We start from the raw sequence: 55,203 nt of genomic DNA on the forward strand, positions 1-55,203 counted from the left end.
ACGACGCTCCCGCGCCGGACGACGCTCCCGCGCCGGACGACGCTCCCGCGCCGGAGGTCGCAGTGAGCGAAGAACCAGACCAGCCCGAGCAGGAGGTACCAGTGGCAGGCGAGCCGGAACCCACCGTCGTCACGCCGGATTCCGTCCCGGCCGCCGATCCGCCCGCGCCGGACGTCCCTGCGGAGGCGCCCGCAGAGGAACCCGTGCCGGCCGTGGACGTCGAAGACCCGCCCACGCCCCGGGCCTTCACCGAGACGTTCCCGCTCCCCGCCGACGCCCGCTACCGGCTCCGGCTGACCACGGTGGAGGGCGAGGGACCCCGCGAGGGTGAGCTGCTGTACGGCGAGGCCACCGTCGCCGCTGTGCGCCTGTCCGCCTCCGGCCGCTGGCTGGCCCGGCTGGCAGTCGACGGCATGCCCGCCGACGTCACCGAACTCAACGGCTCACCCATGGATGCCGCACGTCAGGGCGCCGTGATGTTCTCGGTGGTCACCGGGGAGCCCTACGGAGAGCCGCCGGTCGCCGTCAACGTCCGCGGGACGCAGTCCCGGGCGGACCGGCTGCGCTTCGAGCTGCGAACCGCAGCCGAGCAGCAACTGCGCACCATCACCCTGGCGGCCGCACGGGCGAACCCGAACTACCCGCAGAATCCGCAGTTCCAGACGCTCAGCACCCATCTCAGGCGCCTCGGCGCGGCCGACGTGGAAGACCACGGCTCGCGGCAGATGGCTGCGAACCTCGCCGCGGTCCAGGAGGCGGTCAACGCCTGGGGGGCCGCGCTGCCGGCGGACCCCGCCCTCGATGAGCGTCAGTTCCTCGCCTTCCCGCTCATGAACCTGCTGCACGAGACCACACGCATGCAGGGGCGCCTCCAGGCCACCCTGGACGCGATGATGGCCGACCGAGCCGCCGCCCGGGAGCAGGAAGCCGCGGCCGACGCAGCAGCCGCGCAGGCCGAACCCGCCCGCGACGACACCCCGCAGCAGACGGCCCCGGAACCGGCACCGGAGCCCGCTCCGGACCCGGCGGCCGCCGAGGTGACGCAGCCGACCGAGCCCGCCGGTACGCCCGGCCCGGAGCCGGTCCCCGATGCGGCCGACCAGCCTGCCCCGCTCCCCGACGCCCCGGAGGACACCGAGATGGCCACGCCCGCCCGCCCCGCCACCCCCGAGAACCCGGCGCCCCCCGGCCCGGACGGCGCCGCAGATCCGGGCGAGGACCGGGCACCGGCGGACACCACGCAGCACGAGAGCAGCATCGAAGGCGCCGGGCCCGCTGAGCCCGCACCGCCCGCCGCTGCGGAGCCGGGCGACCTGCCGCTGTGGGCGGGGCCGACGGAGGCCTCCGTCCCGGAGCAGGACCGCCCGCTCGACGTCGTCGCCGACTTCGCGGCCGTCCAAGAGGCGTGGGACGAACACGTGCCCGCCGACAAGGGCACGGGTGCGGACCTGTTCGCCTCCGTGGAGGACGAACTCCAGCGGCTGGAAGCCCTGTTCGCCGAGGCCGTGGCCAAGCTGAACCAGCCTGCCGAGCAGCAGCCCGCCCCCGTACCGACCCCGCCGCCGGCCACCGAGGCGCAGCAGTCTGCCCCCGGCACCGCGACCGCTGCCGAGCCAGAGCAGGCGCCGGACCGCGACCCGCAGCAGTCGGCGGACGCGGTCAACGTGGCGCTGCGGGAGGCTGACGCCCACGGGCCTGCGCTCCAGGACCTGCCGGAGTGGCAGCGCATCCAGAGCGTGCGGGGGGCCTTCGGCCACCTGATGCACGTCATGAAGGAAAAGGCGGGTGAGCACTTCGGCAAGCTCATGGCCGACGGGCGCGTCGCCGACTTCGTGCGCCGGGCCTCGATCGCCGTGTGCGAGAAGGTCGCCGGGCTGGCGCAGGCCGCCGCCGACAAGCTGCGTCGCCCCGAGGACCGCGGCACGGACCGGCGCGAGGAACTGCCGAGCGCGGAGGCGCTGCTGCGACTGGGAGACGCGGCCCTCGAGTATCGGGGACCGCGTCGTGCGGGCGGCGGCGGTACCCCGCCGTCGGCGAAGGGCGCCGACCCGGTGGACATCCCGGCCATGCGCCGGATGGGGGAGGCGCTGAACCGGCCGATGCCCGGGGCCAAACGTGTGTCCGCAGCCGCCGCGCGGGGCCGGTCGACCACCACCGCGAAGCGAGCGAAGAAGCCCGCATCCGGCGGCGGCGCCGAGCAGGCCGGGCACCTCCGCCGCGGCGGCGCCGAGCAGCCACAGGCGCGCAAGCCCACCCAGCGGTAGGCGCTCGGACCGCCGGAAGGCCTTCCCCACGCAACTCCCCTCTTAAGAGGTGAGTTGCGCGGGGGAGTGGACTGAGGGTGACAGGACGAAGGCCCCGGACTTGTCCGGGGCCTTCCTTGTTCGGTGTGGTTCAGGCCGCCAGGACCTCGCGCAGGTCGCGCACAGCGGCCTCCTCGTGGTGCTGAGCCGGGATCGACTGGTAGAGGTCGAGCGCGCGACGGCGCACGAGCCCGGTGCGGTAGGCGTCCGGAAGGCCGGACAGGACCGCGACGGTGCGCTCGCATGCCTGCCCGGTGTCGCCGTCGTGATGGATGCAGGCGGCTGCGTCGATGGTCAGCAGGGCGCGGGTCATGGTGCTGGTCGGCGCGGAGAGCTGAAGCGCCCGCTGCTGGCTCTCGCGGGCCCGCCGGGTGTCGCCAAGCGCAGTGAGCGCATGGGACAGATGGACGTGGTGCTTCTGCTCGCCGTGGGTGAGCCAGGTGTCGGCCCGCGCGCCGGCGTCGAGCCGCTCCATGAACGTGTCGGCGGCCGCGAGTGCGCGGCGGGCCTGCTCGGGCCGGTGGGACAGGGCGTAGGCCCGGGAGGCGACGGCCGCGGCCAACGTGGCGGCGGCGGTCGGCCGACCCCCGGCGACCTGCCGGGCCTCCTCGGCGATGGCGGCCGCCGTCTTCGGGGCGCCGTAGTTGAGCGGCACCATCGCCTCCCGGGCCAGCACCCACGCGTGCAACTGCCGGTCGCCGGACTCCCTCGCGGCGGCGGCCGCGGTGGCGAACCAGCCGCGAGCCTCCTTCCGCACCCCGAGGTCGTGCAGCACGACGGCCACCATGCCGGCCATCTGCCCAGCGGTACGGCACACCCGCATCCGCGTGGCGACCGGCTGCGGGCTGGCCAGATAGGGCTGGAGGTCGGCGAAGTCGCCGACCAGATCCTGAAGGAACCGGGTCGGCGGCTGGCCGTGGTAGCCGTAGCCGTACGTCTCGGCGGCCGCTTCCAGGTCGGACAGATCGGCAGGGGCGCTGTCCGCGACGAGCGCCATGTCCACCGAACGGCGGGTGTCGGTCAGGGCGGCGAGCGCCGTTCCGGTGAGACCGGCGGCGAGCCCGCCGCGCAGCAATTGGCGGCGGTTCATGGGGTCGTCTCCATCGTCGGACTCCGGGAGGGACGTCGGGGAGCTGTACTCCCAGGGTCGCGCAGCAAGGCCGAGAAGGGCACCGGGAACCCGAAGTGCGTCCGCAACGCGCTCGATCGTGTCAAGGGCGGTCACCGACGCCTCGCCCCTCGCAACCTTGGAGACCCGCTCGGGCCTCATGCCGCACGCCTCACCGATCCGGTAATAGCTCACCCCTGCCCGGTGAGCCATGGCGAACACGGCCGCGAAATCACGGTCACGGAGGGCCCGAGCGAACACCGGATCGCGCAACAGACGGTCCGGAACCTGGGCTGGCGACGGCGCTAAGTCGTCCACAAGTCCCCCTCAGCTCGCACAGCGTGACGGAGCGTCGGCGCAGACGATACCCCCATGGTGGGGGCCCCATGGTGCGGGTTACCGGCCGCGTCTGCGACGAGTTCACTGGCGGAGCCCTGGCCGAGCCGACAGGCTCCGGCCGCCCATCGAAGTGGAGGAGGACTCTCCATGCCGGTTCCCATCCCGCCCCCGTCCGCGCCGGCCCCGTCGCCCGGCGGCCTGGTGCGCTCCCGGACGCTGATCACCGCCGCCCGGGCCCGGACCGCTTCCGCCGAGTCGGACGGCGGCGGCACCGGCCGCAGCGACGGCAACGACTGACGGAACGGACCCTCAACGCGATGACGACGACGTCGATCGCGGCGTGCCTGGGCGAGGACTTCCTCGCCCAGGCACTGCACCGCGACTACCGCCACTTCCCCGCCGCCGTGGACGTTGCCGGGCTGATGACCTGGGACGACCTCAACAAGCTGATGGCCACGCAGCGGCTGGAACCGCCCCGGATGCGGCTGCACCAGGGCGGCCCGTCCCTGCACGTCGGCGACTACACCGAGCCGGTCACCACCCGCCGGCACACGGTCTGGCGTCGACTCCGCCCCGCCGACCTGCACGCCCGCCTCGCCGACGGCGCCTCCCTCGTCCTGGACTCCGTGGACGAGATGCACCGCCCGCTCGCCCGCCTCGCCGAGGACATCGAACGCGTCCTCCGCACCCGCATCCAGGCCAACCTCTACGCCTCCTGGACGGGCACCGAAGGCTTCGGCGTCCACTGGGACGACCACGACACCGTCGTCGTCCAGCTCGACGGCAGCAAGCACTGGCGCCTGTACGGCACCACCCGCCCGCACCCCCTCTACCGCGACACCACCCAGCCCGCCGAGCCGCCCGAGGAGCCGGTCGCCGACCTGGTCCTGCACGCGGGCGACGTGCTCTACGTGCCGCGCGGCATCTGGCACGCGGTCGCCGCGGACCAGGGCGCCCGCTCCCTGCACGTCACCTGCGGACTCCAGACCCACACGGCCACCGACCTGGTCGCGTGGGCGTGCGAGCAGCTCCTCGACCACGAGGAATGGCGCCGCGACCTGCCCCGCCTCGCCGCCCCCGCCGAACAGGCCGAAGTCCTGCACGGCCTGCGCAAGCTGCTGGCCGATCAGCTCGCCGACCCGCACCTGATCAGCCGCTACACCAAGGCCATGGACGGCCGGGCCCCCGGCCGGATGGTGCCGAGCCTGCCGTACGTCGGCCCCGTCCCCGCCGACGGCGACCTGCGGGTGCGGCTGACCACGGCCCGCGCGGTGCTGGAGGTCAGCGACGACGCGGTGACGCTGGCGGCCGCCGACAACGCGTACGAGTTCGCCCCGGCCGCCGAGCAGGTGCTGCGGCCGCTGGTCGACGGCCAGACCGTCGCCCTGGCCACCCTGGCGGCCGCCGCCGACCTGGACGTGACGGCCGTCGCCGGGCTCGTCCAGGAACTCGTCACCGGCCAGGCCGCCGTCGTGGGGAACATGCCGTGACGGAACAGCTCGCCCTCGGGACCTACCGGTGCCGGGACATCGCGGAGGCGGCCGCGCACGCGGCTGCCTCCGGTGCCCAGTGGATCGACACCGCCCCCAACTACGGCGCCGGACGCGCACAGTCCCTGCTGGCCGGTGCGCTGGCGGCTCACCCGCAGGTCCGGGTGTCCACCAAGGTCGGCTACTTCACCGCGGCGACCGGCGGCGCCGCCACCGTCGCCGGAGTGCTGACCTCCGACCAAGCCGTGTCCGGCCACAGCCTCGCACCCGACTACGTGCGCTGGCAGGTCGCACGCAACCGGCTCGAACTGCGCCGCCCCCGCCTCGACCTCGTCCTGCTGCACAACCCCGAGCGCGCCTCCCGGGGCGACCGCGCCGCGCTGTACCGCACGCTGCGGGAGGCCTTCGCCGCGCTGGAGGAGGAGGCGGCGGCCGGACGCATCGGCGGATACGGGGTGGCCACCTGGCACGGCTTCGCGGACGGGGCGTTCTCCGTCCCTCTGCTGGCGGCCCTGGCCACCGAGGCGGCCGGCGGCGCCCGCCACCACCTGGCGGCCGTGCAACTGCCGGTGAGCCTGGTCAGCATGGCGCCCATCGAGCAGGTGCTGGACGGGCGCGGCCCGCTGCGGGACGCAGCCAGCAGCGGGCTGCGGGTGATGGCCTCCGCGCCGCTGCACGGCGGGGAACTGGTGGAGATGGTCGGCAGCGAGCTGGCCGACCTCATCCGCCCGGGCCTGACACCCGCTCAGGCCTGCCTGCTGGCCGTGGCGTCATGCCCAGGGGTGACGAACGTCCTCGTGTCCGCCTCCAGTGCGTCACACTGGCAGCAGGCGGCCGACGCGCTCGCCGAACCCCCCTTGGACATCGCCCGACTACGGGAGATCACTGGTGTACTCGCCTCCGCCTGACCCGGCCGTAGAGCAGCGCATGCGCGCCCACCACCGCCGCGCGGCCAAGGCCCTGACCGCGACGGTCGAAGAGGGCGGCGAGTTCTGGGGATGGGCCGGGCGCACCCTGGGTGCCCCGGCCCGCACCGCCGCCGGCGTACCCGCGTGGCTGCGCCTGGTGGCCGCGCCCGAAGACAAGGCCTCCGGGAAGCTGTGGGAAGGCGCCTGGGCTGCACAGCACACGCTGGGCGGCCTCGATGGACGCCGCCCCGCGCTGATCGGCCTGCACGACGTGACCGAGGACGGCATCGCCTACCGGGCGGAACTGTCCATCCGCGTCGGCGAACCGGTCCTCTCCAGTGACCCGATCCTCCACGAGGACCTCGACCTGCCCGGCCAGTGGTGGACGGACCTCGCGGAGACGCTCCAGAAGCTCGCGGCGGCCGCCACCGACCGCACCGCCGTCCGCACGCAGTACATGCAGCGGGCCATCCCCCAGTTCGTGGGCATCCCGGCCCCGGAGGCGCCCTGCTGGAGCACCGCCCACGCAGACCTGCACTGGGCCAACCTCACCAACCCGCTGCGCATCCTCGACTGGGAAGGCTGGGGCGCGGCGCCGGTCGGCTTCGACGCCGCGATGCTCTACGCCTACTCCCTTGGCTGCCCCGCCACCGCCGCCCGGGTCCGGGAGACCTTCCCCGCCCTCGGCGGCCCGGACGCCCTCGCCGCCGAAGCGACCGTGTGCGCCATGCTGCTCCAGACCGTCGACCGCGGCGACAACCTGGTCCTGAGCGACCCGTTGCAGCAGTGGGCGCGGGAGATCCGAGACCGCTGCCCATAGCGGACCACCGGGTGCAGGCTCCGCCCGAGCGCCCCGAGGGTGGTCTATCTGGCCAGATAACCCGCGGGCCTCGGCGGTCCCCAAAGGCCCTCGTGGCGGGCCTCGTCAGCCGGGTGCCGAACGTCGTGGGGCCCGGCATCAGCAGCATGAAGAACCTGCTGATGCCGGGCCCCTATCCCGTGTTCAGGCGCCTCGCAGCACTCTGGGGTGCTGCACCGGCGTTCCGGTGATGGCGGGTACGGCCTTGGGGTCGCCGGTGAGGGCGGGCCCCTGCGGCAGGGTCGTGCTGGCCTGCCAGTGCGAGACCCAACCCCCCGCCGTGCGGGCCGGGTACACGTACCGCGGACTATCCGCCGGCGCCTTGGCGGCGCCCATCGCGTCCAGCAGCGTCCCGGCGACCACTTCGCCGCGCTCCTGCGCGCACACGGCGGCCTCCTGCCACGCGCCCTTGCCGCTGTCCTCCTCGGCGGGCAGCGTCGTGCACACCAGAAGCCGCTGGCTGGCCACCTCACCCCACCGGCCGCCGAGCGCGTTTCCGGGGCCCGGCTCCAGCCGGACGCCGACGATGCGGTCGGCCCGCACCCACTGATCGCCTACCCGGACCCAGGTCGCGGCGAGCTGCTGTGACACGTCGATCCTCCTCGTGCGTGAACGGCATCGGGCGGGCCCTTGGCGGACCCGCCCGGCAGCGGTGTGATCTGGAAGCGAGCGGAGGGGAACGTCAGCCGACGTACCAGGAGTGCTTCGCGCCGCACTTCGTCGGCTTCGCGCTGCCCTTCTGCACGCAGGCCCGGATCTTGTGCGTGCCCTCGAACAGGGTCGGCTTCTTCGAGGAGCACGAGCCGTTGTTGTAGGTGTCGGTGACGGTGACGAGCAGACGGTCGTCCCTGGAGAAGACCTGGGTGACCGCCTTGTACCCGTCGCTCTTGATGTCGCAGGCGTAGACCCGCTCAGAGCCGTAGTAGTACCAGCCCTCGGCGCCCTTGCCGCTGGAGTACACGTGACCGGAGCTGGCCGCGGAGGCGGGCGAGGCGGCGAGGCCTCCGGCGAGGGCGATGGTCGCGGCCGTCACGACCGCGCCGGCGCGGGCGCGGGCGCGCGGGAGCTTGAACAACTGGGGCATTGCTGTGTCCTCGGGGTGCAGGTGCGTACGTGGTTCGGGGTGGGGGTCCGTGCGGCCCGCCGCTGGGTCAGGACCAGATCGGCCAGTAGATGAGGTCGTCACGCACCCAGCCGCGCAGGCCTGCGTGGGCGCCGGAGTTGACCTTGATGTAGAGCCAGGGCTGCTTGGTGATGTCCGGCTGGCGGACGCAGTCGACGTACACCCGGGCGCCCTTGGTGAGCTGGCCGTAGGACCCGTAGGAGGTGCCCGGCCCCTTGCGGAGGTTGACGTTGGTGACGTCGACCTTGCCGTTCATGTTGGCGTCGCTGGTGCACTTCGAGTGCCCGCCGACGGCGTTCGCCGCCGGGGCCAGGGCGAGGGCCCCGCCCAGGAAGATGCTGGCGGTCAGGCCCGCTGCCGCTGCGCGGGTACGGATACTCAAGAGATTTCCCCCGTCGTCGTGAATTCCTTGAAAGGGAAGTCAATGCGCGCCTTATTCGCCCTGTCAAATCTTTTCGCGTCGCGCAATATCCGTCATCTCTTAGGCTTTTCGTACCGCGCAATAATCCTGGATATCGGCTGCCCCGAGGTTGCCCTTTCCGTGTGGCGCAGCGGCCTCATTTCGCGTCGCGCAATCTCCGGCGAATGTGTCCGGAATGAGGTGATGTAAAACCATGAGGCCGTTCCGCGCAGCGGATGTAGGGTTGCGATCACTGGTTCGATTCGTGACCGACGGGGGTGACGAGGATCTAGAGGGGTCGGGGGCCGCGTTCGACCGGCAACACCGCGCGGACAGCAGGCCTATGGGGACGACCGCCCACCGCCGGACCGCCGGGGGAAGGGCGGCATGCGCGACAAGGGACAGCATGCTCAGCCGCACCACACCGAAGGAAATTCAGACTGCCCAAACTCCGCCGGACAACGAACCCGCCGCTCGCACGGGCGGAACAGTGCACGCGCACCGGGTCATGCTCGTCGTCCAGGCATTCACCGCGTTGCCGGGCACCGACCACGGCCCCAGCGAACTCGCTGCCGCCACGGGCCTGAACATCGCCGTCGTCTACCGGATTCTCCAATCCGGGATCGCCACCTCGATCTTCCTGCGGGTGCCGCCCGGCCGCTACCGACTGGGGCCCGGCGCCGCCCGGATCGGCATGCAGGCCATGGCCACCACCCCCGACATGCGGGACGCCCGGCCCGCCCTGGAGCGCCTGAGCCGCGCCGTGGACGGCTTCGCCCTGCTGTGGGTGCTCTCGCCATACGGCGGCCCGCGCAAGGCGTACGCCGCCAGTGCGCCGGGCCGCTACGACTTCGAGTCGCTCGGGCTCGGCGTCGCCGACCTGGTGGAGGTCGGCCAGTCCCTGCGCGTCGGCGCCTCGGGCCGCGTGATCGCCGCCCATCTCTCCCCGTCCATGGTCTCCGCCGTCCTGAAGCAGCCGGTCCCCGCCGGCGCCGGGCCCGGCGCAGTACGCGATGCTGCGGCGTACGCCGCGTCCCTGGCAGAGGTCCGCGAGGCGGGCTACGCCGTCTCCCGCGAGGAGGTCACCGGCTGGAGCGCGGTCGCCGCCCCGGTGATGTGGGGTGACGCCGTCTACGGTGCGGTCTGCGTCCTCAAGCCGTCCTCGCTGATGCCCGAGGACCTGGCGCTGCCCGTCGCGGCGACCACCGCAGCCGCCGAACGGCTCACGCTGCTCACCACGGCGGGCAGCGACCCGTACCCGTTAGCCGGATAGCCTTCGGCGCCGGTCACGACGCAGGGCCGCCCCCGCACCCGGGAACGGGTTGCGGGGGCGGCCCTCTGTCGTGTCAGGGTGCGGCGCCACGGGGGGAGCGCCGCACCCTGCGGCCAGGGTAGCCGCGCCCGTACCGGTGCGCCCGCGGTTTCCCCACGCCTCAACTCCCCTCTTAAGAGGTGACTTCCTCCTCCTGGTCCGCGGCCGCCGCCGCTTCCGCCGTGAGCTGGCGCACCGTGCGGGACTCCTTCGTCGGGCGCAGCGGCGCTCCGTCGGGACCGCGCACGTGCTCGATCACGGTGATCTCCTCGTGGTGGTGGCGCTCCCGATCGGGGTCGTCCCGGTGCAGGCGCGGGTTCATGCAGTGCGAGCGGTCGTACTCCGCGATCACCTGCCGGTAGTCCAGCCTCCGCCCGCTCGCCGCGGGCGCGGCCGACGCCGACTCGACGGGGCGGGGACGGCGTCCCCGGAGCGTGACCAGGTGGACAGCGGAGTCGTCCACCACGCCCTTGCGCCGGTCGCGCCGCAGGTCGGTGGGCTTGCGCGGCTGGACGCGCTGCTGGGTGATCGGCCGCTTGGTGACCTGCTCCTGGGTGATGAAGTCCCAGCACGCGAAGACGACGTGGCTGATCTCGTCGGTGGTGCCGAGCTGCATCGGGCCCGGCGTCTCGGTGGCGCCGATCGTGGTCTCGTTGTCGGCCATCAGCGGCGGCGCCCCGGGCACGGCGTGGGTGGGCCGGGTCCAGAACGTCAGCCACCACGTCGGATGCTCCCGGCCGTCGAAGGCCTCGATGTGCCGCACGCCATTGACCCCGAACCAGCGCCAGAACGGCTGACGCGGCCCCGCGACCGGGGTGGGGCGCAGGTGGCCGGGCGCGTGCGCGAAGTCGGCGGCCCACGGCCCCCAGGACACCGCGACCACGTCCGCCGGCCGTTCCTCGCCGTCGGGGACGGTCCGCACGAGCGGCTTGCCGAAGGCGATGAACCCGCGGCGGGCAGGCACCCGGTGCGGGGCGAGCGGCCCCTTGCGGCCGCGCTCCGCCTTGCGGATGGCGGCCTCGGTCATCTCCTCGTCCACGTGGTACAGCTTCGCCTTGGCGAGTCGGTCGTTCTCCTGCGCGAGCAGCACCCGGGCGGCGTCGTCGGCGGAGTTCAGGTACGGCACGAGGGTGCCGGTGTTCTCGAACAGCGCGATGGCGAGCCGGTTGACGGCGGGCTTGCCCTGCTGCGCGCTGACCAGCCGGGCGCGCAGGTCGGGCAGGCGCCGGGGGTCGATCGGCTCGGTGACGGGCGTGGCGGGGAAGCGGCGCGGGCCCGCTTCGAGTAGCGCGTGCACCCCGGCGCTGATGGCGAGCAGCTTCTGCGCGTCCTCGATGGAGGCGGCGCACGCCCGCCGTGCCCGGTCGTGGAGCTGGGCGTCGGCGTCGCCGTCGACCGCGGCTTGGAGCAGGCTGGAGAGGGACGGGGCCACCGACGGCATGTGCCGCGCGACGCTGAAGTGCCCGTAGCCGCCCGCCTGCCAGCGTTCCGCCGCCGCCCGGCACATGCTCAGCACCGCCCCCACGACGGGGCCCTGACGGTCCAGCAGGGCGATGTGCGCGGTGTGGGCGCGGAGCTGGTCGGCCAACTGCGCCGTCGGCCCGGACAGGGCCTCTCCGGCAAGGGCGACGAGACGCTCGGCGAGTGCGGTGTCCTGCGCGGTCGGCGCGGAACCTGGACGGTCGGTGATGCCGGACATGCCCGCCAGTATTCGGGGGTTGAGGAACATCGGAACGAAAACCGGCGCTAAGCCCTTCGCGTGCCTGCGAGTGCTTTGACCTGGACTTCTGCGGGGGCGGAACCTTCGACAGTCGTGTTGATCATTGGCTGTGTGGAGGTCCGGGGTGCCGGTCGAGTTTCTGACGGATGCGCAAGCCGCCGCGTACGCGGCGTACGACGGGGCGCCGTCGCGTACGGAGTTGGAGCGGTTCTTCTTCCTGGACGATGCGGACCGGGAGCTGATCGAGTCGAAGCGGCGTGCTCACAACCGGCTGGGCTTCGCCGCGCAGCTGACGACCGTGCGCTATCTCGGGGTGTTCCTGGACGACCCGACTGGCATCCCGGCGGAGGTCGCCGACTACCTCGCCGAGCAGCTCGACGTCGAGGACGCCTCGGTGCTGAAGGCGTACGGCGAGCGGGAGAACACCCGGCTGGATCACGTGCGTGAGCTGCGGCGGGTGCTGGAGTACACGGAGTTCGCCGCTGTGGAGGCCGAGTTGCGGACGTGGGTGGATGCGCGGGCCTGGACGACCGGGGAGGGGCCGAAGGCACTGTTCGACGCATCGGTGGGGTGGCTGCGTGAGCGGCGGGTGCTGCTGCCCGGGGTGACGACGCTGGCGCGGCTGGTCGCCTCGGTGCGGGAGGCGGCGAACCAGCGGCTGTGGGACACCCTGTACGGGCTGCTGAGCACTGGTCAGCGGGCGGTGCTCGACTCGCTACTGACGGTTGCGCCGGGGGCGCGGGTGTCGGAGCTGGACCGGCTGCGGCGGGGACCAGTGCGGATCTCCGGCCCGCAGATGAAGTGGGCGCTGGAGCGGGCGGAGGAGATCGCCTCGTTCGGGATGGGTGAGCTGGACGTGTCGGGGATACCGCCGCGGCGGCTGGCGGAGCTGTCGCGGTACGGGGTGGACGGAAAGGCGTCCCTGCTGCGCCGCCACGGCGACTCCCGCAGGCTGGCGACGCTGCTGGCCACGGCGGTCTACCTGACGAGCAGGGCGGTCGATGACGCGCTGGACCTGCTGGAGGTGCTGATCGCGACGAAGCTGCTCGCCCGGGCGGAGCGGGAGACGGCGAAGCAGAAGCTGAAGACGCTGCCGCGCATGGAGCGGGCCGGGATGAGGCTGGCGACCGCGTTCCGCGTCGTGTTCGACACCACCTCCGAGCAGGTCGACACCGACACCGGCGAGATCAGCCCGCCCGAGGTGGCGACCTTTACGGCGATGTGGGAGCGGGTCGAGGAGGTGGTGCCGCGCGAGGAGCTGGCCGCCGCGATCGCCGCGCTGTTCGAGCTGGCGCCGCCGCTGGACTCCGACGCGGACGAGGCGTGGCGGTCGATGCTGGTCACCCGGTTCCCCACCGTGCGCCCGTTCCTGGCGCTCCTGGTCCAAGTCGTCGACTTCGGGGCCACCCCCGAGGGGCTGCCGGTGCTGAAGGCGCTGAAGTCGCTGCCCGGCCTGATGGGGCGCAAGAAGGTGGGGCCCGAGGAGATCGACACGTCGCTGCTGACGGGCTCGTGGCGGCGCCTCGTCCTGAGCGCGCCGCACCTGGAGCCGGGCATGGTGGCCTGGAAGGCGTACGTGTTCTGCGTGCTGGAGACCTTCCACCGGATGCTGCGCCGGCGGGAGGTGTTCGCGAAGAACTCCTCGAAATGGGGCGACCCGCGGGCGAAACTGCTGGACGGCGAGGCGTGGGAGCAGGTCCGCCCGGCCGTGCTGGCCTCCCTGAACCTGCCGGGTGATCCGGGCGAGCATCTGGCGGCGCGGGCCGCGCTGCTGCACGGCACCTATCGGGAGGTCGCCGCACGGGTGCCGGCGAACTCCCAGATCATCTTCGACGACGGACGCCTGCACTTCGCCGCTCTCCAGCCGGAGCCCGAACCCGCCTCCCTCCTCGACCTACGGAAGGCGGTGGAGGCGATGCCTGTTGGCAATCGCACCCACGTCGCACCCCAGGGCCGAGGCGGCCTCGGCGGCCGTGCGCGTCGATTCCTCCAGCTCGCGTACCTGACCCGCGACGCCGGCCGCAGCGAGGGCGCGGGCCACCTGCATGCTGCGAACGGGCAGGGACGCGTTTTCCTGAGGCCTCATGGGACTCCTTCATACGAGGTCGCATCATCACGTGTTCCATATACAGAACGTTCCGCATGTGGAACGATAGTTCTCGGGCGGCATCGGATCAACTGGCCTCGACAACAAGGAGGGGCTCACCATGGACCTGGCTACCCGCGTCGGATTGCGCCTGCGGGAATTGCGCGAAGCGCAGGGGATGTCACTGTCCGAGCTGGCCCGCAGGTCCAAGGTCGGCAAAGGGACGCTCTCGGAGTTGGAGAGTGGCCGGCGCAATCCCACTCTGGAGACGCTCTACGCTCTGACGACGGCCCTCAAAGTGCCGCTCAGCACAGCTCTGCACAACCTCGCGTTTCCCACCAAGGTCTCCGGTCATGCCGTGGACGCCGTCCTCACCGAGCGATTTGAGACTGCTGCGGCGGTCACGGAAACCTACCGAGTGCGCATTCGCGCCGGAACGACGCAGGAGTCCGCCGCCCACGTCCCCGGCACAACAGAGCACATCATCGTCCTCGCCGGCACCGCGCGCGTCGGCACGATCTCTGCTCCTGCCCTGATCGGCCCCGGCATGCATGGCAGTTGGGCCGCCGACGTTCCGCACTTGTATCAAGCACCGTCCGGAGACGTCGAGGCTCTGCTGATCGTGCGCTATCCCCAGTGAAACCTCATCCAGCCCCACACCGGGCCAACAGCGGTCAGCGCCTACTGTCGCCGGGCGCGAGAAGACTGGTGACTTCGGCAATCGCGTCCGCAGAGGGATGGAAGTAACGCCGTACGTTCTCGGGCTTCTTGTGCCGGGACTTTGCCATGAGCATCAGCAGGCTCGCCCCGGCCTCGCCGAGGTGAGTGAGTCCGGAGTGCCTCCACTCGTGCAGGTCCCAGCCCGTGCCGCTCACGCCGCCGATAGCAGTGTGCTCGTCCAGCAGCATGCGGGCCTGCCCGTACGACAGCCGGGCCAGCCCGGTGTCCGGGCACACGTCGCGTGGCGCGAGGACCTTGCCGGGGCCGGGCTTTCGGTGGGTGACGAACACCGGGCCGCGGGTGCGGCCCTTGAGCAGGCGGGGCAGGAGACGGGCGGTGCCGGCGTCCCAGTACACGGTCTCCAGCACGTAGTCCTCCCGCACCGCGCCGCGGCGGCGGGTACGCGGCCGGGCGCCCTTGGCCTTCACCGGGGCGCGGCGCCCGGCAAGATCCAGTTCCTCGATGTTGACGCCGAGGATCTCCTCCGACCGTGCGACGGTCTCATACAGCATCCGCCAGAGCGTCTTCTCCCGGAGATGGACATCGCGGCGGGCGATCAGCCGGTCGATGGCCATCTTCGAGCGGGCCGGGGTCTCGGAGTCCGGCGGGGTCAGCCGCTTCGCCCACGTCGGCACCTTCGGGCCGTCATACCCGTGCTCGCCGCACCAGCTCAGCCACGAGAGCACTGCCGCCCGGCGGGCGTTCCAGGTGTTGACCGCCGACTCGCCCCACAGCTGTTCGAGGGCGCCGCCGATCTCGTCGTCCGCGACCGTGGCGAGCGGGCGGTCCTCGCCAAGCCGTTCGGCGGTCTTGCCGACTCCGATCCCGTAGTTGCGGACCGTGTTTGTGTTGCCGAGCGAGTCGAGGAACGCGTCCGCCGCGGTGCGGACGGTCAGCGCCTTCCCGGCGGGCAGTCGTACGAGTTGCACCCCTTCCCTTCTTGCCGCAGATAACGGGTCCGCTTCATGCACGGCCTCCTCGCCGTTCCCGCAGGTCGTGATCAGCTATCCCGCAGATAATAGGGCGTTATCTGCGGGACGACTTCACACGGGCCCGGGCGCCGACGCCCTGTCAGCCGCCTACCAGGGCCGACGCTGGCTTAGCGCCGGTTTTCGTTCCGATGTTCCTCAACCCCCTATTCCAAGGGCGGCGACCCCCCGAACGCCCCGCGCAGCACGACGAAGGCCTCCGGGAGCTGTCCCGGAGGCCTTTACCGCGAGCGGTGCCGGTCAGTCGGCCTTGACCACGTACACCGTGTCCAGGAACGGCTTGTCGGCCGGGCCCTTCGGGTAGTCCAGCACGGTGATGTCCTGGTGGGTGCACCCGCCGTCGCGGTGCGCGGCGGGGTTCATGCAGTGGTCGCGGGTGTGCTCGTGGACCATCCACCGGCCCCGGTCGTAGCGGCGGCTTGGGCCCGTCCCGTCCGTCTCCCGGCGCGGGCGCGGTACCGACTCCTGCCGGCCACGGATGGCCACCACCCGGACCGTGCCGTCGTCGGTGATCCCCCGCCGCCGGTCGGCGCGGACCTTGACCGGCTTGCGCCTCTCCTCGGCGACATCGACCACGCCCTTGCCGACCCGCTCCTGGGTGATCAGGTCCCAGCACGCCACGACCGCGCGGGCGGCGAAGTCGGCGTTCTCCATCTGCGCGTACTTTTCGGCGAGCACGTCCCCGGCGCTCAGCCGCTCGAAGCCGACCGGCGCGAGCGGCGGCGTGGCGGCCGTGTGCGCGTACAGGGTCACCGACCACGTCGCCGGGGCGTCCTCGCTGTGCCCGGGCACCTCCCACCCGCTCCAGGACGCGGCGACCAGCGGCGCCATCCCCGGGGCGTAGTCGACCGGCTGGTCGAACACGAGGAACCCGGCGGCGGACGGGACGCGCTGGGGATCGAGCGGGGACTTCCGCGGCCGGGCGGCCTTGCGGGTGGCGACCGCCGTGGTGTCGGCGTCCGCGTAGTACATGCGCGCACTGCGCAGCCGGGCCCGCTCCTGCTCGCACAGCAGCCGGGCCCGGGCCACGTGGTCCAGGCCCGGGAACAGCTCGGGCGGGAAGATGGCGGTCAGGTGCTCCTCGGCAAGCTCCCGGGCGGTGCCCTCCGCCGTCTCCGGCGCCTCCAGCCGGGCCACAAGCTGGCGCCGCCACTCGGCGACCTGCCGGGGCTTGGCCGACCACGGGGGCGCCTCGGTGCCGTCCAGCGTGAACGTGGGCAGCGTGCCGTCGGGGTCGAGCACCGCGGCGGCGCCGCTGAGCGCGCCGAGCAGCGTCGCCAGGGTCATCCCGCCGGCGCGCTCGAAGGCGGCGACCTTCCGCTCGAACGCCTGCCAGTCGTGGCGCGTCAGGTCCTCCAGCGCCGCCCACACGTCCCGGTCGTCCTCGACCAGCTCGGCGAGGACGGGCGCGGCCTCCTCGATGTAGCGGCCGTGTTCCTCCTCGAACTGGATGAGCTGGGAGGCGCCGAACAGGGCGACCTCGGAGCCCCGGCCGCCCTTGACGGCGTCGCCGCCGGTCGCGGTTTGCTGGATGGTGCGGGCGTACCGGTCCGCCTCCAGGGCGGGGTTGCGCTGGAAGGTGCGGGCGACGGCGGTCAGGTGCCGCCACGCGTTCGCGGTCGCCTGGGTGGCGACGAAGACGCCGGGGAACAAGGGGAACTCCTCACGGAAGAACGGGCACGTACGGGGTGAAGCCGGTGGCCGCTGGGGGCCTTCGCCGGCCCCCAGACCCCCGCTCCCCGCGGCACCGACCGGCGCGGGCAGGAAGAGAGGGGTTGCGCTGGGTGCGCGCCGGACGGCACCGCGGCCTGTGCCGTCCGGCGGGCGTGATCGGGCGTCAGAGCGGTATGCAGCCGACGCTGAGGTGCCAGTACGGGCCGCCGTAGGGCCCGAGGTGGCGGCCAAGGGTCATCAGGTCGGTGTCGGGCAGGCCGGGGGAGACGATCAGGGAGATGCTGCCGCCGCCGTGCCGGGCCAGGGCCGTCCACTGGTGGATGCGCGGGTCCGCAGGGATCACGATGCGCGCGGCGCCCTCCTCGCACAGGAGCTGGATCGTCACCCGCCCGTCGTCCTCCAGGCTCCAGCGGGCCTGCGAGTCGGCGGCCCGGGCGACCTCGCCCCGAGGGGCCATGCGGTAGCGGGTGACGAAGTCCTTCACCTCCGCCTCGTCCACGTCCGGCTCCACGACCAGGACCAGCGCGGCGAGCACGGTGCCGTCGGTCATCGGCAGGCCGGTCGGCACGGCCACCACCGGCGGCGTCCCCTCGTACAGCGTGCCGCCGAGTTCCTTCTTCACAGGCCGATCCCCTCGGTCGCGGCGTCCTCGAACGCCTCACCCTCGTCCACGTACTCCCAGAACACCGGGCTGTTGGGCGACCAGCCGCCCTGGCGGCGCAGCTTCTCGACGCGCTTGCCCTTCTTGCGCCCGGTGGTGACCAGACCGCGCCGGGCGGAGTGTCCGGTGATCCGGCGCCCGGTCAGGCCCGCGTACTTCGCGCAGCGCGCGAGCGCCCGGCCGACGCCGTCCGGCGACAGACGCTTGGCGCCCTGGTTGCCCCACTGGTCGACGGGCAGGAACGCCGGTCCGCCGGGGGCGGCGCCGGCCGACAGCTTGGCCGCCTTGTACGCGCGCCAGCAGCGCACCGGGCAGGTGTCGATGTCCTCGCCGTAGGTGACGGGCACGTCCCGCTCCGGGCGGCCCTTCACCGAGGGCACGTGCACCATCAGGCCCTCGTCCACGTCCCCGATGTCCGGGTCGTCCAGCGCGGACAGCTCCTCGTTGCGGCCCGCGACCGCGAATTTCAGGGAGTTGAGCGCCTTGTCCCGCAGCCGGGTCAGGTCCGAGACCACGATCGTGCGCCGCCGCCGGGCGCCGGGCTGGGGCGCGCGCTCGCGCGGCGCGTTGGCCATCTTCCGCAGGTCCTTCGGGGTGATGGCGGCGGCCTTGCCACGGCCGCGCTGCTGGCGCCGCTTGTCCAGCTTCAGGGGCTTCAGCGTGCGCCGGGCCGCCTCGGTGGCCTCCTTGGGCACCGTGTAGCCGTGCCTGCGGGCCTCCGCGGTGACGCCGGTGATCCGGCGCTCGATCGTGTTCGGCGGCGCCTCGACCACCTGGTCCAGGTACGTCACGAACGACACGAAGGTGCCCACGGTGACCTTGCTGAGCGGCAGGCGGGTGCCGGTTCGTTCGGCGAGCCAGTCGTGGAACTCCCCCCAGATCTCCCAGTCCCGGGCGTAGCCGTCCTTGGTCTTCTTCGGCCGGATGTCGTGCAGGTGTTCCTTGGCATCCGCGTCCAGCGCGGCGAGAACGGCCTCCACCGGGTCGTGCACGGCGACCGCGCCGGCGTCGGGGGCGTCGTCCTCCACCAGCTCGGCGTCGACCACCTCCACCGGCTCCAGCGCGGTCCCGTACTCCTCGGCGGTCGTCACTCGGCGACCTCCTCCACCGTGTCGGCGAGCTTGCCGACGCGCTCGGCGGCGTGGGTGATCCGCTTCGCCTCCACCCTGAGCTGCGAGCCGTCCTCATCGTGCTCCGTGAAGTCCGCCGCGACCTCGCCCACTAGGTGAGCCAGCTCCTCAAGGACCTCGGCGACGTCCTTGAGCCCGGGCCGCAGTTCCCCGCGCTCCAGGTGGTAGGCGGCGCGCGGGAGTTCGCCGTACGCGGGCAGGTCGTCGCGGCTGGCGACGGCGGCCTGCTCCTCGTCCTTGGCGGGGAAGGGCACGTACACCTGGGTGAGCATCAGCCCGGGCTGCTTGCTCTCCGCCTCGGTGGCGAGTCCGGAGACCACGGCCACCAGCCGGGGGTGGATGGTGTGCACCTGGTCCGGCTCGCCGGGCAGGGCCCGGTGGTGGTCGTCCAGGGACAGCGGCATGTCGTCGGGAAGCTGTTCCAGCAGGGCCCGCAGCTCGCCGACGGTGTCGACCATCGGCGTCGCGGCGACCGCCGCACGCAGCCTGGGTGCCGCCTCCGAGTCGTTGTGCTGCTCGCTCATGCCTTCTCTCCGAACGGTGCGGGGACGCTGCGGCCGTGCTCGCGCAGCCACTGGTGGACCGCCTTCTCTTCGGCGACCCGCCGGTTGTAGGCGGCGTCACCGGCGGGCGTCATGTCCGTGAAAGCCACCCGGCCGATGCGGGTCTGCGCCCACTGGCACAGCTCCCACTCCGGCTGGCCGGTCTCCGCGTTGTACGCGGCCGGGTGCAGCGAGCCGTCCCGCACGAACGCGTCCCGCTCGGTCTGCCGCTGCGCGACCTTGGCCTCGGCGGCGGCGAGCGCGGCCCGGGCCGCCTCGACCTCCTTCTCCGCCTCGGTGATCCGGTCCTCGAAGTACGTGGTGACGACGGCCGTACCGTCGATCTGTTCGGTGGCACTCACTGGTGCTGGTCCTCCTTGGTCTCGGTCTTGGCGATCCAGATGGGGCTGCCGATCAGCACCACATCGGCGGCGACGGTGCCCACACGCACAGGCCCGGGGTGGTAGGCGTACACGGCCGTGCCGACCTCGCAGCCGAGCGGTATGGCCCGGCCCTCGTGGTCCTGGTGGACGGCGGACGCGAGGGTCACCAGGGAGCCCGTCACTCCGGGGACCGCGAGCGCTTCGATTGCCGCTTCGTCGGTCTCCGGGTGGTCGACCGCGAGGAGCTGCAAGGCGCGCACCGCGGTGGTGTCGTTCAGTGCCTCCCGGGCGCCGCTCGGCAGCGAGTCCTTGCCGGGCTGGACGTTCCGGGAGGCGCCGAGCAGGCACCAGCCCACGGTCAGCGTCGGCAGGCGGCTGACCCCGGTGTAGAGCACCAGTCGGGGGTCCTCGAACCCGCCAGTCTGGTAGAGGTCGACGTCGGCGTAGACGGCGCCCGGCACGGACGGCACCGCCGCCGGCCACCCGGCGAACAACTGCTGCGCAGACGGGAGCTGCCGCTTGACGGCGTCGATGGCAGCGTCATGATTGCCGCTCACTGGGCTGGTCCCTCCTCTTCGGTGGCGGCCGCGTCCAACTCCGCCGCCACCCACTTCGCCGCCGCGGTGACGGAGGCGAAAGGCTTCTCGCCGCTGACCTTCGCCCAGTCCGCGTAGCCCGAGAGGCCACGGGCGGGCGGGTGGAAGTCGGGCCCGATCGCCGCGTGGTAGACGGTGCCGCCGCGCTTGCCCCGGCCCTCGGTGACGACACCGACGATGTCGTCCTCCGACAGCCGGTCGACCTTCTGGCGGGAGCAGAGGTAGGCGCCGGGCGAGTCGTAGCCCCGCAGGTCGAGCAGCGGCGGGCCGGGGTAGAGCCACAGCCCGGCCACCCGCTTCGGGGGCTGCCCGTACCCGGTGCGTACCGTGGTGGTCGTCCGGGTGGTGTACTCCTCGCCGCTGATCAGGTGGGCCGTGCCGCAGGACCGGCACAGCACCCGCAGGGTGATCCGGTCGTAGTGGTCGTGGTGGCCGCACTCCTCGTTGGGGCAGGAGTGCTCCGGCCCCTCCCGGCGAAGGCGCCGCTTGTCGGTCTCGGTCTGCTGGTCGACCTCCCAGGCGGGTTTGGCGCAGTCCGGCCCGTGGGCGAACGGCTGCCATTCCAGGTGGGCGGCGATGGCGTCGGAACTGCTCATCGGGCGGCCTCCGTCGTCGCGCCGGCGGGGAGGAAGGCGTCCCACTGGTAGTCGGCGGTCCCGGCGAACAGGGCTCCGTAGCGGTCCATGCGGCCCTCGTCGCGCTTGGCGGCCGCGTACTGCTGAAGGGCCCGTCCCAGGTCGAATGCGGCGTGGCCGGGCACCGGGTGGGCGAGGTCGAGCAGGCTGTCGGTGAAGCAGCCGGGCCGGAAGATCCGGGCCGCGTCGGGGTCGGTCTGCTGGAGCCAGTGGAGGTTGACGTCCTGGATCTCGGCGGACAGGTACTCCTGGAGCATCTCCTGGTCGTCCTGGTCGCCGACGGCCTGCTTGCTGGCCCAGGTGCGCTCGAAATCCATGCCCGGGTGCGGGCCGCCGATCTCCTTCTCGTAGGACTCGGCGGCCGCGCGGCACTCCGGGGCGGTGCACAGGGCCAGCGCGTACGCGAGCACGCCCGGTCCGCCGTGCAGCGACTCCACCAGCACGCCGCCGTCGTGCTCCCGTACGGCCGTGCAGGTCGCGGCCTCGTTCAGCTCGTCCAGCACGATCCGGTAGAGGGCGGGCAGTCCGCGCTCCTCGATGAGGTCTTCGCCCCATCCGAGAGTGGCGGTGTGCACCACGGCGGCGGTGCCGTCGGGCAGGGTGACGGAGGTGAGCATCATGGCGGTCACTTCCCATCCGCGGTGAGCCACCGCAGGGTGCCGGTGATGGCGCCCTGTACGGCGTTCTCGCTGCCGGAGAGGAGGGCGTCCAGCAGACCGAGGCCCGGGGTGTCCTTGCGGTAGACCAGCACGAGAGCCGCGTCGTCGTCCGGGAGCGTCTCCGGGAGGGTGTGCAGCGGCATCATCGGGCCCGTCGTGATGCGGGCGGCCCGCACCTCGCCAGCCGCCACGGCGCGGGGCCGGTGCCCGATCCGGTGCACCAGGTCGTGCGTAGGGTCGTCGTCCTCCCGGCACCCTCCCGGGCCCGGGCACGGCCGGGGCTGCGGTTCGGCGTCGTGGCGGCGGGCCAGCTCCCCGCACAGCTCCGCGAGCCGCCGCACGCCGAGGGTGCGGGTCTCGCCCGCAGCGACGGAGCGGGCCAGCGTCTCGGTCTCGCGCACCAGGTGCTCGGGCGCCATGTGGAAGGCGTTCGGCAGGTCCAGGTGTTCCCGGCCCTCGGCCGTGAGCGTCGGGGTCATCGAGCCCCGGGCCGGTCCCACCCAGGTCACGGTGTCGGGGGCGGTGTCGAAGTCGGTGACGCGGTGGGGCTCGAACCGGGTCTTGCCTTCGGAGTCGACCGGGTACGGCTTGCGGCCGGTGCGGATCAGGCGCTTCATCTCCGCCCGCACGGCCTCCGGGCTCTGGTCGGGGAACAGGCCGGACTTGCGGAACAGGTCGGCGGCCTCGTCCAGCCACAGCACGACACGGTCGCCCTGGCCGCCGGTGCGTTCCTGCTGGACGGCCAGCAGGGCGGCGAGCATGTCCGTGGCCGTCTTGCCGGGGGTGGTCTTCTCCAGCTCGGCGCGGAGTTGGAGGAGTTCGACGGTCTGGTCCTGGAGCTGGGTGGCGGCCCACTTCCGGGCGGCCTCCGCCTCGACGTCCTCGTCGGCGTCGCGGTGGTAGCGCTCGGCGACGGCGGCGCATTCGTCCTCGGTGCACAGCACACGGGCCACGGCCTCGGCGGAGCCGTCGGGGTTCTCGGTGACCTCGACGTCAGCCTCGGACAGTTCGGCGGCGATGCACTCGGAGACCATCCGCAGGCACCGCTCGGCGTTGGCCCTCAGCTCCGCGAGGTGGTCGGCGGTGAGCTGTCGGGAGACCGAGCCGACGCTCCAGCGCACACGGTGCAGGTGGACGGTGTAGTGGCGGTCCGGCTCTCCCGGTACGAGGAGGAGCGGTACGGACAACGGCATGTCAGTCACTCTTTCGGGTGGTAGCGGTACGGGCGAGCCGGGCCAGGAAGTCGAAGTCGGCGTCCGTGAGCGGGCCGCCGTCGGGGCGGGCGTAGTCGATGGTGAGGTGCGGGCGGGCCTGCACACGGAACAGCTCAAGCTGCCCCGGACACAGGGGAGTTGCCTCAGCCGCCGGCGCGGCCGGGGCCTTCACCGGTTCCCCGGCTGCGGGGCCTCGCGGTGCACGAAGATGGTGGCGCGGAAGCAGCCGCGGGTACGGCGCTCGTCGTCCTTCCACCCGGCGTACAGCTCCTCACGGCCGTCGGTGGTGTACTCGGTGTCCACCCGGGCGCCGGCGTGGTCGGCCCACCGGCGGACGGTCTCGCGCTGTATGGCCGGGGTGAAGCCGATTCCGTCCGCCGTGCCGATGAGGTTGCCGTTCGGGGCGAGCGTCCACAGCAGCGGGGGCAGGTCGAGCGTCGCGCCGTGCTCGATGAGGTCGGCGAGGTGGCGCTGTGCGCGGCGCTGCCACTCGTAGAGGGTGGCGGCCGGGACCGTTTCGGTCGCCGTGTCGGTCTGGGGCACGGGCGTTCGATTCCTTCCGTCTCGGCGGGCCGGTTCGCTGACCTGTCGTCATGTCCGGTTTATCGCCTCGGATATGGCACATTATCCGAGCCGAGACGCGCCGGTCCACCACATCACCCGAACGTGTCTAGATTTCTCGCCAACTTCTCCGGGGTGTAGACAGGGAGGGGGCCGGAGGGGCAGACTCGCCGAACAGACCCCGGAGAACGGGGCAAGAATTCGTCGGAAGGCTCGCATGAAGATCACCATTGAGGGCGCGAGCGAGGAATTCGCCGAGAAGGTGCTCAGCCTCGCCGCGCAGCAGGGCGCGAACCTGTCCATCAGCACCATCGAGACCGGGTGGACGGCGGAGCGCGCCGAGCGCTACCTGCGCTCGCTCCCCGCCGGCGCCCGGACCTTCGCCCGGCTCGTCGTGGTCGACGGCGACGGCCACGCCGACGCCGACACCCTGCGCGCGGCCGTCGGCAAGCTCAATGGCCCCACCGTCGCCCTGTCCCGGGCGATGCCGCGCGGGGTGCGCGAGGGCTGGTGGCCGGAGGGCACCCCGGCCCCGATCGAGAAGGTGGACGACCCCGATCACCCGTCCTGGCAGAAGGCCGAGGCGTACGTGATGAGCAAGGACCTCGTGCCCCTCTTCCGCTCGGCCTTCGCCCGCCTCGCCTACACGCAGGAGACCGCCCGGGCGGCGGGGCTGCACCCCGGCGGCGCGGGCAAGACGTCCATGTCCTGGACGCCCGACCCGTCGATGCTCAAGGGCTACAACCTCGTTGACCTGGACGGCGGTTCGCTCCCGGCCGACGACGACCAGGACGAGGAGGGCCAGCAGTCGTGACCCTCCAGACCCCCCAGGAGATCCTGATGGACACGCACGAGGGCAAGGCCTGGAACACCTTCTTCATGCACCTGACCTCGGTCAACTCGACCATGAACATGCACTGCGGACGGGGTGGCTGGTCTCTGCACGAGGTCTACCAGCGTCGACCCGAAGGTCACCGTCGCGGATGCCCTGCGGCGGCTGACCGAGGCGGAGGAGGCTGCCGAGCGCGGTGAACTGGCCGCCGCCGTGGAACGGATGACCGGGGGGCAGGGATGACGACGACCACGGGTTTCCTGGTCGTCCCGGCCTACGACCTGGCTCCCGGCACGCTGCTGGTCGCGGTCGGCCCCGGGGCCTCGGGCAAGTCGACGTACGCCGTCACCGCCGCGGCGGTCGACGTCGTGCTCTGCCTCGACTCTCTGCGGCGCGAGATCGGTGGGGACGAGGGCGACCAGTCCGTCACCCCCGCCGCCGTGGAGCGGCAGAACGCCCTCCTGGAGCAGCACCTGAGCGACGGGGCGACGGTCTTCCTCGACAGCACGAACGTGGAGCCCCATGTGCGGGCGCAGCTCGTGGAGCGGGCCCGCCGGCGCGGCCGCCCCATCGTCGCCCTGCGCTTCCTGCCCGACCTCGACACCTGCCTGACCCGCAACGCGCAGCGGCCGGTCAACCGGCAGGTGCCGCCGGACACGCTGCGCTGGCAGCACGACCTCGCACGAGAGGCCACCCCGGACGCCCTGCTCCGGGAGGGCTTCACCGCCGTGCACCACATCGAACCCGCACCGACAGGAGCCACCGTGTCCGATGACGCCCTTTCCCCCGAGCGGATCGCCGATGCCGTCGCCGTACTGCGCAAGGCGCAGGAGGGCGACCAGGACGCACACCGCGACCTCGGCAACTACTTCCCGGAGTACGAGGGGCTGGTGATGCAGACCGACCAGGCCCGCTACCTCGAACTCGCCGCCCGTGCCGGTCTGGCGGCCACCCATCTCCTGCTCCTCCAGAGCGGCGGGGAGTGGCTGGCCTCGGTGGACACCTACACCTCCGACTTCGCTCTGCCGCTCGCGTCCGTGGCCCTCGGGGAGTACGGGACCAGGACCGAGGCGGTCCGGGAGACGGTGCGGGCCGCGACGGACAACGGGTGGGCGCTCGCCCCCGAGCACGAGTGGGCCGACTTCGACTGCGGCGGCGGGGAGATCCACATCCCGATCCACGTGCGGCGGACGCACTGACCGCCCGTACCCGCCTCTGACCAGCGAAAGGACCGCAATCGATGCGTACCTGCACCCGTATCCAGCGCCAGCGCACCAAGGGTTGGCGCAAGCCCGAGCGGTGCATGATCGTGGACCGCACCTCCGACTTCGGCAACCCGTTCACCGTCGCGCAGCTCGTGGACATCGGCTACAAGGAGCCGGAGGCCCGGCAGATGGCCGTCGCCGAGTTCCGGCCGTGGCTGCGCGGCAGCCGTGCCAACTGGACCGCCGACGAGAGCGACCGGCGCCGGGAGAAGATCCTCGCCCGGCTGCCGGAGCTGCGCGGCATGGACCTGGCCTGCCCGTGCGAGCCCGGTGAGGCGTGCCACGGCGACGTGCTGCTGGAGTGGGCCGCGCTCTCCCCGCTCGCCCTGGAGGTGCGTACCGCCTCGACCCGCGCCCGGGTCGACCGGCAGCGCGTCTTCCACGGCCTGGAGCCGCTGTACGACGCGGACGAACTGACCGCCGTTCTCACCCAGGACGTGTTCCTCGACCTCGGCGGCACGGTCGACTTCGACCCGGGCGACGGCATCCCGCAGCGCTGCGACACCCGGACCTGGAACTACTACCTGAAGAAGCAGCGGCTGCACGAGGACGCGGTGACGCTCCGGCTGGTGGAGGTCTTCGGGTGAGCGCGGCCGCCGACGCCCCGCGCCTGGACCGGGCGGAGACGTACGCGGAGACCGTCCACCGGATCTACGGCGACCGGCGGGCCGCCCCGCCGGCGCGGGAGCTGCTGCTCGCCGTGGCGTACGCCCTCTTCGTCGCCCCCGGCGAGCCGGGGCGGGTGCTGAACACCGCCGCCCGCGCCCTGGGGCGGAGCACGGCGACGGGCCGCCCCCGCTTCGACGCCCTGGTCGCCGACGACGCGCCCCGCTACGAGCCGCCCCGCGCCGCGGGCGACTGGGGCCCGGGCGGGGCTCGGGGCTGCGAGGCCCCGCGCCTGCGGCCGTACGTCTACCGGCCGCGCCGACCCGCCACAAGCGGGAGCGAGGAGGCCGCGGTGCCCCTGCGGCCGCTGCCCGAGCCGGTAGTGCACGTCGGCCCGGGCTACGTCCCGCCGGTCGACGTCCGCAACGAGCGGCAGATCTGCGGCGCCGACTCCCACCACAAGGTGCTGGAGCTGGACCCGCGGACCGGCTGGGTGCTCCCGCACTGGTTCTGCAAGCGGCACGTCGACCACGCGGAGCGCGTCTCCGACCAGGTCCGCGAGCAGAACGAGGCCGCCCCCGAGCCGATCCCGAACCGCGGCGGCCTGCTGCCGGCGTACTTCGAGGCGCCGTGGGAGGACGTCTACCGGCACTACGCGGCGGCGAGCTGGAAGCCGCCGTCGTACGGCCTGTCCGCCGACGACTGGCCCGACCCGGGCAACCATCCCCCGGCGCGCTCCCCGCGCCGCCTGCGGGCCGTGTAGCGCGTTTTATCTGGCCAGATAGACCACCAACCAAGGGCCGGGACTCTCCCGGCCCGTACGAGAAGGAGATCCGTGGGTACCTACGAGACCGACCTTGCCGCCGCGAAGCGCTCGCGCACGGCCTGGGGCTGCACGTGCGGGGCCGACAACCCGGCGACGTACGACGCCTGCCACGACTGCGGCCGCCCGTCGTGGACGTGCGCGGCCTGTGGCACCGTCAACCCCTCCGCCCGCAGCAACTGCAACGAGTGCGACGGCACGATGCCCGCCGAGCTGCTGGGCGACCGGGAGGAGGGCTTCGAGATGACCTACGAGGAGTGGATCGCCACCCAGATCGGCCCCCGCTTCGTCGGCGGCCGGTACCACCACGGCGACGCCACGAGCACGTACGAGGTCCTCGCGATCGAGCGCGGCCCGCGCCCGCTCGGCACTTGGCCCGTGTGGGACATCACCGTCCGGTTCGAGAAGGACGGCCGGGAGACGACGCACTGCTCCGGCTGGGACGCCCGCCGCGACACCGTGGTGGCGCAGCCGCCGACCACCTACACGGCCGACGTCGTGGCCGTCGACCCGGACGGCCGGGTGCTGCTCATCGAGCGCCGCTGGGAGCCGTTCCCCGGCCGCTGGGCCCTGCCGGGCGGGTACCTGGACAAGGGTGAGAACTCCCGACAGGCCGCCGCCAGGGAGTTGTTCGAGGAGACCGGGGTCCGGGTCGACGCCGCCGACCTGACGCCGATCGGCACCTACAGCGCTCCCGGCCGTGACCCACGCGGGCGGTTCAGCACGGACGCCTACCTCGCCCGGGTGCCCGCCAACACCGTCGCGGTGGCCGACGACGACGCGGCGAACGTGCGATGGGTGGGACTGGGCGCGGCCCTGGACGATGGCGCCCTGGCGTTCGACCACGCCGACATCCTGCGCGCCGCCGGCCGCATGCTGACGGGCGGAGAGGTCACCTGACCCCCCTGCCGTAGGTGCTGCACCTGGTGCACCACGGCGGTGCGGACGCACAACGACGCGGGCCCCGGCTCCCCTCGAAGGGGACCGCCGGGGCCCGCGGGTTATCTGGCCAGATAGACCATCTTTCTCAGGCGGACTCCTCTGGCGCGAAGTTCTCCATGCAGTCGCCGCACATGATGTTGCGGCGCTCCAGCGTCTTCGGCGAGACCCGGATGACCGCGGGCGGCTCGCACTGGCAGACCGCCTTGACGTAGTTGCGGTCCTCCTTCTCCTTCTTCCCGGTCGGCGCCTCGTCCTCCGTGCCGGCGTCGGCGGTGTCGGCGTCCTCGGCGGCCCCGCCGCCCTTGCTGCCGCCGCCGCTGCGGGTGGCGAAGATGTCGGGGGTGCGGGTGGCGTGCATCGCCTTGTCGAGCGCGGCGATCTCCTTGGCGTAGGTCTTCGCCGCCTCGTCGCTGACCACCGAGTAGCCAGCGAACCCGTACTTCTTCTTCCACTTCTCGGTGATGCCGTCACGCTCGATCAGCCCTAGCTCCTGGGCAACCTTGCGGAACTCCTTGTTGTGGTACTGGCTCGCCGAGCAGTCCTTGACGCCTCGGTTCTCGTTCGCGGCGTGGGTGGCCTCGTGCAGGAGGTATCCGAAGACCTTGGCCGCGCCGTCGGCGAGCGACTCGGCAGTGACGAACACCTCGTGATGGACGTCCTCCCCCTCGCGCAGCCGCCATCGACGGGGCGCGAAGTGGGCCAGCTCGACCAGGCTCGCGCGGCCGCCAGTGGCCATGCTGATGACGGCTTCGGGAACGTCCGGGTGGCGGGCGCGGATCGCGTCCCAGGCATCGACCAGGGCGGAGGTCACCCCGGCTGCGATCTTGGCGACCGCGACCTCGGGGACCAGGTCGGGCACGACCTCCAGGGATGGGGCGGGCGCGGGTTCGGGGATCACGGCGACGGCTTCAGTAGGCATGGCTCCATGCTAGCCGAAAACTCACCTCTTAAGAGGTGAGTTTCTGGGGTGAGTTGTTGGCGCATCGTCCCAACTCGGGCCTGTTTGCGCCGCGCTGACGGTGCTGTCCGGTATGCAGGAGACCTGACCAACCGGCGAAGGAGTCCTCGTGTACGTCGACATGGCCGCCCTCGATGAGGAGTGCACCCGCCTGGCCTGCCTGATGGCCGACCGCAGCATGGAACACCTCACCATTCCCGAGGCGCGGTCGCCGGAGCAGCAGGGCGCCGACCTGGAGGCGGAGTTCTCCAGCGAGCTGGAGCGGTCCTTCGCCCGGATCGTCGCGGCGGGCTCGGACCCGGAGTGCATCCTGCCGAGCATGCTGATGGGCATGGCCGGGAAGCTGGCGATCCTCGCGACGGACGTGTCCCTGCGCGCCGACCCGGACACGGACGCGACGGCAGTGATCCGGTCGATCGGCGGCCGGTAGGCCTGGAGACGCAGACGGGCCGCCGGGTGAAGTCTCCCGGCGGCCCGTCTGCGTGTGGCGCTGCGTCAGTCCTCGGCGTGTGTCCAGGCGCTGGGTACCAGACTGGGCATGCGGTGGTCGATCTGGTGCTCGCCCTTGGTGCAGCCCGCGAACGGGCCGGTGGACCCGCGCAGCTCCCGCAGGGCGGGGTCCAGGTGGTCGCGGTGCCAGACCGAGGGGCCTGTGTACCCGCAGGACGCCGGGTCCGTCAGCTCCTGCCAGGCGAGCCACACCGCATGCAGGCGGGCGATGGCCACGGGGTGCTCCCACCACAGGTGGCACCACCGGGCATCGGCCGACGGCTCCGCGAGGTAGCCGGGCACCAGTACCCCCTCCACCCACTCGATCAGGGCCCGCAGCTCGTCGTCGTACTCCGGCGGGTCCAGCAGCAAGATGAACGGCGGGTACTGCCACTCCTCTTCCTCGTCGCCTCCCTCGGCGGTGGCCTCCCCGCCGGCCGTCTCCTCCTCGTCGGCCAAGGCCTCGCCCGGCTCCCCGCCGTCTCCCCCGGCGAGCTGCTTGACCAGGGCCGTCAGGCGGGCGACCTGGGCCTTGAGGTCTTCGATGTCCTCGAACATGCCGATGGGCACGTCCAGCTCCGGGACGTCCTCGGGTTCATCGGCCACTGCGCGCCGCCTTCCGCTCCTCGTACGCGGCGACCGCGCGCTTGGTGATGGCCTGCTCCTCGGCCTTCATCTGCGGGCCGATGTGCTCCATCAGCTTCTCCGCGTACCAGGGACGCAGGCTGATCTGCGCGACCGGCATGCCGGTGGCCAGCAGCAGGGCCGTGCCCTTCTTCATGGCGCGGATTTCGGCCGGGTCGAGCACCTGCTCGCGCTGTTCCGACCAGCTCCGGCTGCCGCCGTCCTTGGACTTGGAGTACGAGCCGCGCTCGACGTAGTGGGCGCCGGTCAGCGTGGACACGTCCTGGGCGAACTTCGCGTCGTCCATGCCGACACCGATGATCTTTTTCGTGGCCGCGCTCCACATGGAGTCCATGCCGACCTCGCCCCACGCCTTCACGCCCTGCCGGTAGCTCTGGAGGATCACGAACGGGGTGATCCCCCGGGACCCGAGGTGCGAGTACAGGTCGGGCAGGTCGGCGATGCGGCAGATGTTCGCGGCCTCGTCCAGGACGGCGCGCATCGGCTCCGGCAGGCGGCCGCCGTGGCGTTCGCCCGCCTCGGCGCCGGCGGTGAACACGGCGTCCGCCAGGGCGGCTACGACCGCGCTCGCCGGGCCGCCCTTCTTCGACAGCAGGTAGAGGGTGTCCTTGCTGAGGGCGAACTCCTCGGGGTCGAACCGCGGGTGGCACTTGTCCGGGGTGACCCACGCGAGCACCTTCTCGTCGCGCAGCGCACTGACCGCAGTTCGGGCATTTTGGTAGATACCGGACTGGGTCTCTTCGGCAATATTGATCGAACTGTCCACCTGCTCGGCGAGCACCGGCTCGTTCGCGTACAGGACGCGCAGCGGCGCCTTCTCCTTCGGGTCGGACAGCCACTTCATGACGTCCCGGACGCTGCCGCCCTCCCAGTACGCGGCCCGGAACAGACCCACGAGCAAGTCGCCGGCGGCCTGGCTCCAGAACGGGTCGGCCTGCTCGCTGGTGATCTGGTTGACGAAGTGGCTGGCCAGGCGCTCGGCGCCCTCCAACGTCTCCGCCTGGGCGATCATGTCCCACCACATTTGGCGCTCAGCCTGGGCCACACCTTGGGTGTCGAGAATCCAGGCGTTGCCCACCTTCGAGCGGCTCGCCAAGGTCGCCGCGTAGACGTCGGCCTTGTTGCTGGTCATCAGCAGGGCGCCCGGGGCCTCCTCCGCCACCGGGATGGCGAGGCTGGTGGACTTGCCCGCTCGGGGCGCCATGATGGCGACGAAGGTGTCCTCGTCCGACCCGCGCAGCTCGACCCCGGACGGCAGGTGGTCGCCGAGGAGAACGCCTCGGTCGCGGGCGGGAAGCTCCTTGGGCTTGGTGCCCTTCAGCGAGGCCCGCAGCCGGGTGGCGGTCCGGGCCGCGTGCTTCGGCGTCAGCTCGCGCACCTGGTGCAACGTGGCCAGACTGCTCGGGTTGCGGAACCACTTGAAGGTCCAGCGCAGCCCCCACACGAGGAACACCACGACCGCCAGGTCCGCCACGGTGGCGCCGACGATGGACGCGGTCTGCGAGTGCGGCCACGACGTCGACCAGTCGGTGGCCATCTGGAAGGCACCCACCAGCGACGTGGGGAACGGGGCGGCCTCGTCCCCGGTCAGCACCGCGCCGGCGGCGGCACCGGCCCATGTCGAGACGGACAGCGTCACGGCGCCACCGAGCACGATGCCCCCGGCCGCCCATGCCCGGTCGTTCTCCGTCATCATGCGCTTCCACCTCCCGTAGCGGTCACCCGGCGGCGGTTGTTGTCCGTGCGGTACAGCCGCAGCTCCGTGGCCGTCAGCTCCAGCGCGGCCGCGATCCCGGGCCGGGTGCCAATCTTGATCAGGTACTTGCCGCGGCCCGGGTGCCGGGCGCCTTCTTCCTCCAGGGGCGCGCTGTCGCCGGCGTCGTCGTAGGTGGGGTCGATGTCGAGACCCGTGCTGGTCGCCGACGACCACGAGCCGATCATCATGCGCTCCTGCTCGGTGAGGCTGCGCTTGCCGGTGACCCGGCGCAGCTCCTCCTCGGAGGACGCGCCGATCACCCACGTGTCGCACCGGTCCATCAAGCCGCGGGCCTTCGCCCGGTCCTGCTCGGTCGGCAGGGCCTCGACGTCCAACAGGCTGTGCGTGACGTAGATCGTCACATCGTTGGTCGTCCTGTTCAGGCGGCTGATGGCGTCCATCGCGTCCACCAGGCCGGGGCCGCTCCGCAGCGCGCGCCACATCTCGTCCATCGGCAGCACGAGGGAACGGTCCATCAGGCCGATGCTGCGGGCGGAGTCGATCGCGGAGTAGGTGTACGCCCACGTCGCGATCATCCCGGCCGACACCACGTCATTGCCGCGGGCCCGCAGCGCGGAGATGTCCACCGAGACCGCCGGGGCGGAGATGTCCAAGGGGGTCGTCGTGGGCCCGTCGAACAACCCCTTCAGCGGCCCGCCGATCAAGTTGTCGAGCCCGGCGATGACGCTCCTCGTCAGGTCCTGGTACCGCTCGCCCTCCGCGGCGAGCTTGGTCCGCAGCTCCTCGGGCGCCGCCCGCAGCACCTGCACGACGTCGGCGACCACCGGGTCGCTCCCCGACTCCTGGGCGGCGGAAGCCACCTGCACGGCCGTGTCCAGCGCTGAGCGTTCGATCTCGTTGGGGGAGCGTCCCAGTCCGTGCTTGGTCGACAGCAGGGCGACCAGCGTCTCCAACCGACGCCCGTTGAGGACGTCCAGCAGGGCCTCGCGCCGCTCCGCCGTCAGCGACGACACGTGCCCCTTCAGCGGCCCGCTGTCCAGCGGGTTGAGGCGGCCGATGCCGTCGCCGATACGGACCACTGATCCGCCGAGTTCACGGATCATCTCGGAATACTCGCCCTTGACATCACCGGGCACGCACATGAGGAATCCGTACGCCGAGTAGACCATGCACACGCGCTTGACCAGCGCGGACTTCCCCGCGCCCGGCTGACTCATCACCCACACGCCCGGGTTGGTCGTCAGCTTGCCCGTCCAGCCGCTGGGGTCAATGCACACCAACTCGCCGGTCAGCAGGTCCCTGCCGACGGGGACGCCGCGCGGCGGCAGACCGCTCCCGAGCAGGAACGGGTAGATCCCGCCGGCCTGCGAGGTGGGGCCGGTGTAGACGGTGCCGGTGTCCTCGACCGGCACGCGGCCGCCGAACCTTCCGCCCCAGCCCAGCCTCGGGGCGAAGCGCCCCTTCAACTTCTTCTCGGCCCGCCGCTCCTCGCGCGTCGGGCTCTGCTCGACCACCTTGACCACGCGCTTGGGCGTGGTCACCGGCGCCGTCTTCGGTTTGCGTGCCATCTCGTCAGTCCTTCACCAGCGGCGAGTACCCGAGGGGCAGACCGGCCGCGAACACCGCGGCCTGGGCCCCGTATGCGGGCCGCATGCGGATGCCTCGGGTCGCCTTGACCGCCCGGGCCAGCTCCTGGCGGGCGGCGGGCAGGTCGGCGGTGCTGCGGGCGGTGACGGTCACCATCAGCGTCCAGTCGACCACCTGGGCGCCTCCGGCCACCTGCGCGGCGGCCTTCTCCGCCCGCTGGGCGTCGGCCCGCTGGCTCCACTTCGCGCGGCCCTTGACCTCGGCGGTCGCCTGCGCCCTCTGGTGGGCGTTGGAGATCTCGCGCTCCAGCACCGCCTCGCCCTCCATCGGGTCCAGCACCCGGTAGGCGATGGTGATGCGCCGCTGGTAGCGGCCGGGGGCCAGCAGCGGCAGCAGCACGGAGTAGGGGATGGGGCGGCGCGGCATCTCGCGCAGCACCCAGCTCACGGACACCCCGCCGTCGTGGGCGTAGGTCTCCCAGTCGTCGTCGGCGGCCTGCGGCCCGCACTCCGACCACGACAGTTCCTCGAACTCCTTGTCGCGGGCGTTGAAGACCTCGGGGTCGTACGCGCTGCGGACGATGCGGCGCAGGTCGACGTCGGTCGCCCTGCGCTCGATGTCCGTGCCGGTGCCCGACAGGTCCAGCGAATCCACCACCCGCAGCGCCTCGGCGACCTGCTCGGCGAGATCCGCCGGCGCATTGGCGGTCGCGTTCGGGTCCACCGTCACGCTCATCCACGGCGCCACGCTCGCGGTGGCGCGCGGGGTCGTGCGCACCAGGTCGTCAATGACCTTCTTCGCCAGTGCGGGTGCGCCCGGGTTTTTGCGGGCCTTGACGTCATCTCCGAGTGCCTCACCGGCGCCGGGGGTGATCTGGATGGTCACGCTCGCGCCCTTGACCTGCTCGTCCGTGCTCATCGCGTCCAGCACGGACGCCCAGGTGCGCAGGCTGCTCTGCACGGCTCCGGTGGGCGCCATGAGGCTGCCGCCCGGCGCGAGGAGGGTGCTGACGGTCATGTAGCCGGTGGCCCGGTCGTGGACGACGCCGACGGACCGGCCGGTGGTCGGGTCGTGGGCCTTGATCAGGGTGCTGCTCGCGCCGACGCCCGGGAGGTCCAGGGCGTACGGGTGGGGCAGCAACAGCCGCCGGTAGGAGGTCGCGTCGAACCGCGCCGCCCGCTTCCAGGCAACCTTGGCCCAGTAGTACGACAGGGCGGACATGCCGTGTCGGCGGGCGGCGGCCAACCCGAAGAACGCACCGGTCAGCGGCAGGGTGACCAGCAGCGAGAGCGGCATCTGCGTGGCGATCAAGCCGTCCGCCGTCAGCACGGCGGCCGCGATCATCGTCGCGGTCCGCGACAGCCCGCCGAACCCGAAGGAACGGCGGGCCCTGAAACCGTCGACCATCAAGGTCGAGGGCACTTCATGGGCTGTCACTGCTGGTTTCCTCCGCCCACCTGTCCACTGGCGCCCTGGATGGCGTCGTTGACGCCGTCCAGAACCTGAATGCCGGCAGCGGCAGCGAGACCAGCCGGGCCCGCGGCGGCCGCGGCGCCGCCTCCGGCCGCTGCCCCTCCAGCACCGGCGGCACCTGCACCGGCTGCTCCCGCTCCGGCGCCCGCACCGGCTGCTGCGGCGTCTGCCCCGGCAGCGCCTTCGGCTCCGGCCTGGCCAGGCACGCGGGCGCCTGCCTCGTTGCGGGCGGCCTGCGCCTGGGCGTCGCTGCCCTGACCGCCGTCCTCGCCGGAACCGCCGTCGCCGCCGCTCTGGCCGCCCGCCCTCCTTTCGCGCTCGACGTAGTTCATGTGGTCGACCGCGCTCGGTGGGCCGTCACCGCCGCCGCTGCTGTCGCTTCCGGCCTTCCCTCCGAAGTAGCTAGCGGCCGCCGACAGGGCGCCGCTGGCTCCGCCCGCGCCCATCCCGCCACCGACCGCTGCCCCGAAGGGAGCGAAGATCTTGGTGAGCGGGCCGGGGGCCAACACCCCAAGGACCAGGGTCGCGCACCCGCGCAGCCACTCCACCAGGGTCTGGGAGTGCCCGAACTCCGCGAATCCTGTGCAGATGATCACGGCGAGTATCGGCTTGTACGCCACGATGACCAGGCCGGAGGTGATCAGGGTCGGCGCCCATTTGCGGGTGGCCTCGCCGCCGGTGCGCCCGCCGGCGGCCACCGGGATCAGCAGGCAGATGATCGGGATGGCGCTCTGCCGCAGGAAGATCATGACCATCTGGATGAAGCCGATCAGCAGCAGCACCGCGACCACGCACAACATCGTGATGGGGTTGGCGACCGCGTTCGGCAGCAGCACCGCGACGATGCGTTCGTAGGCCTTCCCGTCGTCCGCGAAGGTCGCGTTGACCAGGCCCGCGCTCAGTGCGTCACCGAGGACCAGCAGGAGGGCGAACAGGCTCACCCCGAGGGCGGAGAGGAAGATGTTCTCCACCCATCCGACCATCGCCCGCCCGGCATGCTTGGACTGCCCGGTGACGGCCATTTTGCCAAGGTTCCAGATCACCCCGGCCGCGGCGATCACCAACCCGAGCCAGACCAGCATGCCCGCGAGGGTGGCTTTGCCTCCCCATAGCCCGGTGCCCGCCAGGTCCACGGATGGACCGAGCAGGGCGAAACTCAGCACCTTCTTGATGGCCCACTTCGTGACGTCCTGAGCGGCCCTGATGATGTCGCCGAGAACGGACTCCCAGACGTTCTTCCAGGCCTCCTTGACCGCCTTCTCGCCCACGTCACCGACCGCGTCGCACCCCTCCCAACCGGTGAGGCCGCCGATGCCGGTGGCCTTGCCGCCACCCTTCAGGATCGTCCCGAGGATCGGGCCGGTGCCGACCCGGCAGGCGCCCTCGATCGTGTCGCCTATGATCCCGTCGGCCGCCGCGGGCTGCGGCGCGGACACCGACACCCCGAAGACCGCGACCAGGGCGAGCAGCAGCGCGGCCAGTCGCCGCCTCACGACGCCTGCCTAATGGCCGTCCAGCCCGCCTGGTTGAACTCCGGGTCACCCGGGGCCGCCATAGCGGGCTGCACCTGGCCCTGGACCTCCTGCTGGGCGCGGGCGGTGGCGTCGCCGGTCAGCTTCCAGTCGCCGCCCTCCCACTGCGCGCCGGCCAGAGTGCGGGTGTAGCTGCCCTTCTCCTTCTCCATCTCGCCGTTCTTCTGCACTACACGGGACAGCAGCCAGGCGCTGACCTCGGTGTCCGACTTCTTGATGACCTTGTAGCCGACCACCGTGCTGCGCACGTATGCGCCCGACGGCAGCGGCTGGCCCGGGCTGACGCCCATCTGCTTGGCCAGGGCCTTGTCGCTCTGGATGGCGGCCAGCTCGATCTGCTCGGCGTTCTCCGAGGACTGGTCGGCCGCGCCGATGTACGAGCGGTAGATACGGAGCTGCTCGTCGACGTTGGTCTTCTCGCTGTCGATGACAGTGGTGTTGGCGGCCACCATCATCGCCACCGCGCCCTCGGTGGACTGAGGGAAGCCCACCTGACTGCCCCGGTCGTCGGTGCGCTTCCCCCGCGGAAGCGCAGCCCACGAGTCCGGCTCCGTCCAGTCGTCCGGCGGCGCGTACGTCGCCGACGGCCCCGGTGAAGCAGGGGCGGATGCGCTCGCGCTCGATCCGCCCTTGCTCGGGGTGTCCGTGTCCTCGTCGCCGCCGTTGAGCACCGCGTAGCCGGTGAAGGCGAGGAGGGCGGCGAGGGCGACGCCCGCCGCCCACGTGCCCTTGCTGTTCCATGTCCCCCTGGTGCGTCCCATGTCCTCCGCCTCAGCCTGCGATGCCGTTGAGGATGGCGATGAGCGAACTGGACAGGATCACTGCCGCGAGCCCGCCTCCCATCCACTTGAAGGGCTCGGAGCCGCCGCCGTTCCGGCTCTTGTCCGACACGGCGAGCTTGTAGACGCCGAAGCCCACCCCGCCGACCCCGGCCAGGATGAGCAGCCACAGGCCGTATCCGAAGATCTCGGCCACCGGCCCGTTCATGCCCGGGATCGGGGTCGGCTTCGCGCCCGGGATGAGTGCCGCGAGGATCATGGTCATTTCCCTTCGATCGTGCGCCGCAGCTTCTCGGCCGCGGTCTGGACGTCCTTGTACTCCAGGGCCTCGTCGGGCCCTTTAACTGCTCGCAGGACCGGCAGGTACGGCAGGCGCGCGACTCCGGCCAGACGCCCCTCCAGGGCCCGGACCGTGAAGCGGGCGTCCTGCACCGGACGCGTCGGAGCGTCGGCCACCCACACCAGCCACGGCTTGGGCAGCGGACCCCAGCGCAGCAGGGTCTCCTCCAGGCGCGTCACGCCGTACACCGTCGTGTCGGTCACCAGCACCGGGACCGTTCCGTAGGGCAGGACCTGCCCCGGCCCCAGCACGCGTGCGCGGGCGCCGCCGGCGTCGTTGTCGAGCATGGCGGCGACCGTCGCCACTGCAATGCCGGTGCCGTCAATGGGCATCAGCGCGTACCGGAGCACAACCGGCGTGCCGGTGTCCGGGGTTGTAATCGCCGGTTGGGTGGTCAAGCCGCAACTCCCCCCTGTGTGCCTGTGTTTAAGTCACGATATTGGGTTCTTGGGACCACTGAGGCTAGCGTGAACCTCCGACAAACACGGGTGGGGTTTTCGCGTAGCCGGAGGTCAGGTCAGAGATGTCGCTCTACGGCAATGCGCGGCGGCGCAGGCTTTGCCCGCAAAGGTGTGGTTGTAGCAAGAACGGGCCGGTGCCGTCGCAAGTCGCCCCGATACCTGTACTCATCAGCCACACCCCCGAGTCGCCAACGGCCCCACGCAGACGCCTCGATTTCGCTGGGCGAAATGAAGAAGGCGGCATTTCGCTGTGCGAAGTCCCCTCGCGCGAGTCCGTCACCGACCCTACGCGAACCGTGATCGCGGGCACGGTCCGGCCCACCCCAATTGGAGGCGCGCATGCCACGCAGCGCGTGATCTAGTACGGCGACACGACCGGCACAACGACGAAGAGAGAACAAGCACGGGGGGATAGCGCGTGAAGGTGCTCGTTGGAGCTGCCGCCGCGGTGATAGGGCTCGTCCTGGTGGTCACCCTCGGGATCGTCGGCGTGGTGATCGCCGATGACGACGCGTCGGCCACCGAAACGACCGACGGGGGCGGCGGCCTGCAAGGCGTTCCCGCGGAGTTCCGGAAGTGGATTCTCAAGGCGGACGAGGCCTGCAAGGAGCCCGCGATGGTTCCGGCTCTGCTGGCCGCGCAGCTCTACCAGGAGTCGAAGTTCAAGACCTCCAGGGAGGAGGCCACCAGCCACGCCGGCGCGCAGGGCCCGGCGCAGTTCATGCCCGGCACGTGGGCGACGTGGGGACGGGACGCCGACGGCAACGGGGACAACTCCCCCTGGGACATCGGCGACGCCGTCATGGCGCAGGGCCGCATGATGTGCTCCCTGCTGAAGCAGGCGAAAAACTCCGGCTACCCCGGCGACGTCCGGGCGCTCGCGCTGGCCGGGTACAACGCGGGCTGGGGCCGCGTCGAGCAGTACCGGGGTGTCCCGCCGAAGTCGTTCGCGGGCGGCGAGACCTACAACTACGTCCAGATCATCCTGTCGACCATGTCCCGCTTCGAAGGCCCCGGCCTGCTGACGGTCTCCGGGTCCGGCGCGGGCGCGGATGCTCTGCGCAAGGCGGCCACCCGGATGGGCACCCCGTACGCCTACGGAGGCGGCGGTCCCTCCGGCCCGTCCACGGGGTTCTGCGACGGCAACAACGGCTACCTGAACGGCAAGTGCGCCGCGTCCAGCACGGTCGGCTTCGACTGCTCCAGCCTCGTGCAGTACGCCTACTGGCCCAAGCTGAAACTGCCCCGGACGGCCGATGCGCAGTACGGCGCGACCAGCGACCGGCCCGTCTCCCGCACCGACCTCAAGCCGGGCGACTTGCTGTTCTGGGCGCACGGCGGCAGCGGGTTCATCTACCACGTCGCCATCTACGCGGGCGACGGCAACGTCCTGCACGCACCGCGCACCGGACGCCACGTGGAAGTCGCCCCGCTCACCTCGGCGATGCCGCAGGGCGACTACGTCGGCGCCACCCGCCCCTGATCCGAAACGACGTGTGCCGCAGACCGGCGTCCGGTCTGCGGCACACGTGTATCCGGCCGGCGCCTACCGGATCTTGCCACTCTTCGGCGCGGGCCCTGCCTCGCGGTGCGCGGCCACTCCGGGCGTGGTCGGTGCCGCCCCCTTCGCAGCCTTAGTAGGGCCCACGCTCGGCGACGTCGACCGGGCCGCCGCGGTGCTCACCTTCGGCCCCGGCCCCGCCGGCGTACCGAGGGGCCTGCGCAGCGCGTCGTTGGCCGCCTGAACCAAACGGCGGCCCACCTGCGACTGCGGCCCCTGCTGCCATGAGGTGTCCTCCGACAGCCGGGCCAGGTGCTCCGCGACCGACTGCCCCCTGCTCTCCATGTCCGCCATCCGCGCAGCGACCAGCGGCCACTGACGGGCCGACACCAGCAGGTCCGCCTCCCGCTCCGCACCGGGCATCGCCTCACGCACCATGCGTGCGAACCGCTGGTTCTCCGACGGCGCGATGGACAGTTGCCGAAGGGCCCGCTCCCGGTCCCCCAGGTCGAGATCCTTGGGGATGTCCAGCCCGACCGTCAGCGGCCCGTACGACAGCGTCGCGTCCCGGCTCGTCGTCGGCACCTCCGCCGCCGACAGCACCTTGGCGACGGCCTGGTCGACGCCGACACCCTCCTCGTGCGCGGACGCAAGGATCGCCCGCACGTCGACGCCGCGCTCGTTCAGCGTGGCCATCGTCCTGGCCATCTCCGGCCACGCCGGGGAGGACAGGATCGCCTCGCGCACCGGTCCCGCCGGCAGCGTCTCGCGCAGCGCCTTCGCCCACTCCTCGGTGCCCTCACGCGCCACCTTCTCGGCGTTCGCCACGACCTGGTCCCGCACCGTCACGGTGATCTCGCCGACGCGCGGCAGCATCGTCTCCAGGTCCACCCCGGCCCGCTTCAGCGCCATGAGCTGCTGGGCGAGCTGGGGCCAGTCCGCGCCGTCCAGCAGTGCCGCGGCGATGTCGTCCGGGAGGAACTTCTTGACCTCCTCCGAGGCCTCCGCCGTCGCCTTCTCGGTGTCCGGGAGTTCGTCCTCCTTCCCGGCCTTCTTCTGCTGCTGACGGCGTACCGCGTCCGCAATGGCCATGACCAGACGGAACGCCATCACGGAGGTCTGCACCGCCTCGGCGGCGGCCTCCGTGAAGGCCTCCCCGGGACGCTCCTCCGGAGTCGGCATCGTCATGTTCGCTCCCCTCGTTACCGGGCCCGTCGCGGGCCCTTGCGCTGCTCGTCACCCGGCGGCCGACGTGTCGGTCCGGGCGCCCCCGTCTTGCGCGGTCCACTGCTGCGGCCAGTGCCGCCGGTGGACGTCGGCGACGGGTTCTTGCCGGTGGCCGCCGCCGTCGCACCGCGCTGGCGACTCCACCCGTCCAGCCGCCATGTAAGCACTTCGGCGACCGAGTCCGCTGAAGTCAACTCCCGACGGGCGGCGACCGCGGCGAGGACCTCGGCCGGATCGTCCCCGGCCTTCTCGACCGCTGCCAGTCGCGTGCGCAGCGCGGGCCACGCCGGGTCCACGAGCACCGCACGCGCGTGCTCCGGGACCGCCTCCTGGACCACCCCCGCCATCGGCCGCTCCCCCGCTACCGTCGGCGCCCGGCGGGCTCCCGAGGGGCGGGTCGCGGTGCGCTTCGGGCGCGGCCGGTACTCGCGCGCCGCGCTGGCGCCGGCGGTCACCTCGACCGCCTCGCGCAGCAGTCGACCGGCCCGCCCGGAGGCCTCCGCCTGGGCCCGGTGCTCTTGCGCCTGGTGCCAGCGACGGGAGGCCTCGATCGCGGTCACCAGAGCGAGCAGAAAGCCGAGCGCGGCGACCGTGTCACTGCGACCGGCGGCCGCCGTCGACTGGGACAGCAACTGCGCCGATTCCCGGTACAGGCTGCGTGCCTGTCCCTCCAGCGCACGGTCGCCCGGGACGCGCGAGGCGCGCTCGAACTCGTGCGCTGCCTCCCGCATCCGGTCGCGCACCATGCGCGGGGAGATGACCGCAGCGATGACGATGAGGTCGCCGAGTGCGGCGACGTCCCCGGCTCCCTGGCTCAGCCCGCCCGCGCCGAGCTGGTCCGCGGCCGCGCGCACGCGCCGCTCTGCCTCGCGCCACATCTCCGCCGGCGCGACGACCGGGACGGAGACCGGGTTCTGCCACCGTTCACGCACGCGCGGCAGCGACAGGTCGGGCGCCAGCTTGGCACCCGGAAACCAGACTGCCGACTGCTCTGCATTGCGGTCTCCGGGGAGAGCGACGGAGTAGCCCGTGATGTTTCCATCGGGGGCAACCCGCTTCTTCACTCGGACACCGGCTTCCGTCACCCGGGTGAAGAAGTCGGCATCGCTCACTGCGGCCGCAGCCGCTCTGCGCACGGCCCTTTGAAGCGTGACCCGAGCGGGCTCACCGAGGCCCCGACGGGCCGCCTTCTCGCTCTCTCCGGTCTTCGGCCACTTCCGTGCGGTCTTGTCGCGGTGCGTCAACTGACGCAGCCCGAACTCCACCTCGAACCGGCGCGCGGCAGCGTGCATCTTTGCGATGTCCTGGCGCAGCCACAGGTTCCGCCCGTCCTGACGGGCGGCTGTGGCCACGATGTGAATGTGGTCGTCCGCGTGCCTGATCGCCACCCATCGGCAACCCTCGTCATCACCGTGCGGAGAGATGCCAGTCACGTGCATCATCTCGCGTGCAACCCGCGCCCACTCCGCATCCGACAGCAACCGGTCTTCGGGCGCGTTGCGCACCGCCACGTGGTAGACGTGCTTCGCCGGGCGGTTCCCCTGAAGCATGAGAACGGGGGCGTCCAGCATGAGCGCCAGATCGGCGATGGTCATCTCTGCCGATCGTGCTGGGTCCTCGACGTACGGGTCGTCCCAGGATGCGACCATCCGAGGGTCCACGTGCTCGTCTCGTTTGCCCGGACCGTAGAGGTAGTCGAGCAGTCCCCAGGTGTCCGTCCCGTCACGTGCCCGCTTGGGCATCATGGGCGTCGCCTGCGCTCACGCATCAACTGGAGCGTCGCTTCATCAATGCGCTGCATGGCTTGCTGCACGGCTCCCAGAACGGCAGCGAGCTGCGGGTCGGTCACCTCGCCGTCGGCATTCAGCACGCGGGCGATCTGGTTCACGTTGTTCCCCACCCGCGACACGTGAGTACGGGCCTTCACAAGGTCCGCCAGGACGTCCTTCATGTCGTTCGAAACGGGAACGACCTTCTCCTCAGCGACGGCAAGGGCTGAACTCGCGATCCATGAGGCGAGTGCCTGGTTGTCGCGTGCGGCGGCCTCGTTCACGATGGCCAGCTCGGTGTCGTTGTACGACACGAGGAAACGGTTGGTGCGAGGGCCTTCGGCCTCACGGTTGCGGCGACGCTTCGGCGCGCGCCGCCGGCCGTCCGCTGCGGGTGGCTCTGCCACGGCGGCCTCCTCCCTTCCCACCCCGGTCCGTGCTCGGACCAAAGATCAACGGCACCCACAGTAGTGGGGAGAAAGCCGGAGATCACGCTTACTGATATCAGTAAGCTCCAACTTGCTTCCGGTGGCTACGGCCACCGGAAGGCCTGCGGATGGTGCATGGTTGCCCGTCAAAAACCATCCCGGCCTGCGGTGATGGGGCTACCTCCGGCCGTCCTTTGGGGCCGTACCAGTACGATCACGGCATGGCGAGTGCACACGACATCATGCAGCGGATGAAACAAGTTCAGGCGGCCCGCGAGAAGGCCTTCGAGCCGCTGGCGGAGATCCTGGGGCAGCGCGAGGAACTTCAGCGTCAGTTGGCGGAGCTGGACGCGCCGTACGCCGAGGCCTTCGTCGCCGCAGAGTCGGCGGGCTGGACGGCGGAGGAGCTGAAGGCGATCGGCGCCGAGGAACCGGCGAAGCGTCCGAAGGGGCGCCCGCGTTCCCGGCGGTCGACGGCGAAGAAGGCGGCACCGGAGGCCTCCGCGGCGGAGTCCTCGGCGCCTTCGTCGGCGGCCTCGATTCCCGGGCAGGATGGCGCCAGGGAGGCCGCCCCGGCGGCCGCCGGGAACCTCTCCGGCTGACGACGACGAACGAAGAGAGAAGGGCCCCGCTACGCGGGGCCCTTCGTGTTGTGCAGCATCCCTCCCCGGCCTCTCCAGTGTCCGGCCGGACTCCTCCGCATCAAGGTCGTACGTCCGCTCCTCGCCGCGTCGCTCGTCCCTCCCGACGCGCCTGCGGTGCGGGCGCTCCACCTTGACACTCCGTCCCCCGGCCTCGGTAAGGCCTTGACGGGGAGGGAGGAAAAAGGGTCGGCGCCCCGGGGTCCGACGGGCTGCTGGGGCCGTCGGGCGAGTGCGGCCAGGAAAGCGGAGCGATCCAGAATTCTGGAACACGCGACGGTGCCCCGGAACCCTCACGGGTGGGTATCCGGGGCACCGTCTCCGGCCGCTGCCCGCGACGGGGGTGGCGCGGGCAGCGGGGTTCGGGTCGGGCGGGTTACGGCCCGCTGGCACTGCTGGCGGTCACAGGTCGCCCGCCGCGATCATCTCGGCTCGGGTCCGGCGCACGGTGAGCTTGCGCGGCTCCTCCGCCGGCCACTCCGGTCCGCCACCGTGCGGTGCTCGGAGCCAGACGACTCCGCCGCGAATGTCGGTCACGACGGCCCGCCTCTGGCCGTCCATCACCTCGTCGCCGACGGTCGGTTTGGTCTCGGTCTCGGTCATCGGGTCACCTTCATCTCTGCCCAGACGCGCTTGCCCCACGGACGCCGTCCGCTGCCCATCAGGTCGTACCCCCACCGGTCCGCCATCTCCTCGACCAGGGCCAGCCCGCGGCCGCCGAGGTCGTCGGGTCCGGCTTCGCGCGGCTCCGGCAGGCGTCGGGGGTCCCGGTCGACCACGGCCACGTAGACCCGGTCCTCCTCGGGACGGTCGATGATGACGCGGACGCTCTCCCCGCGAGCGTGCCGGACGGCGTTCGTGAACAGTTCCGTCATCAGCAGTGCCGCGCCTTCGCCCGCCTCACCCATGTTCCAGGCGCACATGGCCACGCGGGCTAAGCGTCGCGCCTTCAGCGTCGTCTCGGGAGTGCGCGTCATCGTCTCGCTGTAGCCGGGATACCCCGCCGCGCGGGGTGTGGTGGTCGTGTCGGTCATCGCCGGACCTCGGGGGTAGCGGATGGGTCGAGACACGACCGTAAAAGCCGAAGGAGGTAGCGACAGGTACAGTCGCTACCCCCTTGCGGAGGGGTACAGGTTGTACCCCTAGGCGGCCACGCCGAGTTGACGCGCGAGTCCGCGGGCGTCGTCCCGGATGATCGCGCTGCCGTTCTCTGCCAGCTCCGCGGCCGTGCCGCGCGCGAAGAGGTTATAGGCAGTGGTCTCGGGGCTCGCCTCGTAGGCCTTCTTCAGCAGGTGCACGACCGCCACCGATTCCCCCGCGAGGCTGTACGCGCGGGCCGTCTCGATGATGTGGAAGCTGCGGCGGGTGGCGCTCTGCATCGAGCCGAGGTCGATGTGCGTGGCCGCGTCGACCGCCGCGCCGGACCGCACCAGGTCGTTGTGCATCGTGATCGCGTACGCGTCGACCATGCCCCGGCCGAACATCAGCCAGGGGTGTACGTACGCGTCGCCGAGCCGTTTGGCGGCGGCGTCGGCGCGGTCCCAGTGCCGTTCGGCGTTGCCCTTCTGGCCGACCTTGGCGTACGACAGGGCGGCGGCCAGGTGCAGCAGTCCGCCGAGTGCGATGTCCTCCGGACCGCGTTCCGGGTCGAGCAGCCGGATCGACTTCATGGCGAGGTCGACGCGTGCCTCGTGACGCTCTCCGGCGTCGCGGAAGACGTGGTTGAGGTACCACGCGGATGCCGCCATGGCGCGCGGGCTGTCGGCGTCCTGAGCCATCGTCATGGACCGGTCGCCGGTGAGCATCACAAGCTCGGGCGCGGGCTGGAAACTCAGGTAGAGCTGGGCGAGGTGGTAGCCCTGCGCGAGCAGCACCTGGGACCGGCGCCGGTCGGCGCCCTGGTGGGTGCGGGCCGCGTGCTGGAGGTCGGCGAGCAGGGCGGGCAGCACGTTGGCGATGCGGCTGCGGTGGTCGCCGAATCCGTGCCATGCCTGCCACGCGCTCTGTACGCGGATGGCGAGCGCTGCCGCCGGCGTGGGTTCCTCGTCCCGGGTGAGCAGATCGTAGGTCGTCAGGGACTCCTTCACTCGCAGCAGTGAAGGGTGTGCGGCCTTGGTGTAGGTGGCGGCCGCGATGCGTTCGTCGCCGGTGAGGGCGGCGAGGTCGTCCACGCCGAGGGACTCTGCGAGGCGCAGGAGTAGCGGCAGGCGTGGCATGCCGAGTCGGTCGTTCTCGATTGCCTTGACCCATTCCGTGCTGCGGCCGACCAGACCGGCGAGCACCGGTCGCGTCTGGCCCTTCCGTTCGCGTTCTCGTCGGACCCGCTGGCCGAACGTGAGGGGCGGGCCATTTTCAGCGTCGTGCGTCATGATGGACTCCGTTCTGACGTCGCACTCAGGACGGTACCGGTGCGCGAGCATCCGGGGACACCGGTCTCCGGGTCGAGTACCCGATGGGGACCGCGAAGCCCCGGCGGGCCGCTGATTTCCAGCGGCCCGTCGGGGCTTCGGTGTTGTCGGGGGCGCTCCTACGCCGCTGCTGCGGGTTCCTCGCCGAAGAGGTCCAACTGCTCGGGGTCGGCGGCCGTCGTGCCGGTGTCGATGCCGTACAGCTCGTGCACGTAGGTGCGGACCTTGGTCTCCCAGTCGGCGTCTCCGAGGATGCGGCCGAAGATCGCGGCGGACACCATCGGGCAGACCGCGTCCGCTGCCTGCTGGGCCTTGTTGCGTACGCCGCGGCCGCGCCCGATGTGGGTCCACGGGAAGTCCGCGGGGAAGCCGACCAGACGGCCGATGTCGGACTGGCTGATGGTCTCGCCGGTCTCGGAGTCGGCCCACCCGTACGCGGTGGCGGTGACGCAGGTCGACGGCAGATCGGCGCTGCGCGAGCCGCCGCCCTTGGCCCGGCCGGTGGCGGGGTCGACGGGCCGGTGGCCGCGCGTCAGGTAGGTCCGGCCGGTGGGCCATCCGACGACCTGGGCGAAGGTCGGGGCCGGGATCGGGGTGGTCGGGACGACGTCCACGAACGGCTTCTCGGCGCCGCGATGGGCGGCCATGAACCGGCGCCTGCGGTGGGAGGCGCCGTAGACGACGGCGTCCAGCGTCCAGGCCTCGGTGGTGTGCCATCCGGCCTGGGTGAGTTCGCCGAACAGCGCGTCCTCGATCTGGCGGGGCAGTGCGCTGGACTGCTCGACCATGACGCACTCCAGGATGCTGCCGGGCCGGGCGAGCATCCCGAGCGGCCAGATGATGACCTCGGCCATGAGTCCGGCGCGCGGGTCCTCCAGCTCGGCGAGCGGGGCGCGGACCTCGTCCCAGGTGTCGCCAGAGCGGGGCGCGTAGCCGGTCTCCGAGTGCTCCCAGGGGAGGAACCCGGCGGCCGCGCCCGCCTCCCAGATGACGCGGCAGATGATGTCGATGGCGCCCGCGTAGCGGCCCTTGCCGAGCCCGCTCGGGGTGAACGCCTGGCACGGCGGGGTGAGGGCGATGATGCTGACGAACTGGAGCGCGGGGTTCTCCGGGTCCAGCGCGGTGACGTCCGCGTGGATGACGCGCAGTCCGGCGGCGACGGCGGTGGCCACGGCGCCGCCGTCCAGGTCGATTCCGATGATGTCGACGTTGGCGCCGAGGATGTCGCGCAGCCCGAGGGAGAGGCCTCCGGGACCGTGGAAGAGGACGACCACGCGCTTGCGGAGGATGCGGCCGAAGGTGTCGCGCTCGGGCGCGAACAGCCACTCGATCGGGAACGGCGCCGCGTACCACTCCAGCAGTGCGCGGGTCTCGTCGTCCAGGGCGGCGAGCCGGTCGGCGGTGACCGGTCCCCGGTCCTCGAACCGCCCCAGTGCGATGGCGGCGCGCTCGCCGCGGGCCTCGCGGGCGAGTTCCTCGACGCGCTCCTCGTATCCCTCGGTCACGGCGTACGCGCACTCGGCGATGCGCTCGACCGCGTTGAACGCCCACTCCTCGGTCTCCTGGTCGGGGTTCAGGGTGGCGTACTCGGTGAGCAGGGCGGCGGCCGTCTGGCACTCGATCAGTGCGGGGTGTCCGGCTGCTGCGGCGATGGCGGCGGCGTCGTCGGCTTCCTGCTCGGCCGCGTCGGCGGCGAAGTCGGGGGTGATGGCCGCGGGGCGCAGGAGGTCGAGCATCCCGCCGGCGGAGGCATGGGTGGTTCCCATGTGCCACGTCCTTGGTGTCGTTGAGGGTTCTCGGTGTGGCCCGGGGGCCGGTGCCGGTCGGGATTCCCGCCCCTTCCGACGTAACTAATACTCTCAAGTTTTGGGGTGCGAGTCAACCCCCAACGCCCCACAAAAGCGCAGGTCAGAGGCGTTTTTGAGGGCGTTTCAGGCGCCCCGCCCCTCCTCCGGCGGACGCCATACGCCGGGCCGGTCGGGGGGCTCCCTCCTCGGTCGGGCAGGCGCAGCCGACCACGGGCCGTGTCGGGGTGCCAGGCTCGCGCTCGCGCGACCGCCGAAGGCGGCTTGGCCTGGCGGTCCGGCGCGGGCTGTGGTCCCCTCCGGGGGCCCGTCCGGGGAGGGAGTCCCCCGACCCCACCACCGATCACCCACCACGGGCCCGCAGCTCACCGCGCTCCCCCCGCCCCCTCCGAGTAAGGGCCGGGGGTGTGGGGGCGGAGCCCCCGCTGCCTGGACCGGCGGGCGCCGACCGGCCGCACCCCGAACTCACCTCTTAAGAGGTGGGGTTGGGCTCCGGCCGGACCGGCGGCGGGTACGGCAACGGCCAGTGCACCCCCATGGTCGGGTGCACTGGCCGTTGCCGGGCTCGGCGGCCTACTGCTGGGCCTGCTTGCGGGCCTGGGTGATGAGGCGCTTCCAGGTGTCGACGGACTGGCCGTGCCGTTCGGCGAGGGCGGCGGCCACCTCGCCGGCCTTCCGGCCGGGGGCTGCGGCGAGCGCTTCGGCGGCCAGGCGGACGCGCGGGTCGGGCGCCTTCGCCGCGCGCTTCTTGGGGTCGGGCCCGGAGGGGCGCCCGCCCTTGGTGCCGAACCCGCTGACCGGGTTGTCGACCCACGCCCAGAGCTGGGCGCGGGTGCGGTACTCGCGGGTGCGGGTGGTCAGTTGCTCGGTGCGCACCGGCTTGGGCCACTCCGGTGGCGGGTTCTTCGTGTACTGGGTGATCCGGGCCGGGTCGACGCCGAGGACGCGCGCCTGCCCCGCCGGCGGGAGCGGCTCGTCCGGGTCGCCGCTGCGGTCGACGCCGGACAGGTCGCGGGGCCGCTTGCAGTGCTCGGCGAACCAGTCGTCCCAGACCTGGACGTCCCAGTGCATGACGCCGCCGATGTCGCGGGGCTCGGGGTGGCCGTTGGTCCTGCGGTCGCGCCACAGCTTCGACAGCGTGTCCCGGCTGTAGCCGCTGTGCTCGATCAGGTCCTCTCGGCTCGCCCATGTGCGGCCCTCGATCGTCTTCACGGGTGTGCTCCTGGTGGTGTCGGTCGTAGATACGATGGTGACGGTTCGGTTTTGGGTCTGTTGAGGGCCCTCGGTGGCCGGACCGCACGGCCCGGCGGGATTCCCACGCTTTTGCGCCCCGCCGGGCCGCTCGACGTCCGGCTCCAGGTGGTCCTGGACGCCGTCAGAACAGGGTGTACTGCGCCTCGTCCACGGACTGGGGGACACGGCGGCCCTGGCGCGGGGCGGCGGCCCGGTCCGGTCGCGCGGCGCCGTCCTCCTGTGCCGGTGCCGCCTCGGGCTTCGCCGCGGCCGCCTGCTTCGCCCGCCGTCGGCGCTGCGCGGGCCCGTCGGGGGCCGGGCCGTCCTTGGCGCACGGGCACCGGCACCACCACACGCACGGTGCGTCGTCGGTCCGCAGGATGACCTTGGCGACGCCCTGCCCGCGAGCGCCGTACACCCAGTCGGTGTTGTCGTCCACGTGCGGTCCGCCCTCCTGGCGGTGGACGCACAGGTCGCAGCGCTTCGCCAGGCAGTTCCAACAGGTTCCGCGCTCGCACATCGACCAGCGCCAGAAGCCGAACGGGTACTTGCGGTCGATCTCCGTCATGAACGCGGGCCACACCCGCTCGCGGACCCGCGCCCCCTCCTCCTCGCTCATCGGCGAAGGGTTGGGAACCGGGTCGATGATGCCCATGATCATGCCGCCCTGGAAGTTCAGGAGGGCGGTACGCCGTACGGTCTCGTGCTCCTCCGGCGTGAGCGTGCGCTGCGGTCGGCGGATGACGGGGAAGTGGGCCCTGGACGTCTCGTTCATGCTGCGGTCCTTCGGTTGAGGTGTTCGGTGCGGGTCGCGCCGGGCCCGGCGGGGGAGCGGGATTCCCGCCCCGCTCCCCCGCCGGCCGCGCTGGTCAGCTCCGGGCGCGCTCGATGATCTGCCGCAGGCTGATGGACTTCTTGAACTGGTGGCCCATCTCGGCCTCGGCCTCGGCGTACTCCTCGAACAGCTCGGGGTTGAGCTGCGCACTGCGTACGAGGTCGTCGGTGTGTGCGAGAGGGCAGGCCCGGCAGCTCAGGCGCCGCATGCCCTGGTCGTAGGCCTCGTGGTGCTCGATGCCGTTCTCCCGGTGGACCTCCCAGACCTGCTCGGTGCTGAGCTGGTGGACCGGGAGCCACGTCGTCACGACGCGCAGGGTGCCCTTGCCGCTCATGCGGTTGCGCTCCAGGACCGGCTTCTTGGCGCGGGCCCTCGACTCCTCGGCGCGCATGCCCATCGCGTACCCGGCGCGGACCGGACGCCCGAGCCGCAGCTCGGCGCCGACCTCGTCCACGTAGTCACGGCCGACCGCGGTCTTTGTGTCGCTCGTGCAGTAGCGCGCGAAGTGGCCCGGCCAGTTGCCGTGGGAGCGAATCCGCTGCCACAGCGAGCCCCACAGCTTGCTGCGGCGCACGGCGAAGGGGACGCCGTACTGCTTAGCGTGCGCGCGGGCTACTTCGAGCGCGCCGGGCCACTCGACCAGGTGACCGCGCTCGGTGGTGCCGAGGTCGCAGTGCAGGATGCGGACCTTGTGGAGCTGGCCCGCCTGGTCGGCGCGGGTGCAGACCTCGTGCACCGTGGCCCCGCTGTCCTTGCCGCCGCTGTCGCCGATGACCACGACATCGTGGGCGTCGAAGTCGAACTCGGCGGACTGGGCGGGTGCGGCCGGCGCGGCCGGTGCGGCGAACAGTTCCATCTGGGCGGCGGCGCACCCGGCGGCGCAGGGCGGGGTGAAGGGCTTCTTCGTCACAGTCGTCTCCTGGTTGAGGTGTTCGGTGTGGTCGGTTCGAGCCGGGCCCCGGCGGGGGAGCGGGATTCCCGCCCCACTCCCCCGCCGGACTGGCCCCGGTCACTCGGTCCGGGACGGCGGCGCCGCCCACCGGTGCGGGCGGCGCCGGGCCGGTCAGGGGCGGCGGTCGAGGACGAAGTCGACGGGGACGGCGACGCTGAAGCGGGGACCGAGGATGCGCCGGGCGTTCTCGGCGGCGTCCAGGCGGCCGTCGCGCTTGCGGAACTGCACGACGATCGGCGGGTGAGCGGGCACGTGGCCCACGGACGTCTCCATACCGGCGGTGATGACGGCGGTGCCGGTCCACCCGGTGCCGGAGTCGCTACCGCAGTAGACGCGGATCACGGGCGTGCCGGTCGCGGCGGCGGACAGTTCCTCCGGCTCGCCCTCAACGGCGTTGTAGGCCAGGACGGCGGCGCGGATCTCCTCGGCGGTGGCGGGCATGTCCGTGCCGTGCATCCGATGGGCGTGCGGGGCGACGGCCAGGATCGCCGTGCGGGCCTGTCCGAGACAGGTGCGCGCCGCGTCGTGGGCGGCGTTGCGGGCGGTGAGGTTGTGGGCCTTGCGAAGGGCCTCCCATGCGCCTTCGACGGCGGCGTGCGCCTCGGTGATGGCCGGGCGGTGCTCGGCGGGGGCGACCTTGCCCAGGGTGATCAGGTGCCGGGCGAGGTCACCGAGGCCGCGAGGCGTCAGGCCGAACCCGCACGCCTCGTACGCGGCAAGGGCGGTGAAGAGGGGCGCGGCGTCGCGGCCGGCCACCGGGGTGGGCGTCGGGGCGAGGTCTTCGGGGGTGGCGGGGCGCAGCTCCACGGTGCCGCGTTCGCGGTCCTTGTAGACAATGCGGGCCCAGGACCGGGCGTGGGACATCTCGCGGACGTGGCGCGCGCCGCCCATCATCGCGTGGTTCATCTCGTCAAGGGCGTCACGGGTCGGGATGATCTGGGGGGTGCCGCCGTCGACGATGCGGACGTGCTTGCGGTCGTCGGCCGGGGGCGTGGCGACGGGGGCCGACTCGGGGCGCGGCGTGCTCCACAGATGGACGGAGACGGGCTTGCAGCCGTACAGGCGGGCGGGGGTGGGCCGGTTGGACAGGCGGACGGAGATGGCGTTCGTCAGGGCCTTGTCCCAGCCGCGGGGGTCGCGGTCGCCGCCTTCGGTGATCTCGTCGCGCAGCGCGTGAACCTCGTCGGTGCTCATGTGGTGGAGCTGTTCGCGGATGGCCCAGTACCGCTCGTCCTCGGTGAAAATAACCCGCACGCGTTCCAGCTCGGCGCGCTTGCGGATGATGCGCCGCACCATCTCCTTGTTGGCCTGCCCCTGCTCCGTACCGGCGTCGCGGCTCATGACGGCGTCCACCAGGTCGTGAGTGACGACGCGACCGTTGTGGAGGTGGGCGGCGATGAACACCTGGAGCGCCATGGCGTTGGCGCGTTCAATGGCAGTGATCACGGTGGGAAGTTCCTTCGGGTTGAGGTCTTCGGTGTGGCCCGGGGGCCGGTGCCGGTCGGGATTCCCGCCCCTTCCGACGTAACTAATACTCTCAAGTTTTGGGGTGTGAGTCAAGCTACTCCCGCAGATCAGGCCCCCTCCCGGCCCGCCTTTTCGGGGCGGGCCGGGAGGGCGGCGGGTCCGGTCAGCCCTGCGGCAGGCTGAGCCAGTCGGCGATCAGCTCGACGGGGGCGCGGGTCAGTTCGGTGACGGGCTCGGCGCTCTCGTCCGGCTCCTCCACCCCGGCGTCCCAGTGCACGCGGCCGCGGTGAGTCGTGTGCCAGCCGGGCAGGTAGATCTCCAGCAAGACGCCGGTCCGCCCTCCCCGACTGCGGACGCGGTCGCCTGTGGTGAAGCCGTAGGTGCGCCGGTCGTAGGCGACGCTGTCCGGGTCGACGGGGCGGATCAGGTCGCGCGTGGTGCGGAACGCGTCGGCGTCGCCGTCCCACTGGACGGTGAGCGTGCCGTCGGCGTCATCGACCGTGCGGACGGTGCCGCGCTGCTCCCACTGCCGGGCACCCTTGTACGGCTCGTAGTGCACGGCCATGCGCTCGACGCGGGTGCCGGGCTGGTACTGGGCCGGGTAGAGGGTCGCGGGTGCGATCAGCACCTCGTCCTCGATGTCGACGGCGGACGCCAGTCGGCCGGTGAGGCTGATGGCCCGGGGGCTGCGGGGGTCCTGCTGGGGAAGGGCGCGGTAGCAGACCTCTCCCGGGGCGCCGGTCCATGCCCAGCGGCGGCGGGGCGAGCCGTCGATGTGGCCGACGACCAGGTCGCCGGGGCGGACGTCCTTGGCGAGCGCGGGCCGGATCAGGCCGGGGTCCAGGTCGGCGGGGAGCGGGCCCATCTCCGTGTTCTCGATCACGACGTGCCAGAACTCGACGGGGGCGAAGGGGGGCATGACATCTCCTGCGGTGAGGTTCGGATGAGGCCCGGCGCGGGCGGCATCGCCCGCGCCGGGTCGCGGCCGGCGGAAGTCCGGCCCGGACCCGGCGTGTCCGGGCCCGGGGCGGCGGACGTCAGCCGCGGGCGAGCTGGATGAGGTCGGCGCGCTTGTCGTGCAGCGCGAACACCGCCTCCAGCAGGGCCAGGGCGACCGTCTCGCTGGCGGCCGCGGCGAGGTGGCCGTGCAGGGTCTCCAGCGCGGTCACGAGCCGGGCGTCGTCGGCACTGCGGTCGCCGCCGTCGGCGCCGGGGACCACGAGCGGGCGACGGGTCACGGCGTGGGTGACGTACTGCGCGAGGCCGACCGGGAAGCCGGTGCCCGGGGTCTCGGCGGCCACGACCTCCGCGGCGGCCAGGGCGAGATCGGCGTCGGTCGGGATGCCGTCGGCGTCCGGGGCCTCCTCGTAGAACGAGAGGGCGACGATGTCGAGCAGGTCGGCGAGCACGAGCAGCGCGCGGCCGTTCCAGGCGGAGGTGAACAGGGTGCGGCGGCGGGCGATGCCCGCGAGGACGGTGGCACGGGCGGCGGCGACGCGGGCCTGCTCGGTGGGCTCGAAGACGGTCATGGTTCCCTCCAAGGGGGTTGAGGTTTCTCGGTGTGGCCCGGGCGGCGACGGGATTCCCGCCCCGCGGACGCCCGGGTGGTCTGGTGGCCGGTGGGGCCGGGCCCGGGGAGATCCGGGCCCGGCGGTCGGCGGGCCTACTTCTGGTAGGCGGGGATCAGGGCGCGGACCTTCTCGGCGCCGACGCATCCGCCGTCGTGGCGGTAGATGCTCGGCGGCTGGCCGTTGCGCCCGCGGTGGTGGCTCCAGTAGCGGACGCCGGACCAGCCGCACAGTTCGCAGCGCAGGTACCACGGGTTGTCCGAGCCGGGGAAGCCGTGCAGGACGGCCCGCCAGTGGTGCTCGGTGAGCCCGGCGAAGGCGGTGTGGGCGCCCGCGATGTTGCGCGCGCTGGCGGGCATCCGGGGGTGCAGCAGGGGCACCGGGCCGTGCAGCGGCTTCGGGGCGTCGGCGCGGAGCTGCTCCAGCGCGACGGCGGTGACGCGACCGGCGGCGTACTCCTCGGCGAGGTACGCGGCCGCCATGTCGATGCCCTTGGCGCCGGTCGGCGGGCGGCGCAGGTTGTGCTCGCCCTCGCTGGTGACGACCAGCCAGTCACGGTGCCAGCGGTAGGCCTGCCCGATGACGCGGTCCTGTCCGATGATCACCGGGTAGCGGCACTCGATGTCCGGCTCTCCGATGCGGGTCTTCAGGGTGGTGGTGCTCATGGTGCTGCTCCTCGTTGAGGTGGTTCGGTGGCCGGGCCCGCGGGCGGGCGGGGATTCCCGCCCCCGCCCGCTCGCGGGTGTGGTCAGCTCGGGCTGTCGGTGAACCCGGCGCCGGTGAAGGCCAGTTCGTCCGCGTAGAAGACGTCTTCGAGTTCCTCGAACGCCTGCCGCTCGGCGAACTCACGCAGCGCGAGGTGCGCGGCGTGGCCCTGGCTGACGGCCTCGTAGGTGAGGAACACGACCGGCGACTGCGAGGCGTGGCACGCCGCGCTCAGGTCCTCGCGCTGGAGGTAGCGCTCGGTCGGGTCGTCGGAAGCACGCTGGACCTCCAGCACGTAGCGCTGGGGCCGGTCGTCGTCCCGCCAGACCTTCCAGTCGTAGACGCCCTCGTCGTCGGCGATGACGAAGTAGGTCCCGGGCCGCTTGGTGAGATCCGTGCGGTACTCGACTCGGTCCATTTCGGGGTTCATGGCACTGGGCCTTTCGTTGAGCGTTTTCGGTGGGACCGGCGGGGGGCGGGATTCCCGCCCCGCCCCCCGCCGGGGTGGGTGGATCAGACCGTGAGGGCCGGGTTCTTGATGACCCGGAACGCGGTGCCGTTGTCGGCGACCAGGACCTCACCGCGCGCCAGGTCCTTCACGTGCTCCGGGATCTCGGCGGTGCGGAAGTCGGCCTTCTGCATCAGGGTCCACAGGCATCCGGCCACGTCCTCGGGCTCGGTGCTCTCGTCGCCCTGGGCGACGGTGATCCAGTCCTGACCGGCGGGCTGGTACTGCCCCAGGTAGACCGGGGTCGGCTCCCAGATGGGCTGCTCGTCCAGGAAGTCGGCCACGGCGTGCCGCG

58 protein-coding genes and 2 pseudogenes (1 of these 60 only partly in view) are annotated in these 55,203 nt (G+C 72.1%); 17 read left to right on the forward strand and 43 right to left on the reverse strand.

What is annotated here, in order from left to right; translation table 11 throughout:
• The first annotated feature begins 62 nt into the window (after positions 1-62).
• The gene (locus ACFF45_RS17135; RefSeq protein WP_381346919.1) at positions 63-2,264 is read left to right on the forward strand and encodes a hypothetical protein; all 2,202 of its coding nucleotides are present in this window, start codon (positions 63-65) and stop codon (positions 2,262-2,264) included.
• A 130-nt stretch (positions 2,265-2,394) separates the two neighbouring features.
• Here the strand turns inward: ACFF45_RS17135 and ACFF45_RS17140 are convergent, their stop codons facing one another.
• Positions 2,395-3,729: a helix-turn-helix domain-containing protein gene (locus ACFF45_RS17140; RefSeq protein WP_512701188.1), complete on the reverse strand. Its 1,335-nt coding sequence runs from the start codon at positions 3,727-3,729 to the stop codon at positions 2,395-2,397.
• 168 nt (positions 3,730-3,897) lie between these two features.
• On the opposite strand from ACFF45_RS17140, the gene ACFF45_RS17145 reads away from it, so the two are divergent.
• The 4 genes from ACFF45_RS17145 to ACFF45_RS17160 are packed head-to-tail and all read left to right on the forward strand — an operon-like array spanning position 3,898 to position 6,968.
• Entirely contained in the window at positions 3,898-4,047 is a 150-nt protein-coding gene (locus ACFF45_RS17145) for a hypothetical protein (protein WP_381346921.1), read from the forward strand.
• A gap of 20 nt (positions 4,048-4,067) precedes the next feature.
• Complete coding sequence (locus tag ACFF45_RS17150) at positions 4,068-5,240, forward strand: cupin domain-containing protein (protein WP_381346922.1); 1,173 nt, start codon at positions 4,068-4,070, stop codon at positions 5,238-5,240.
• Positions 5,237-6,148 (forward strand): aldo/keto reductase, encoded by a 912-nt coding sequence (locus ACFF45_RS17155; protein ID WP_381346924.1) that lies wholly within the window; start codon positions 5,237-5,239, stop codon positions 6,146-6,148. Before ACFF45_RS17150 ends, ACFF45_RS17155 begins: the two co-directional genes overlap by 4 nt.
• 19 nt (positions 6,149-6,167) lie before the next feature.
• Complete coding sequence (locus ACFF45_RS17160; RefSeq protein ID WP_381346925.1) at positions 6,168-6,968, forward strand: hypothetical protein; 801 nt, start codon at positions 6,168-6,170, stop codon at positions 6,966-6,968.
• 183 nt (positions 6,969-7,151) lie between these two features.
• On the opposite strand, the gene ACFF45_RS17165 is transcribed toward ACFF45_RS17160, so the two are convergent.
• The 3 genes from ACFF45_RS17165 to ACFF45_RS17175 all read right to left on the reverse strand — a co-directional run bounded on the left by ACFF45_RS17165 (position 7,152) and on the right by ACFF45_RS17175 (position 8,512).
• Positions 7,152-7,598, reverse strand: coding sequence for a hypothetical protein (locus ACFF45_RS17165; protein WP_381346926.1), 447 nt, complete (start codon positions 7,596-7,598; stop codon positions 7,152-7,154).
• A 91-nt stretch (positions 7,599-7,689) separates the two neighbouring features.
• The gene (locus ACFF45_RS17170) at positions 7,690-8,091 is read right to left on the reverse strand and encodes a hypothetical protein (RefSeq protein WP_381346927.1); all 402 of its coding nucleotides are present in this window, start codon (positions 8,089-8,091) and stop codon (positions 7,690-7,692) included.
• 67 nt (positions 8,092-8,158) lie between these two features.
• Positions 8,159-8,512 (reverse strand): SH3 domain-containing protein, encoded by a 354-nt coding sequence (locus ACFF45_RS17175; protein ID WP_381346928.1) that lies wholly within the window; start codon positions 8,510-8,512, stop codon positions 8,159-8,161.
• Between the two features lie 508 nt (positions 8,513-9,020).
• Between ACFF45_RS17175 and ACFF45_RS17180 the strand changes: the two genes are divergently transcribed.
• A complete protein-coding gene (locus tag ACFF45_RS17180) occupies positions 9,021-9,803 on the forward strand; it encodes an IclR family transcriptional regulator domain-containing protein (protein WP_381346929.1) in 783 nt (260 codons plus the stop codon).
• A 172-nt stretch (positions 9,804-9,975) separates the two neighbouring features.
• Here the strand turns inward: ACFF45_RS17180 and ACFF45_RS17185 are convergent, their stop codons facing one another.
• Complete coding sequence (locus ACFF45_RS17185; RefSeq protein ID WP_381346930.1) at positions 9,976-11,541, reverse strand: hypothetical protein; 1,566 nt, start codon at positions 11,539-11,541, stop codon at positions 9,976-9,978.
• A gap of 145 nt (positions 11,542-11,686) precedes the next feature.
• Here ACFF45_RS17185 and ACFF45_RS17190 point away from each other — a divergent pair.
• Positions 11,687-13,480, forward strand: a pseudogene (locus tag ACFF45_RS17190) (DUF4158 domain-containing protein); the annotation flags it as partial.
• Between the two features lie 3 nt (positions 13,481-13,483).
• Here the strand turns inward: ACFF45_RS17190 and ACFF45_RS17195 are convergent.
• Positions 13,484-13,648, reverse strand: a pseudogene (locus ACFF45_RS17195) (YbaK/EbsC family protein); the annotation flags it as partial.
• A 121-nt stretch (positions 13,649-13,769) separates the two neighbouring features.
• Between ACFF45_RS17195 and ACFF45_RS17200 the strand changes: the two are divergent.
• Positions 13,770-14,288, forward strand: coding sequence for a helix-turn-helix domain-containing protein (locus ACFF45_RS17200; protein ID WP_381346931.1), 519 nt, complete (start codon positions 13,770-13,772; stop codon positions 14,286-14,288).
• Positions 14,289-14,322: 34 nt separating this feature from the next.
• Here ACFF45_RS17200 and ACFF45_RS17205 read toward each other — a convergent pair whose 3' ends face one another.
• The 12 genes from ACFF45_RS17205 to ACFF45_RS17260 form a co-directional block, all read right to left on the reverse strand.
• Positions 14,323-15,297 carry a tyrosine-type recombinase/integrase gene (locus ACFF45_RS17205; protein ID WP_381346932.1) on the reverse strand — a complete coding sequence of 325 codons (975 nt, stop codon included), beginning with the start codon at positions 15,295-15,297 and terminating at the stop codon, positions 14,323-14,325.
• A 300-nt stretch (positions 15,298-15,597) separates the two neighbouring features.
• The gene (locus tag ACFF45_RS17210) at positions 15,598-17,010 is read right to left on the reverse strand and encodes a hypothetical protein (protein WP_381346933.1); all 1,413 of its coding nucleotides are present in this window, start codon (positions 17,008-17,010) and stop codon (positions 15,598-15,600) included.
• 184 nt (positions 17,011-17,194) lie between these two features.
• A complete protein-coding gene (locus ACFF45_RS17215) occupies positions 17,195-17,653 on the reverse strand; it encodes a hypothetical protein (protein ID WP_381346934.1) in 459 nt (152 codons plus the stop codon).
• The gene (locus ACFF45_RS17220) at positions 17,650-18,783 is read right to left on the reverse strand and encodes a site-specific integrase (protein WP_381346935.1); all 1,134 of its coding nucleotides are present in this window, start codon (positions 18,781-18,783) and stop codon (positions 17,650-17,652) included. Before ACFF45_RS17220 ends, ACFF45_RS17215 begins: the two co-directional genes overlap by 4 nt.
• Positions 18,780-19,346, reverse strand: coding sequence for a hypothetical protein (locus ACFF45_RS17225; RefSeq protein WP_381346937.1), 567 nt, complete (start codon positions 19,344-19,346; stop codon positions 18,780-18,782). The genes ACFF45_RS17220 and ACFF45_RS17225 overlap by 4 nt, the downstream gene beginning before the upstream one ends.
• Positions 19,343-19,726 (reverse strand): hypothetical protein, encoded by a 384-nt coding sequence (locus ACFF45_RS17230; RefSeq protein WP_381346938.1) that lies wholly within the window; start codon positions 19,724-19,726, stop codon positions 19,343-19,345. The genes ACFF45_RS17225 and ACFF45_RS17230 overlap by 4 nt, the downstream gene beginning before the upstream one ends.
• Complete coding sequence (locus tag ACFF45_RS17235; protein WP_381346939.1) at positions 19,723-20,304, reverse strand: hypothetical protein; 582 nt, start codon at positions 20,302-20,304, stop codon at positions 19,723-19,725. Before ACFF45_RS17235 ends, ACFF45_RS17230 begins: the two co-directional genes overlap by 4 nt.
• Complete coding sequence (locus ACFF45_RS17240; RefSeq protein WP_381346940.1) at positions 20,301-20,939, reverse strand: hypothetical protein; 639 nt, start codon at positions 20,937-20,939, stop codon at positions 20,301-20,303. The genes ACFF45_RS17235 and ACFF45_RS17240 overlap by 4 nt, the downstream gene beginning before the upstream one ends.
• The gene (locus ACFF45_RS17245; RefSeq protein ID WP_381346941.1) at positions 20,936-21,598 is read right to left on the reverse strand and encodes a hypothetical protein; all 663 of its coding nucleotides are present in this window, start codon (positions 21,596-21,598) and stop codon (positions 20,936-20,938) included. The genes ACFF45_RS17240 and ACFF45_RS17245 overlap by 4 nt, the downstream gene beginning before the upstream one ends.
• A 5-nt stretch (positions 21,599-21,603) precedes the next feature.
• Entirely contained in the window at positions 21,604-22,830 is a 1,227-nt protein-coding gene (locus ACFF45_RS17250) for a hypothetical protein (RefSeq protein WP_381346942.1), read from the reverse strand.
• A gap of 1 nt (position 22,831) precedes the next feature.
• Entirely contained in the window at positions 22,832-22,954 is a 123-nt protein-coding gene (locus ACFF45_RS17255; RefSeq protein ID WP_279566275.1) for a hypothetical protein, read from the reverse strand.
• Positions 22,955-23,019: 65 nt separating this feature from the next.
• Positions 23,020-23,394, reverse strand: coding sequence for a hypothetical protein (locus ACFF45_RS17260; RefSeq protein ID WP_381346943.1), 375 nt, complete (start codon positions 23,392-23,394; stop codon positions 23,020-23,022).
• Between the two features lie 235 nt (positions 23,395-23,629).
• Here ACFF45_RS17260 and ACFF45_RS17265 point away from each other — a divergent pair, with 235 nt between their 5' ends.
• The 6 genes from ACFF45_RS17265 to ACFF45_RS17290 all read left to right on the forward strand — a co-directional run bounded on the left by ACFF45_RS17265 (position 23,630) and on the right by ACFF45_RS17290 (position 27,838).
• The gene (locus ACFF45_RS17265) at positions 23,630-24,226 is read left to right on the forward strand and encodes a hypothetical protein (protein WP_381346945.1); all 597 of its coding nucleotides are present in this window, start codon (positions 23,630-23,632) and stop codon (positions 24,224-24,226) included.
• Positions 24,227-24,340: 114 nt separating this feature from the next.
• Positions 24,341-24,487 carry a hypothetical protein gene (locus ACFF45_RS17270; RefSeq protein ID WP_381346946.1) on the forward strand — a complete coding sequence of 49 codons (147 nt, stop codon included), beginning with the start codon at positions 24,341-24,343 and terminating at the stop codon, positions 24,485-24,487.
• The gene (locus ACFF45_RS17275) at positions 24,484-25,443 is read left to right on the forward strand and encodes an AAA family ATPase (protein WP_381346947.1); all 960 of its coding nucleotides are present in this window, start codon (positions 24,484-24,486) and stop codon (positions 25,441-25,443) included. The genes ACFF45_RS17270 and ACFF45_RS17275 overlap by 4 nt, the downstream gene beginning before the upstream one ends.
• A gap of 41 nt (positions 25,444-25,484) precedes the next feature.
• The gene (locus tag ACFF45_RS17280) at positions 25,485-26,096 is read left to right on the forward strand and encodes a DUF4326 domain-containing protein (RefSeq protein WP_381346948.1); all 612 of its coding nucleotides are present in this window, start codon (positions 25,485-25,487) and stop codon (positions 26,094-26,096) included.
• Positions 26,093-26,878, forward strand: coding sequence for a hypothetical protein (locus ACFF45_RS17285; RefSeq protein WP_381346950.1), 786 nt, complete (start codon positions 26,093-26,095; stop codon positions 26,876-26,878). The genes ACFF45_RS17280 and ACFF45_RS17285 overlap by 4 nt, the downstream gene beginning before the upstream one ends.
• A 72-nt stretch (positions 26,879-26,950) precedes the next feature.
• Positions 26,951-27,838, forward strand: coding sequence for an NUDIX domain-containing protein (locus tag ACFF45_RS17290; protein ID WP_381346951.1), 888 nt, complete (start codon positions 26,951-26,953; stop codon positions 27,836-27,838).
• Positions 27,839-27,965: 127 nt separating this feature from the next.
• Here the strand turns inward: ACFF45_RS17290 and ACFF45_RS17295 are convergent, their stop codons facing one another.
• Entirely contained in the window at positions 27,966-28,799 is an 834-nt protein-coding gene (locus tag ACFF45_RS17295; protein ID WP_381346953.1) for a hypothetical protein, read from the reverse strand.
• A gap of 148 nt (positions 28,800-28,947) precedes the next feature.
• Here ACFF45_RS17295 and ACFF45_RS17300 point away from each other — a divergent pair, with 148 nt between their 5' ends.
• Positions 28,948-29,268, forward strand: coding sequence for a hypothetical protein (locus tag ACFF45_RS17300; RefSeq protein ID WP_381346954.1), 321 nt, complete (start codon positions 28,948-28,950; stop codon positions 29,266-29,268).
• A 65-nt stretch (positions 29,269-29,333) separates the two neighbouring features.
• Here ACFF45_RS17300 and ACFF45_RS17305 read toward each other — a convergent pair whose 3' ends face one another.
• The 8 genes from ACFF45_RS17305 to ACFF45_RS17340 are packed head-to-tail and all read right to left on the reverse strand — an operon-like array spanning position 29,334 to position 37,798.
• Entirely contained in the window at positions 29,334-29,933 is a 600-nt protein-coding gene (locus ACFF45_RS17305; protein ID WP_381346955.1) for a DUF4913 domain-containing protein, read from the reverse strand.
• Entirely contained in the window at positions 29,923-31,668 is a 1,746-nt protein-coding gene (locus tag ACFF45_RS17310; protein ID WP_381346956.1) for a type IV secretory system conjugative DNA transfer family protein, read from the reverse strand. Before ACFF45_RS17310 ends, ACFF45_RS17305 begins: the two co-directional genes overlap by 11 nt.
• Positions 31,665-33,257, reverse strand: a complete 1,593-nt coding sequence (locus ACFF45_RS17315; RefSeq protein WP_381346958.1) for a putative type IV secretion/conjugal transfer ATPase — start codon at positions 33,255-33,257, stop codon at positions 31,665-31,667. The genes ACFF45_RS17310 and ACFF45_RS17315 overlap by 4 nt, the downstream gene beginning before the upstream one ends.
• A gap of 4 nt (positions 33,258-33,261) precedes the next feature.
• Positions 33,262-34,713, reverse strand: coding sequence for an SCO6880 family protein (locus ACFF45_RS17320; RefSeq protein WP_381346959.1), 1,452 nt, complete (start codon positions 34,711-34,713; stop codon positions 33,262-33,264).
• Positions 34,710-36,242: a hypothetical protein gene (locus ACFF45_RS17325; protein WP_381346960.1), complete on the reverse strand. Its 1,533-nt coding sequence runs from the start codon at positions 36,240-36,242 to the stop codon at positions 34,710-34,712. The genes ACFF45_RS17320 and ACFF45_RS17325 overlap by 4 nt, the downstream gene beginning before the upstream one ends.
• The gene (locus ACFF45_RS17330; protein WP_381346961.1) at positions 36,239-37,042 is read right to left on the reverse strand and encodes a hypothetical protein; all 804 of its coding nucleotides are present in this window, start codon (positions 37,040-37,042) and stop codon (positions 36,239-36,241) included. The genes ACFF45_RS17325 and ACFF45_RS17330 overlap by 4 nt, the downstream gene beginning before the upstream one ends.
• 10 nt (positions 37,043-37,052) lie before the next feature.
• Entirely contained in the window at positions 37,053-37,325 is a 273-nt protein-coding gene (locus tag ACFF45_RS17335) for a hypothetical protein (RefSeq protein WP_381346962.1), read from the reverse strand.
• Entirely contained in the window at positions 37,322-37,798 is a 477-nt protein-coding gene (locus ACFF45_RS17340) for a hypothetical protein (protein ID WP_381346964.1), read from the reverse strand. The genes ACFF45_RS17335 and ACFF45_RS17340 overlap by 4 nt, the downstream gene beginning before the upstream one ends.
• A gap of 481 nt (positions 37,799-38,279) precedes the next feature.
• On the opposite strand from ACFF45_RS17340, the gene ACFF45_RS17345 reads away from it, so the two are divergent.
• Positions 38,280-39,344, forward strand: coding sequence for a C40 family peptidase (locus tag ACFF45_RS17345; protein ID WP_381346966.1), 1,065 nt, complete (start codon positions 38,280-38,282; stop codon positions 39,342-39,344).
• A 63-nt stretch (positions 39,345-39,407) separates the two neighbouring features.
• Here ACFF45_RS17345 and ACFF45_RS17350 read toward each other — a convergent pair whose 3' ends face one another.
• From ACFF45_RS17350 to mobC, 3 genes are all read right to left on the reverse strand, one after another.
• Positions 39,408-40,550, reverse strand: a complete 1,143-nt coding sequence (locus ACFF45_RS17350) for a hypothetical protein (protein ID WP_381346967.1) — start codon at positions 40,548-40,550, stop codon at positions 39,408-39,410.
• A gap of 14 nt (positions 40,551-40,564) precedes the next feature.
• Complete coding sequence (locus ACFF45_RS17355) at positions 40,565-42,184, reverse strand: relaxase/mobilization nuclease domain-containing protein (RefSeq protein ID WP_381346969.1); 1,620 nt, start codon at positions 42,182-42,184, stop codon at positions 40,565-40,567.
• Between the two features lie 146 nt (positions 42,185-42,330).
• Positions 42,331-42,765, reverse strand: a complete 435-nt coding sequence (gene mobC, locus ACFF45_RS17360) for a plasmid mobilization relaxosome protein MobC (RefSeq protein WP_381346970.1) — start codon at positions 42,763-42,765, stop codon at positions 42,331-42,333.
• 242 nt (positions 42,766-43,007) lie between these two features.
• On the opposite strand from mobC, the gene ACFF45_RS17365 reads away from it, so the two are divergent.
• Positions 43,008-43,388 (forward strand): hypothetical protein, encoded by a 381-nt coding sequence (locus ACFF45_RS17365; protein WP_381346971.1) that lies wholly within the window; start codon positions 43,008-43,010, stop codon positions 43,386-43,388.
• A 441-nt stretch (positions 43,389-43,829) separates the two neighbouring features.
• Here ACFF45_RS17365 and ACFF45_RS17370 read toward each other — a convergent pair whose 3' ends face one another.
• The 13 genes from ACFF45_RS17370 to ACFF45_RS17430 form a co-directional block, all read right to left on the reverse strand.
• On the reverse strand, positions 43,830-44,030 hold the full coding sequence (locus ACFF45_RS17370) for a hypothetical protein (RefSeq protein ID WP_381346973.1): 201 nt from the start codon (positions 44,028-44,030) through the stop codon (positions 43,830-43,832).
• The gene (locus ACFF45_RS17375; protein WP_381346974.1) at positions 44,027-44,461 is read right to left on the reverse strand and encodes an ATP-binding protein; all 435 of its coding nucleotides are present in this window, start codon (positions 44,459-44,461) and stop codon (positions 44,027-44,029) included. The genes ACFF45_RS17370 and ACFF45_RS17375 overlap by 4 nt, the downstream gene beginning before the upstream one ends.
• Before the next feature lie 108 nt (positions 44,462-44,569).
• Positions 44,570-45,796 carry a helix-turn-helix domain-containing protein gene (locus ACFF45_RS17380; protein ID WP_381346976.1) on the reverse strand — a complete coding sequence of 409 codons (1,227 nt, stop codon included), beginning with the start codon at positions 45,794-45,796 and terminating at the stop codon, positions 44,570-44,572.
• 158 nt (positions 45,797-45,954) lie between these two features.
• Positions 45,955-47,601, reverse strand: coding sequence for a DNA cytosine methyltransferase (locus ACFF45_RS17385; protein WP_381346977.1), 1,647 nt, complete (start codon positions 47,599-47,601; stop codon positions 45,955-45,957).
• A gap of 612 nt (positions 47,602-48,213) precedes the next feature.
• Positions 48,214-48,852 carry a hypothetical protein gene (locus tag ACFF45_RS17390; RefSeq protein ID WP_381346978.1) on the reverse strand — a complete coding sequence of 213 codons (639 nt, stop codon included), beginning with the start codon at positions 48,850-48,852 and terminating at the stop codon, positions 48,214-48,216.
• A 163-nt stretch (positions 48,853-49,015) separates the two neighbouring features.
• Positions 49,016-49,648, reverse strand: coding sequence for a DUF6248 family natural product biosynthesis protein (locus ACFF45_RS17395; protein ID WP_381346979.1), 633 nt, complete (start codon positions 49,646-49,648; stop codon positions 49,016-49,018).
• Between the two features lie 94 nt (positions 49,649-49,742).
• Complete coding sequence (locus ACFF45_RS17400; protein ID WP_381346980.1) at positions 49,743-50,618, reverse strand: phosphoadenosine phosphosulfate reductase domain-containing protein; 876 nt, start codon at positions 50,616-50,618, stop codon at positions 49,743-49,745.
• Between the two features lie 153 nt (positions 50,619-50,771).
• The gene (locus ACFF45_RS17405; RefSeq protein WP_381346981.1) at positions 50,772-52,106 is read right to left on the reverse strand and encodes a hypothetical protein; all 1,335 of its coding nucleotides are present in this window, start codon (positions 52,104-52,106) and stop codon (positions 50,772-50,774) included.
• 184 nt (positions 52,107-52,290) lie between these two features.
• Complete coding sequence (locus tag ACFF45_RS17410) at positions 52,291-53,046, reverse strand: hypothetical protein (RefSeq protein WP_381346982.1); 756 nt, start codon at positions 53,044-53,046, stop codon at positions 52,291-52,293.
• Between the two features lie 118 nt (positions 53,047-53,164).
• Entirely contained in the window at positions 53,165-53,656 is a 492-nt protein-coding gene (locus ACFF45_RS17415) for a hypothetical protein (RefSeq protein ID WP_381346983.1), read from the reverse strand.
• A 134-nt stretch (positions 53,657-53,790) separates the two neighbouring features.
• A complete protein-coding gene (locus tag ACFF45_RS17420; RefSeq protein WP_381346985.1) occupies positions 53,791-54,360 on the reverse strand; it encodes a hypothetical protein in 570 nt (189 codons plus the stop codon).
• A gap of 83 nt (positions 54,361-54,443) precedes the next feature.
• On the reverse strand, positions 54,444-54,818 hold the full coding sequence (locus tag ACFF45_RS17425) for a hypothetical protein (protein WP_381346986.1): 375 nt from the start codon (positions 54,816-54,818) through the stop codon (positions 54,444-54,446).
• Between the two features lie 95 nt (positions 54,819-54,913).
• Positions 54,914-55,203, reverse strand: partial view of a hypothetical protein gene (locus ACFF45_RS17430; protein ID WP_381346987.1) — the 3' portion only. 169 nt of this gene lie beyond the right edge of the window; 290 of the gene's 459 nt are visible here — the last part of the coding sequence; its start codon lies beyond the right edge, outside the window — the gene reads right to left on this strand; the stop codon is at positions 54,914-54,916.

This window comes from Streptomyces cinereospinus, assembly GCF_042430725.1.
Lineage (GTDB): Bacteria > Actinomycetota > Actinomycetes > Streptomycetales > Streptomycetaceae > Streptomyces > Streptomyces cinereospinus.

Coding starts and splice junctions, on each gene's coding strand:
- ACFF45_RS17145 (WP_381346921.1), top strand. CDS start 3,898: ATGCCGGTTCCCATCCCGCCCCCGTCCGCGCCGGCCCCGTCGCCCGGC.
- ACFF45_RS17150 (WP_381346922.1), top strand. CDS start 4,068: ATGACGACGACGTCGATCGCGGCGTGCCTGGGCGAGGACTTCCTCGCC.
- ACFF45_RS17160 (WP_381346925.1), top strand. CDS start 6,168: ATGCGCGCCCACCACCGCCGCGCGGCCAAGGCCCTGACCGCGACGGTC.
- ACFF45_RS17170 (WP_381346927.1), bottom strand. CDS start 8,091: ATGCCCCAGTTGTTCAAGCTCCCGCGCGCCCGCGCCCGCGCCGGCGCG.
- ACFF45_RS17185 (WP_381346930.1), bottom strand. CDS start 11,541: ATGTCCGGCATCACCGACCGTCCAGGTTCCGCGCCGACCGCGCAGGAC.
- ACFF45_RS17200 (WP_381346931.1), top strand. CDS start 13,770: ATGGACCTGGCTACCCGCGTCGGATTGCGCCTGCGGGAATTGCGCGAA.
- ACFF45_RS17225 (WP_381346937.1), bottom strand. CDS start 19,346: ATGAGCGAGCAGCACAACGACTCGGAGGCGGCACCCAGGCTGCGTGCG.
- ACFF45_RS17240 (WP_381346940.1), bottom strand. CDS start 20,939: ATGAGCAGTTCCGACGCCATCGCCGCCCACCTGGAATGGCAGCCGTTC.
- ACFF45_RS17245 (WP_381346941.1), bottom strand. CDS start 21,598: ATGATGCTCACCTCCGTCACCCTGCCCGACGGCACCGCCGCCGTGGTG.
- ACFF45_RS17250 (WP_381346942.1), bottom strand. CDS start 22,830: ATGCCGTTGTCCGTACCGCTCCTCCTCGTACCGGGAGAGCCGGACCGC.
- ACFF45_RS17265 (WP_381346945.1), top strand. CDS start 23,630: ATGAAGATCACCATTGAGGGCGCGAGCGAGGAATTCGCCGAGAAGGTG.
- ACFF45_RS17275 (WP_381346947.1), top strand. CDS start 24,484: ATGACGACGACCACGGGTTTCCTGGTCGTCCCGGCCTACGACCTGGCT.
- ACFF45_RS17280 (WP_381346948.1), top strand. CDS start 25,485: ATGCGTACCTGCACCCGTATCCAGCGCCAGCGCACCAAGGGTTGGCGC.
- ACFF45_RS17295 (WP_381346953.1), bottom strand. CDS start 28,799: ATGCCTACTGAAGCCGTCGCCGTGATCCCCGAACCCGCGCCCGCCCCA.
- ACFF45_RS17310 (WP_381346956.1), bottom strand. CDS start 31,668: ATGATGACGGAGAACGACCGGGCATGGGCGGCCGGGGGCATCGTGCTC.
- ACFF45_RS17315 (WP_381346958.1), bottom strand. CDS start 33,257: ATGGCACGCAAACCGAAGACGGCGCCGGTGACCACGCCCAAGCGCGTG.
- ACFF45_RS17330 (WP_381346961.1), bottom strand. CDS start 37,042: ATGGGACGCACCAGGGGGACATGGAACAGCAAGGGCACGTGGGCGGCG.
- ACFF45_RS17335 (WP_381346962.1), bottom strand. CDS start 37,325: ATGACCATGATCCTCGCGGCACTCATCCCGGGCGCGAAGCCGACCCCG.
- ACFF45_RS17350 (WP_381346967.1), bottom strand. CDS start 40,550: ATGACGATGCCGACTCCGGAGGAGCGTCCCGGGGAGGCCTTCACGGAG.
- ACFF45_RS17355 (WP_381346969.1), bottom strand. CDS start 42,184: ATGACCATCGCCGATCTGGCGCTCATGCTGGACGCCCCCGTTCTCATG.
- ACFF45_RS17365 (WP_381346971.1), top strand. CDS start 43,008: ATGGCGAGTGCACACGACATCATGCAGCGGATGAAACAAGTTCAGGCG.
- ACFF45_RS17370 (WP_381346973.1), bottom strand. CDS start 44,030: ATGACCGAGACCGAGACCAAACCGACCGTCGGCGACGAGGTGATGGAC.
- ACFF45_RS17375 (WP_381346974.1), bottom strand. CDS start 44,461: ATGACCGACACGACCACCACACCCCGCGCGGCGGGGTATCCCGGCTAC.
- ACFF45_RS17380 (WP_381346976.1), bottom strand. CDS start 45,796: ATGACGCACGACGCTGAAAATGGCCCGCCCCTCACGTTCGGCCAGCGG.
- ACFF45_RS17385 (WP_381346977.1), bottom strand. CDS start 47,601: ATGGGAACCACCCATGCCTCCGCCGGCGGGATGCTCGACCTCCTGCGC.
- ACFF45_RS17395 (WP_381346979.1), bottom strand. CDS start 49,648: ATGAACGAGACGTCCAGGGCCCACTTCCCCGTCATCCGCCGACCGCAG.
- ACFF45_RS17410 (WP_381346982.1), bottom strand. CDS start 53,046: ATGCCCCCCTTCGCCCCCGTCGAGTTCTGGCACGTCGTGATCGAGAAC.
- ACFF45_RS17415 (WP_381346983.1), bottom strand. CDS start 53,656: ATGACCGTCTTCGAGCCCACCGAGCAGGCCCGCGTCGCCGCCGCCCGT.
- ACFF45_RS17420 (WP_381346985.1), bottom strand. CDS start 54,360: ATGAGCACCACCACCCTGAAGACCCGCATCGGAGAGCCGGACATCGAG.
- ACFF45_RS17425 (WP_381346986.1), bottom strand. CDS start 54,818: ATGGACCGAGTCGAGTACCGCACGGATCTCACCAAGCGGCCCGGGACC.